General features: G+C 46.5%; 54 protein-coding genes (2 of these 54 cut by a window edge). 23 read left to right on the plus strand and 31 right to left on the minus strand.

Translation table 11 applies throughout. The features are described 5' to 3' along the window. The 5 genes in view from OA79_RS05645 to OA79_RS05665 are tightly spaced (at most 50 nt apart) and all read right to left on the minus strand, a layout consistent with a single transcriptional unit that may run on beyond the window. Positions 1–63, minus strand: the beginning of a protein-coding gene (locus OA79_RS05645) for a histidine phosphatase family protein (protein ID WP_063332254.1). It extends 492 nt beyond the left edge of the window; only the first 63 of its 555 coding nucleotides appear in the window; its start codon is at positions 61–63; its stop codon lies beyond the left edge, outside the window. Beyond that, positions 47–1,147, minus strand: coding sequence for an MBL fold metallo-hydrolase (locus OA79_RS05650; RefSeq protein ID WP_063332255.1), 1,101 nt, complete (start codon positions 1,145–1,147; stop codon positions 47–49). Before OA79_RS05650 ends, OA79_RS05645 begins: the two co-directional genes overlap by 17 nt. Continuing rightward, entirely contained in the window at positions 1,144–2,202 is a 1,059-nt protein-coding gene (locus OA79_RS05655; RefSeq protein ID WP_063332256.1) for an ABC transporter ATP-binding protein, read from the minus strand. The genes OA79_RS05650 and OA79_RS05655 overlap by 4 nt, the downstream gene beginning before the upstream one ends. Further along, a complete protein-coding gene (locus OA79_RS05660) occupies positions 2,190–3,872 on the minus strand; it encodes an ABC transporter permease (protein WP_063332402.1) in 1,683 nt (560 codons plus the stop codon). Before OA79_RS05660 ends, OA79_RS05655 begins: the two co-directional genes overlap by 13 nt. 50 nt (positions 3,873–3,922) lie before the next feature. After that, on the minus strand, positions 3,923–4,900 hold the full coding sequence (locus OA79_RS05665) for an ABC transporter substrate-binding protein (protein WP_063332257.1): 978 nt from the start codon (positions 4,898–4,900) through the stop codon (positions 3,923–3,925). A gap of 141 nt (positions 4,901–5,041) precedes the next feature. Here OA79_RS05665 and OA79_RS05670 point away from each other — a divergent pair, with 141 nt between their 5' ends. After that, positions 5,042–5,791, plus strand: coding sequence for a DeoR/GlpR family DNA-binding transcription regulator (locus OA79_RS05670; protein WP_063332258.1), 750 nt, complete (start codon positions 5,042–5,044; stop codon positions 5,789–5,791). A 114-nt stretch (positions 5,792–5,905) separates the two neighbouring features. Here OA79_RS05670 and OA79_RS05675 read toward each other — a convergent pair whose 3' ends face one another. After that, a complete protein-coding gene (locus OA79_RS05675; RefSeq protein WP_231908811.1) occupies positions 5,906–7,366 on the minus strand; it encodes a coniferyl aldehyde dehydrogenase in 1,461 nt (486 codons plus the stop codon). A gap of 112 nt (positions 7,367–7,478) precedes the next feature. Between OA79_RS05675 and OA79_RS05680 the strand changes: the two genes are divergently transcribed. The 8 genes from OA79_RS05680 (at position 7,479) to OA79_RS05715 (ending at position 16,833) form a co-directional block, all read left to right on the plus strand. Next, positions 7,479–8,099, plus strand: coding sequence for an SGNH/GDSL hydrolase family protein (locus OA79_RS05680; RefSeq protein WP_063332259.1), 621 nt, complete (start codon positions 7,479–7,481; stop codon positions 8,097–8,099). Between the two features lie 378 nt (positions 8,100–8,477). Further along, positions 8,478–9,386 (plus strand): NAD(P)-dependent oxidoreductase, encoded by a 909-nt coding sequence (locus OA79_RS05685; RefSeq protein WP_156486224.1) that lies wholly within the window; start codon positions 8,478–8,480, stop codon positions 9,384–9,386. A 476-nt stretch (positions 9,387–9,862) separates the two neighbouring features. Then, the gene (locus tag OA79_RS05690; protein ID WP_063332261.1) at positions 9,863–11,455 is read left to right on the plus strand and encodes an ABC transporter substrate-binding protein; all 1,593 of its coding nucleotides are present in this window, start codon (positions 9,863–9,865) and stop codon (positions 11,453–11,455) included. A gap of 118 nt (positions 11,456–11,573) precedes the next feature. Beyond that, a complete protein-coding gene (locus OA79_RS05695) occupies positions 11,574–12,584 on the plus strand; it encodes an ABC transporter permease subunit (protein ID WP_063332262.1) in 1,011 nt (336 codons plus the stop codon). A 14-nt stretch (positions 12,585–12,598) separates the two neighbouring features. Beyond that, positions 12,599–13,489 carry a dipeptide ABC transporter permease DppC gene (dppC, locus tag OA79_RS05700; RefSeq protein WP_063332263.1) on the plus strand — a complete coding sequence of 297 codons (891 nt, stop codon included), beginning with the start codon at positions 12,599–12,601 and terminating at the stop codon, positions 13,487–13,489. Between the two features lie 10 nt (positions 13,490–13,499). Beyond that, positions 13,500–14,468 (plus strand): dipeptide ABC transporter ATP-binding protein, encoded by a 969-nt coding sequence (gene dppD, locus OA79_RS05705; RefSeq protein WP_063332264.1) that lies wholly within the window; start codon positions 13,500–13,502, stop codon positions 14,466–14,468. After that, entirely contained in the window at positions 14,465–15,466 is a 1,002-nt protein-coding gene (locus tag OA79_RS05710) for a peptide ABC transporter ATP-binding protein (RefSeq protein ID WP_063332265.1), read from the plus strand. Before dppD ends, OA79_RS05710 begins: the two co-directional genes overlap by 4 nt. Before the next feature lie 143 nt (positions 15,467–15,609). After that, positions 15,610–16,833 carry an MFS transporter gene (locus tag OA79_RS05715; RefSeq protein WP_063332266.1) on the plus strand — a complete coding sequence of 408 codons (1,224 nt, stop codon included), beginning with the start codon at positions 15,610–15,612 and terminating at the stop codon, positions 16,831–16,833. 138 nt (positions 16,834–16,971) lie between these two features. Here OA79_RS05715 and OA79_RS05720 read toward each other — a convergent pair whose 3' ends face one another. The 5 genes from OA79_RS05720 to OA79_RS05740 form a co-directional block, all read right to left on the minus strand. Beyond that, positions 16,972–18,033 (minus strand): class I SAM-dependent methyltransferase, encoded by a 1,062-nt coding sequence (locus OA79_RS05720; protein WP_063332267.1) that lies wholly within the window; start codon positions 18,031–18,033, stop codon positions 16,972–16,974. Then, positions 18,023–18,631, minus strand: coding sequence for a gamma-glutamylcyclotransferase family protein (locus OA79_RS05725; protein ID WP_063332268.1), 609 nt, complete (start codon positions 18,629–18,631; stop codon positions 18,023–18,025). Before OA79_RS05725 ends, OA79_RS05720 begins: the two co-directional genes overlap by 11 nt. A gap of 87 nt (positions 18,632–18,718) precedes the next feature. Beyond that, positions 18,719–20,236, minus strand: coding sequence for a DHA2 family efflux MFS transporter permease subunit (locus OA79_RS05730; RefSeq protein ID WP_231908812.1), 1,518 nt, complete (start codon positions 20,234–20,236; stop codon positions 18,719–18,721). A 15-nt stretch (positions 20,237–20,251) separates the two neighbouring features. Continuing rightward, positions 20,252–21,316: an HlyD family secretion protein gene (locus OA79_RS05735; protein ID WP_063332270.1), complete on the minus strand. Its 1,065-nt coding sequence runs from the start codon at positions 21,314–21,316 to the stop codon at positions 20,252–20,254. 35 nt (positions 21,317–21,351) lie between these two features. Continuing rightward, the gene (locus OA79_RS05740; RefSeq protein WP_063332271.1) at positions 21,352–21,768 is read right to left on the minus strand and encodes a MarR family winged helix-turn-helix transcriptional regulator; all 417 of its coding nucleotides are present in this window, start codon (positions 21,766–21,768) and stop codon (positions 21,352–21,354) included. Positions 21,769–21,958: 190 nt separating this feature from the next. Here OA79_RS05740 and OA79_RS05745 point away from each other — a divergent pair, with 190 nt between their 5' ends. Beyond that, the gene (locus tag OA79_RS05745) at positions 21,959–22,702 is read left to right on the plus strand and encodes an SDR family oxidoreductase (protein ID WP_063332272.1); all 744 of its coding nucleotides are present in this window, start codon (positions 21,959–21,961) and stop codon (positions 22,700–22,702) included. A 10-nt stretch (positions 22,703–22,712) separates the two neighbouring features. On the opposite strand, the gene OA79_RS05750 is transcribed toward OA79_RS05745, so the two are convergent. The 7 genes from OA79_RS05750 to pdxR all read right to left on the minus strand — a co-directional run bounded on the left by OA79_RS05750 (position 22,713) and on the right by pdxR (position 31,641). Further along, positions 22,713–24,377, minus strand: a complete 1,665-nt coding sequence (locus tag OA79_RS05750; RefSeq protein WP_063332273.1) for a tannase/feruloyl esterase family alpha/beta hydrolase — start codon at positions 24,375–24,377, stop codon at positions 22,713–22,715. A 179-nt stretch (positions 24,378–24,556) separates the two neighbouring features. Next, on the minus strand, positions 24,557–25,447 hold the full coding sequence (cyoE, locus tag OA79_RS05755) for a heme o synthase (RefSeq protein ID WP_063332274.1): 891 nt from the start codon (positions 25,445–25,447) through the stop codon (positions 24,557–24,559). A gap of 52 nt (positions 25,448–25,499) precedes the next feature. Beyond that, complete coding sequence (gene cyoD, locus OA79_RS05760; protein ID WP_063332275.1) at positions 25,500–25,820, minus strand: cytochrome o ubiquinol oxidase subunit IV; 321 nt, start codon at positions 25,818–25,820, stop codon at positions 25,500–25,502. Continuing rightward, positions 25,820–26,440: a cytochrome o ubiquinol oxidase subunit III gene (gene cyoC, locus OA79_RS05765; RefSeq protein ID WP_063332276.1), complete on the minus strand. Its 621-nt coding sequence runs from the start codon at positions 26,438–26,440 to the stop codon at positions 25,820–25,822. The genes cyoD and cyoC overlap by 1 nt, the downstream gene beginning before the upstream one ends. Before the next feature lie 2 nt (positions 26,441–26,442). Then, a complete protein-coding gene (cyoB, locus tag OA79_RS05770) occupies positions 26,443–28,422 on the minus strand; it encodes a cytochrome o ubiquinol oxidase subunit I (protein ID WP_063332277.1) in 1,980 nt (659 codons plus the stop codon). Beyond that, a complete protein-coding gene (gene cyoA, locus OA79_RS05775; protein ID WP_082825393.1) occupies positions 28,422–29,483 on the minus strand; it encodes a ubiquinol oxidase subunit II in 1,062 nt (353 codons plus the stop codon). The genes cyoB and cyoA overlap by 1 nt, the downstream gene beginning before the upstream one ends. 643 nt (positions 29,484–30,126) lie before the next feature. Beyond that, a complete protein-coding gene (gene pdxR / locus OA79_RS05780) occupies positions 30,127–31,641 on the minus strand; it encodes a MocR-like pyridoxine biosynthesis transcription factor PdxR (RefSeq protein WP_063332278.1) in 1,515 nt (504 codons plus the stop codon). A gap of 125 nt (positions 31,642–31,766) precedes the next feature. On the opposite strand from pdxR, the gene OA79_RS05785 reads away from it, so the two are divergent. After that, on the plus strand, positions 31,767–32,414 hold the full coding sequence (locus OA79_RS05785) for a pyridoxamine 5'-phosphate oxidase family protein (RefSeq protein WP_063332279.1): 648 nt from the start codon (positions 31,767–31,769) through the stop codon (positions 32,412–32,414). A 77-nt stretch (positions 32,415–32,491) separates the two neighbouring features. Here the strand turns inward: OA79_RS05785 and OA79_RS05790 are convergent, their stop codons facing one another. Further along, positions 32,492–32,707 carry a DUF2798 domain-containing protein gene (locus OA79_RS05790; RefSeq protein ID WP_063332280.1) on the minus strand — a complete coding sequence of 72 codons (216 nt, stop codon included), beginning with the start codon at positions 32,705–32,707 and terminating at the stop codon, positions 32,492–32,494. Positions 32,708–32,842: 135 nt separating this feature from the next. On the opposite strand from OA79_RS05790, the gene OA79_RS05795 reads away from it, so the two are divergent. The 3 genes from OA79_RS05795 to OA79_RS05805 all read left to right on the plus strand — a co-directional run bounded on the left by OA79_RS05795 (position 32,843) and on the right by OA79_RS05805 (position 36,251). After that, positions 32,843–33,733 carry a LysR family transcriptional regulator gene (locus OA79_RS05795; RefSeq protein WP_063332281.1) on the plus strand — a complete coding sequence of 297 codons (891 nt, stop codon included), beginning with the start codon at positions 32,843–32,845 and terminating at the stop codon, positions 33,731–33,733. A gap of 19 nt (positions 33,734–33,752) precedes the next feature. Beyond that, positions 33,753–34,565 carry a sulfite exporter TauE/SafE family protein gene (locus OA79_RS05800; RefSeq protein WP_063332282.1) on the plus strand — a complete coding sequence of 271 codons (813 nt, stop codon included), beginning with the start codon at positions 33,753–33,755 and terminating at the stop codon, positions 34,563–34,565. 159 nt (positions 34,566–34,724) lie between these two features. Next, a complete protein-coding gene (locus tag OA79_RS05805; RefSeq protein ID WP_063332283.1) occupies positions 34,725–36,251 on the plus strand; it encodes a KAP family P-loop NTPase fold protein in 1,527 nt (508 codons plus the stop codon). A 266-nt stretch (positions 36,252–36,517) separates the two neighbouring features. Here OA79_RS05805 and OA79_RS18450 read toward each other — a convergent pair whose 3' ends face one another. Then, positions 36,518–36,727 (minus strand): hypothetical protein, encoded by a 210-nt coding sequence (locus OA79_RS18450; protein WP_231908813.1) that lies wholly within the window; start codon positions 36,725–36,727, stop codon positions 36,518–36,520. Positions 36,728–36,933: 206 nt separating this feature from the next. Beyond that, positions 36,934–38,223, minus strand: coding sequence for an MATE family efflux transporter (locus tag OA79_RS05815; RefSeq protein WP_063332405.1), 1,290 nt, complete (start codon positions 38,221–38,223; stop codon positions 36,934–36,936). 404 nt (positions 38,224–38,627) lie between these two features. Here OA79_RS05815 and OA79_RS05820 point away from each other — a divergent pair, with 404 nt between their 5' ends. Both OA79_RS05820 and OA79_RS05825 read left to right on the plus strand, forming a co-directional pair. Beyond that, entirely contained in the window at positions 38,628–38,828 is a 201-nt protein-coding gene (locus OA79_RS05820) for a hypothetical protein (RefSeq protein ID WP_063332285.1), read from the plus strand. A 3-nt stretch (positions 38,829–38,831) separates the two neighbouring features. Continuing rightward, positions 38,832–39,257: a group II truncated hemoglobin gene (locus OA79_RS05825; protein WP_063332286.1), complete on the plus strand. Its 426-nt coding sequence runs from the start codon at positions 38,832–38,834 to the stop codon at positions 39,255–39,257. A 126-nt stretch (positions 39,258–39,383) separates the two neighbouring features. Here OA79_RS05825 and norR read toward each other — a convergent pair whose 3' ends face one another. Then, entirely contained in the window at positions 39,384–41,021 is a 1,638-nt protein-coding gene (gene norR / locus OA79_RS05830) for a nitric oxide reductase transcriptional regulator NorR (RefSeq protein ID WP_082825394.1), read from the minus strand. Between the two features lie 147 nt (positions 41,022–41,168). Here norR and hmpA point away from each other — a divergent pair, with 147 nt between their 5' ends. Continuing rightward, a complete protein-coding gene (hmpA, locus tag OA79_RS05835; RefSeq protein ID WP_063332287.1) occupies positions 41,169–42,359 on the plus strand; it encodes an NO-inducible flavohemoprotein in 1,191 nt (396 codons plus the stop codon). A gap of 7 nt (positions 42,360–42,366) precedes the next feature. Here hmpA and OA79_RS05840 read toward each other — a convergent pair whose 3' ends face one another. From OA79_RS05840 to OA79_RS05860, 5 genes are all read right to left on the minus strand, one after another. Beyond that, a complete protein-coding gene (locus OA79_RS05840; RefSeq protein WP_063332288.1) occupies positions 42,367–43,539 on the minus strand; it encodes a GNAT family N-acetyltransferase in 1,173 nt (390 codons plus the stop codon). Continuing rightward, entirely contained in the window at positions 43,540–44,349 is an 810-nt protein-coding gene (aroE, locus tag OA79_RS05845; protein ID WP_063332289.1) for a shikimate dehydrogenase, read from the minus strand. It lies immediately after the preceding gene. Positions 44,350–44,398: 49 nt separating this feature from the next. Beyond that, on the minus strand, positions 44,399–45,343 hold the full coding sequence (gene hemF, locus OA79_RS05850; protein WP_063332290.1) for an oxygen-dependent coproporphyrinogen oxidase: 945 nt from the start codon (positions 45,341–45,343) through the stop codon (positions 44,399–44,401). 69 nt (positions 45,344–45,412) lie between these two features. Then, positions 45,413–46,360: a lauroyl-Kdo(2)-lipid IV(A) myristoyltransferase gene (lpxM, locus tag OA79_RS05855; protein WP_063332291.1), complete on the minus strand. Its 948-nt coding sequence runs from the start codon at positions 46,358–46,360 to the stop codon at positions 45,413–45,415. Positions 46,361–46,411: 51 nt separating this feature from the next. Then, on the minus strand, positions 46,412–46,963 hold the full coding sequence (locus OA79_RS05860) for a TetR/AcrR family transcriptional regulator (protein ID WP_063332292.1): 552 nt from the start codon (positions 46,961–46,963) through the stop codon (positions 46,412–46,414). Positions 46,964–47,102: 139 nt separating this feature from the next. On the opposite strand from OA79_RS05860, the gene lpdA reads away from it, so the two are divergent. Continuing rightward, entirely contained in the window at positions 47,103–48,533 is a 1,431-nt protein-coding gene (gene lpdA, locus OA79_RS05865; RefSeq protein ID WP_231908814.1) for a dihydrolipoyl dehydrogenase, read from the plus strand. 28 nt (positions 48,534–48,561) lie between these two features. On the opposite strand, the gene OA79_RS05870 is transcribed toward lpdA, so the two are convergent. Both OA79_RS05870 and OA79_RS05875 read right to left on the minus strand, forming a co-directional pair. Beyond that, positions 48,562–48,915 (minus strand): hypothetical protein, encoded by a 354-nt coding sequence (locus OA79_RS05870; protein ID WP_231908815.1) that lies wholly within the window; start codon positions 48,913–48,915, stop codon positions 48,562–48,564. Positions 48,916–48,950: 35 nt separating this feature from the next. Beyond that, entirely contained in the window at positions 48,951–49,703 is a 753-nt protein-coding gene (locus tag OA79_RS05875) for a hypothetical protein (protein WP_156486225.1), read from the minus strand. Between the two features lie 183 nt (positions 49,704–49,886). On the opposite strand from OA79_RS05875, the gene OA79_RS05880 reads away from it, so the two are divergent. Genes OA79_RS05880 through OA79_RS05895 form a run of 4 tightly spaced genes read left to right on the plus strand, consistent with a single transcriptional unit; the run spans position 49,887 to position 54,088 of the window. Beyond that, positions 49,887–50,870 carry a dihydrodipicolinate synthase family protein gene (locus tag OA79_RS05880; protein WP_063332295.1) on the plus strand — a complete coding sequence of 328 codons (984 nt, stop codon included), beginning with the start codon at positions 49,887–49,889 and terminating at the stop codon, positions 50,868–50,870. Further along, a complete protein-coding gene (locus tag OA79_RS05885) occupies positions 50,867–51,805 on the plus strand; it encodes a 4-hydroxyproline epimerase (RefSeq protein ID WP_269447823.1) in 939 nt (312 codons plus the stop codon). The genes OA79_RS05880 and OA79_RS05885 overlap by 4 nt, the downstream gene beginning before the upstream one ends. Continuing rightward, entirely contained in the window at positions 51,802–53,046 is a 1,245-nt protein-coding gene (locus OA79_RS05890; RefSeq protein WP_063332296.1) for an NAD(P)/FAD-dependent oxidoreductase, read from the plus strand. Before OA79_RS05885 ends, OA79_RS05890 begins: the two co-directional genes overlap by 4 nt. A 28-nt stretch (positions 53,047–53,074) precedes the next feature. Further along, positions 53,075–54,088: an Ldh family oxidoreductase gene (locus OA79_RS05895; protein ID WP_063332297.1), complete on the plus strand. Its 1,014-nt coding sequence runs from the start codon at positions 53,075–53,077 to the stop codon at positions 54,086–54,088. A 126-nt stretch (positions 54,089–54,214) separates the two neighbouring features. Here OA79_RS05895 and OA79_RS05900 read toward each other — a convergent pair whose 3' ends face one another. Both OA79_RS05900 and OA79_RS05905 read right to left on the minus strand, forming a co-directional pair. Then, the gene (locus OA79_RS05900) at positions 54,215–55,738 is read right to left on the minus strand and encodes an aldehyde dehydrogenase (NADP(+)) (protein ID WP_063332298.1); all 1,524 of its coding nucleotides are present in this window, start codon (positions 55,736–55,738) and stop codon (positions 54,215–54,217) included. 173 nt (positions 55,739–55,911) lie between these two features. Next, positions 55,912–56,586 carry a GntR family transcriptional regulator gene (locus OA79_RS05905; protein ID WP_063332409.1) on the minus strand — a complete coding sequence of 225 codons (675 nt, stop codon included), beginning with the start codon at positions 56,584–56,586 and terminating at the stop codon, positions 55,912–55,914. A 356-nt stretch (positions 56,587–56,942) separates the two neighbouring features. Between OA79_RS05905 and OA79_RS05910 the strand changes: the two genes are divergently transcribed. Next, on the plus strand, positions 56,943–57,671 hold the beginning of the coding sequence (locus OA79_RS05910; protein WP_063332299.1) for an NAD-dependent succinate-semialdehyde dehydrogenase. Its footprint extends 738 nt past the window's final position; 729 of the gene's 1,467 nt are visible here — the first part of the coding sequence; it begins with the start codon at positions 56,943–56,945; its stop codon lies beyond the right edge, outside the window.

The following is a 57,671-nucleotide window of genomic DNA, read 5'->3' on the forward strand; positions in this document are numbered from 1 at the left end:
CGCGGCGTTGAACTCGCTTTGCGCATGACGAGCAAAGACAAAAGGTTTAAAAAGTAAGGTCATAATCTAACTCTATACACTCTAACTCAATATAAGAATCTGCAGTAACGCTTGGGCCAAGAACCTGTCGCCATTCATTTAGGTCTTTCATCTGGTGAAAGAGGGGTGAACACACATCGCACTCAAGATGATCAACAAGGCGCTTTAAATCTCGTTTACGCGGATGCACATTCCAACGTTCAAAGTGGGCCCGGTCTTCACTGATCGCTTGGCGAGCATGCTCTGGTAGATGGCCGGTATAAACCGGCAAATAACGCTCGGGCTGCTGTAGTAATACTGCCGCCTCCCCGCTCATGCAATCAGGGTCACCGCATAACACCACCTTGGCATTTGGGTTAAACGGCTGGCTCTTAATACGTTCTAAGATAGGTCGGACCTCGGTACAAATACCTTCTATGGGTGCGGCCAAAGCCGACTCTGGCGTCAAACAATCTTCGCCTAATGTCCAATCGTCGAAACCAAATGACGTCAGCCAACAGGCAATTTCTAAGGCGCGACCGCTTTGTGGAACTGGCATCAACAACGCTCTTTCATCACTAAGGAAATTCACCAAGGCACTTTTGCATTGCTCTAATGAATTGTCGTATAAACCATAGGACGCATCGAGCAAGGCAATGCTGGCTTTTGGCGGCATAGTGAAAGGATACAAGGTAGATTCCAGACTAAAATCGCCGCTGTAGAACACCCCCTTCCCAATGTTGAGATGTAGCCAAATGCCGCCAAACGAATGCCCTGCGGAGCCTGTGGTGACTTCAATGCCTTCGACCAAGGTCGTGCCGCACACCGGCAAGGTCTGTAGATTCAGATGACTCGGTAGCTGTTTCTGCACCAACAAGGTCGCATACACTGGCACCTTACTGTCTACGTCATCTAATCCGCCCATGTGATCTTGATGATCGTGGGAAATAAATATGGCATCTAAGTCATCGGGTTGCGTCCAACCTTTGGCTTCGTCTGCTTCTAACGCGCCTCCAGCATCCAGTAAAAATCGCAGTGTTCGAGCATGAGGGGATGCTTGATAAGTGACCAAAATCGCCGCAGCGGTTTTTCGACCAGCACCACTGAGAATATCTACGCAAACCTTCATGATTCACTCTCAAGCGACCAAGCCTGCCCTAGACGCACATGATGCTGGCTATCAAGCGTCATCGGCACATCGCTGTAAGCCAATAACGCCTGACCATCGTTTAGCCTTAACTCGATGTCATAACGCTCACCCCGGAAAATACAGTTACGAACGGTCACGGCGAGCGATTTGGAATTCGCAACATCGGCACTTGCATCAACAAACGCAATATCTTGTGGTCGAACCAACACCTTGCTGGAGACTGTTTGTGGCGAATAGCCATCAATCAAACGATGTAAATCGGCGCTATTAAGGTATTGCTGAGGTGCAATCGCTTCTACACTTAACACAGAACCTCGACCGATAAAGTTCGCCAACCAAGTGTTCTTCGGCGTGGCGTACAATTCCTGTGGCGTTCCCCATTGCACAAGTTGGCCTTTGTTTAATACCGCAATGTGATCTGCCAACGACATGGCTTCGGATTGATCGTGAGTCACATAAACGATGGTCGCCCCCGTACGCTTATGAAACGCGCGGAAGGTTTCTTCCATAGTGGCGCGTAAATGACGATCTAAGTTCGCCAATGGCTCGTCGAACAACACCACGTCCGGTTCGGTCACCAAACTTCGCGCCAATGCCACGCGCTGACGTTGTCCGCCGCTGAGCTGTGCTGGCAATCGATCGGCATAGTCTTCAAGCTGAACGATCTCTAACGCTTCTTGGATGCGTCGATTGCGCTCGGCGGCAGGGATCTTCTGCACCTTAAGCGGATAACCGACATTGTCTTTGACGCTCATGTGCGGCCACAGCGCGTAAGATTGAAAAACCATGCCGAAGTTTCTGTCTTCCGTCGGAACATGCTGTCTCGTACTAGAAAGACACTCGCTTCCGTGAAGGATTTGTCCGTCAGAAACCGCTTCAAATCCCGCTAACATTCTTAAAATAGTCGATTTACCACAGCCACTCGGGCCAAGCAACGCGACAAATTCGCCCGGTTCAATGGTCAAACTCAAGCCTTTAACAACAGGATCACCATGAAAAGATTTATGTAAATTGTCTAATATTAATCGTGCCATGGAATCACTCCTTTCGGCAGACGGGAAGCGAACAAGCTCAATAGGCTCATCAACCCTGCAACCAGCAACACCACCAGCACGGCAATGGCAGAAGCCAGTACACTGTCGCCACTTTCATCGAGGTTAAAAATCAATACGCCGAGGGTTTCATTGCCCGCACTCCACAGCAACGCCGACACCGTCAGTTCATTAATCGAGATGAGAAACACCAATAACCCACCCGCGAAAAAGGCGGGAGCCGTGAGCGGCAGAATAATATCGACTAAGCGTTTCAGCGGCCTTGCGCCCGCCAGTTGCGCAGCTTCTTCTAACGCAGGATCTAACTGGGACATGGCGCTTAATACTGGCTTCAAGCACACGCTCAAAAAACACGAAAGGTACGCCAAAAAGATAATGCCCAAGGTGCCGTACAGGCTCACTTGGATAAAGGGCAAGGGTTTGGCAAACAGCAAAATAAAGGCAATCGCCAAGACAATACCTGGGATGGCGTAAGGCACTTCGATCAAACTGGCAATCACGGCTCTGGTACGCATTGGCAAACGCATCAACAAATAGCCCAAAGGCAAGGACACCAACATGAGAACCAAGGCACAAGAAAAGGCCAAGAAAACACTGTTCTCAAACGCTCGTGACGTCACGCCTTGGCGACTGATCATCTCGTAAAACGCAGACAAGGTAATGGTGTCGGACGTCAGCGACATCCCCAAAGCAGGCACCAACGAACTCACCACCAAAGCAAACAAAGGCGCCACCAAAATAAAGCAAAGCACTAAGGCCAACAGCACTTCTAATGGCAAACGCCAGTGCTGTAATCGAAATGAAATCGACTGAGCCGTGTGCCCCAATAAGGCATAACGACTACGTTGCTGTAACCATTGCTGTAACAACATGCCTGCCAACACCAACAAAGCGATGATCATCGACAGCCCAGCCACTTGGCTCAGCATATCGTTACCGAATCCCGCCATTTGCTGATAAATTAAGGTAGGCAAAACAATGTAACCGGCGGGGATACCCAGCATTGCAGGAATACCGAAATTACCCAGAGAGGAAACAAACGCCAACGCGGCGCCCGCGATAATCGCACTGCGACATAACGGCACAATGATGTCGAACCAAACTCGACACTGAGATGCTTTCGCTAGCTGTGCGGCTTCCAATAAATCTTGTGGTAATGCAATAAGTTGCGTTCGAAGCGCAAGATACACCAAGGGCGCACTTTGAATACCCAACAACAAGGCAATGCCTTCTGCAGAATACATCGGCTGTGGGCTACCCAACGCAGGTGCAATGCCCAAGGTGTTTAAAATAGGGCTCGCCGGACCAAACAGTTGTAGCCAGCTCAATGCTGTGACTTGAGGTGGAATCATCATCGGCAACATAAAGCAGAACACCCAAATGGCGCGACCACGAATGTTCGTCAAAGTAACAATAAAGCCAAATCCGCCGCCTAGAATCACGGCAATCAAGGTGCCTAAACCAGACGTATAAAAGCTGTTTTTTAAGGCAATCCAAGTACGCTCACTGCGTAATACTTCCGCCAAGGGCGATGACGCCGAAAAGGTAACATGACTTAGCGCTTCCACCAGCAACCGCAAACTCGGCACAAGGCTCAAGGTCGCAATCAAAATGAAGAGTCCGATGGACAACCAGCGAAGCTGGCTGTCCATCGTCAATCCATCCATTACTCGTGCTTTTAACAAAGAAGGCGTCATCTTGCTTAACCTTCAAAGATCTTGCTAAAGCGAGCTTTATTCACTTCATTGTTTTCTAGCGTCTTCGCCGCATCAAATGGCATCAAACGAATCGCGTCACGCTTAGGAAAACCCGCTGGGACGCCGATATCACCACGCGCAGGTAAATACCCTTGCTCTAATACCAACTGCTGACCGTCTTTGGACAACAGAAAATCCACAAAACGTTTCGCGGCCGCTTTGTTTTTCGCGCCTTTCATAATGGCAACCGGTTCCGTCACCATGCTTACGCCCGTTTTAGGGAAAATAAATTCGATCGGCGAGCCTTTCGCGGCTTCACGAATGGCTAAGAAATCCACAATCACGCCATACGGTTTTGTGCCTGACGCAACGGCTTTCAATACACCACCGTTGCCGCCTTGGGCTTTCACTTGATTCGCGTGCAATTGCTCGTAGTAATTCCAGCCTAGCGTTTTATCATCCGTTAAGGTCGCAAGGTGAATCAGTGCCGCGCCAGAATACAAAGGGCTAGGCATGGCCACTTGGTTTTTATATTCCGGCTTCACCAGATCCGACCAATCCGTTGGATGTTGTGGTGCTTTTTGATGACGAACAATGCCCGTCGTGATCAATTTTGTACCGTAGTAATAACCCTTATCGCTGTACAAACTGTCTTCGTATTGTCTGCGGTTAGGACTTAAGTAGGATTCTAAATAACCGTCCGACACCATGGATTCCATGGTCACGCTGTCGGCAATTAACAGCACATCAGGTTTCACCACACCAGAAGACAATTCAGCGCGCAACTTAGTCATCAACTTTGTGGTGCCGTCACGAACCCATTCTACTTTGATGTCTGGATTGGCCGCTTCAAAAGCGTCCACTGTCATTTGCGCATCTTTGTTTGGCTGACTGGTATACAGGGTCAACGTCTCTTGAGCTTGCGCAGAAAGAGGAAAAGCAAGTGCCGCTGCGCATATCAATAAAGTCTTCTTAACGGTCATTGGGAAACTCTCTTTTTGATAAGTGAGCTGCAACAATACCGACACAATTTGACACTATAGTGACAAAAAATTTTCGTTTAATGGCGACCTTCTTTCGTTTCGAAAAGCCACGTGAAAAACATATTAAAAGGACTCAACCCTATGAATAAGCGACATCATGAAATTGTCCAATGGGTAAATTTACAAGGAAGACAGACGTTACAAGCCGTCGCAGACCAGTTTTCGGTTTCAGTGCAAACCATTCGTTCAGACATTCGATTATTAGCGGAAAAAGGGCTAATACTGCGCAGCCACGGTGAAGTAATTCCATTTCCACATCGTGAAAATATCAGTTTTGACCAACGGCGGATTCGTCATGCCGCAGGTAAAAAACACATTGCCGACCTGTGTGTGAGCAAGATTGCGGATTATCAATCGATCTTTCTCGGCAGTGGTTCAAGTGTCGCGGAAGTGGCGAGTCAGCTGACGTCATTTCAAGGCCTACAAGTGATGACGACCAACTTACATGCCGCGCGCAATTTATGTGAACACCCAGATTGCGAGCTGACGATTTCGGGCGGTCGAGTACGGATGCGTGACCAAGATGTCATTGGCGGTGATGCCATGCGTTTTTTCCAACGTTATCGCGCCGACATTGGTATTTTTTCCGTCGCGGCAACCAATAAACAAGGACATTTGTTTGATTTCACCGACGAAGAAGTCATGGCCAGAGAAGCCTTGGTAGAACATTGTCATTATCGTATTTTGGTGATCGACAGCACAAAATTTGATACTGAATCTCGTTGTTTATGGGGAAAGATGAGCGACTATGATTGTGTCATTACCGACCAACAACCTGCTCCCGCGCTATTAAGTACCCTGACCTATCAAGGTGTCGAGGTATTGTATTGACCAGCACATGCCATGTTTGTAGACATTGCACAGAAGGTATTTGACCGGAATCTAGACCAAGCCCCAAGCACTGACGTTTAAGTGCGTGGGGCTTTTTAAACACGCATTTGCGTGTCACAAATGCGGCCAGAATTTCGCCACAATGCGATGCACCCATCGATCGTAAGGAGGCGCAATCAGGGCGACCAAATTCACACCAGACTTACGCAAAACCGCTTTATTATGTGAAAAGGTTCGAAAGCCTTCTTCGGCATGATAGGCCCCCATGCCGGAGTCTCCCACGCCACCAAAAGGCAAATCAGATTGAGCCACGTGAATCAAAGCATGGTTGATCACCAACCCACCGCTGGCGATGCTTTGCTCACAACGTTGTTCGTCTTCTTTATGCTGTGTAAATAAATACATGGCCAAAGGACGAGGGCGTTGTTGGATGTATTGAAAGCCTTCGTCTATGGTCTGGTAAGTTTGTATCGGCAAGATCGGCCCAAAAATTTCATCCTGCATCACCGCGAGTTTTTCCTCAGCCTCATGCAGAACATGCAACGCGAGCTTTCCTTCTAAGGTATCTGGTCCTTGTGGTAAAAGGTTGTCACATTGGACACCAGATGCTTGCGCTTCTTCTAGGTAGCCTTGCAAACGCGAGAGCTGTCGGTCATTAATGATGCTGGTGTAGTCTGGGCTGGCAATGCCTTGCGGATATTGATCTGCTAATACCTTTTTAAGGTGTTCAATCAGCTCGGCTTTTTGAGACTCATGGCACAACACGTAATCCGGAGCCACACAGGTTTGCCCTGCATTAATAAGCTTAGCAAAGACCAACTTTTTCGCGGTATCCGCTAAGTCCGCCGATGGCGTGATCAAGAGAGGTGACTTGCCCCCCAATTCCAATGTGACAGGGGTGAGGTGCTGAGCGGCATTTTTCATCACAATACGGCCAACGTTGGTCGAGCCCGTAAACAGCAAATGATCGAATGCCAATTGACTAAATTGATTGGCAATGTCCGCTTCACCTTCTATCACTTCAGCCCACTCATCACCGCAAGCGGTTTGTAAAATTTGGCGTAATACTTTATTAGTCGCCGGACAAAACTCCGACACCTTCAACATCACTCGGTTACCTGCCGCGATGGCACCAACGATGGGCCCCAGAGACAGCAAAACAGGGTAATTCCAAGGCGCGATCACACCCACTAACCCTTTAGGTTGATAAAACACCTTGCCACTGGCTGGCCAACTGGTCATATGCAAAGATCGTCGACTCGGCTTCATCCATTTGTGTAAATGCTTTAAGGTGTGTTTGATTTCACCCAATAGCGGCACTAACTCAATCAAACGCGATTCAGCATGGGCGCGACAGCCGAAGTCTTGCTGTAACGCATCCAACAAGGGGACTTCATACTCTAATAGGGTTGTTTTTAGACTCAACAATAACTGCCGTCTAGCCTCTTCAGAAGGATACGGTTTGGTTCGAGTCAATGATTTCAAACGAGCGAAAGCCGAGTTAAGTTGTGCTTCCGAATCAATAAGTGTGCTGGTCATGTCCGCCTCAAAAGAATTATTGGTTTTATTGTTCATCCAAGCGCACCTAACAAAAAGGAAATTGTCTGTTTATTGATCAATGTCGTTTCCTAACCCACGGTGGTTGGCTACACTTTAATCTACTAAGAATAAGAGCAAGGAGCGTATTATGGCAACCATACTCTGTTACGGCGATTCTCTCACTTGGGGCAGCGTACCAAACGGCGGTCGCTATCCTAAACATCTGCGCTGGCCATCCAAACTAAATGGCTTACTAGGCTCTCAGCACCAAGTCATTAATTTTGGCTTGCCTGGGCGAACCACCATTTGGAACGACCCTTTTTTAGAAGGACGCAACGGCTTAGCCTATCTACAAGCCGCATTGGAAACCTTCGGGCCTGTCGACCTTCTTATCATCATGCTGGGCACCAATGACTTAAAGCGCCACTTCAATGTTGGAGCTTACGAAGCGGCAAAAGGCGTGGAAAAGCTGATCGCGAAGTCAAGAATACCAAGTGACCACGGATTCCCGAGCCCAAGTCTGTTGATCATTGCCCCACCAAATATTTTATCCCCAAAAGGCGCGATGTCTGAAAGTTTCAGCGGCGCCACTGAAAAATCCCAATATTTTCATCAACATTACCAAGATATTACCTCACAGAATCAATGCCTCTTCCTAAATTCCGCAGGCGTGTTGCAACCCAGCGATATCGATGGTGTCCACCTAGATACTCAAGGAAATGAGCAACTTGCCAACGCCATTTTTGAATTAATAAAAGACAAAATTTAAATATAACATACTGTTTTTATAGGAATTTATAGCGTTTATTTGATAATTGATAGACATCAGATAGACGCTCTCTCGTTTTTTTCTTCAAAGTGAATCTAAAAATTGGCAGAAATTAATGGGGTGTTAGATCTTGACAAAAACACAGTCCTAATAATGGTTGTTATGAAAAGTGAAAAATTGTACGAAATATGCACGATTATCCGGCCTTTTTTCGATTTAGATGAAATAATCGGCCATGCTTGCATTTCGTTCACAAAGTTATCCACAAGATGCTGTGTGCCAATTCTCTGCTTCAAATAAACCGGGTTCCCCCTGAAAAACCAACTGTATGTCGGAATTTAATGCATTTTGTACCTCAATTTTTAGAATGATCGACGTATGATACAAAGCACACTTGAGAGAAAAAGGACGCATAATATGAAGGTTAGCTTTATCGGACTCGGTACCATGGGGTTCCCAATGGCCGGACATTTAAGTAAAGCAGGTCATTCTGTTGTGGTTTACAACCGCTCAGTCGAAAAAGCACAATTATGGTGTGATCACTTTGTCGGATCATACGTAGACACCCCGGCAGAAGCCGCACAAGATGCTGACATTGTGCTCACCTGTGTGGGCAACGACGAGGACCTCAAAGAGGTTTACTTAGGTCAGAATGGTGCTTTCCAATGCGCCAAACCTGGCACCTTATTCATTGATCATACGACCGCTTCCGCTGAAGTCGCAAAAACCTTACTGCATGCCGCCAATAAAAAAGGTTATGACTTTATGGACGCACCAGTGTCTGGTGGTCAAGCTGGCGCCGAGAATGGGGTATTAACGGTGATGATTGGGGGCGAACTCGCTCACCTCGAAAAAGCCAAGCCTGTATTAGACTGTTATGCCAAAGCCACCAGCCTCATGGGGGATGTGGGTCAAGGCCAAGTGGCCAAGATGGTGAATCAAATTCTCATTGCAGGTGTTTTATCAGGACTTTCTGAAGGCATTCGCTTTGCCCAGCAAGCAGGCTTGGACATCCCAACCTTAGTCGATACCCTCAAACACGGCGCGGCGGGCTCTTGGCAATTAGAAAATCGCGGAGAGACCATGGCCAAGGATGAATTTGATTTTGGTTTTGCCATTGAGTGGATGCATAAGGACCTTGGTCTTTGTTTAGCGCAAGCGGAAAAAATGGGGCTGAATTTACCGCTGACTCAAGAAGTCGACGACAAATATCAGCAACTGATCAACGCAGGCCATGGCCGCCAAGACACGTCCGTTTTAATCAAAGCACTTGACCAAACAACCTAATGTTTTTTGAGCCAGAGAGGTCATGCCTCTCTGGCAAAGCGCACTAATCCCTGTCTCTTTACACACCTTTTTCCTCCCTGAACCCATCACTTTTCTAAACTGAGAAAATGAATTTGCACTTTTTTGCCTCATTCAGTTTTTGCCTTTTCGAGCTTCAAGCCAGATATAACAAGCCTTTACCTTCGTTATCGAAAATCTCTATTCATTAGACGTATAGGACATATCGTTATTTCGATTGGTCATTGCTGATTGCTTCAGTACTCTTCAATAACGCTGTTTTGACAGTCTGTTCATCGGATCTGTCATATGGCTAAAGGGGGCTCAAGGATGAGGCAGAACAGCCCCATTTAAACTTGGAGTTTGAATGGGGCTTGTTTTATCAATAAGAAGGCTCTTTCCCACCTGATCACAAAAGTAACGAATATCGACTTCCCACGTGCTTAGCACGAATATAATTATGTTAATGGAGAGTTCAAATGAAAAAAGGGCTAGCAAAACTAACGCTCGCGCTGATGACCGCCGGTGCCATTAGTACTACAGCTCATGCGGCGACTACTTTGGTTTACTGCTCAGAAGGCAGTCCTGAAGGCTTTAACCCAGCTTTTTACACGTCTGGTACGACGTTTGATGCAACATCTAAAAACATGTTCAACCGTTTGATGGAATTCAAACTTGGCACCACTGAAACTGAGCCAGGCTTGGCGACCAGCTACGATGTTTCTGCCGATGGCCTTGAGTACACTTTCCATTTGCGTAAGGGTGTGAAGTTCCATTCTTCTAAATCGTTCAAACCAACACGTGACTTTAATGCAGACGATGTCGTCTTCACATTTGACCGTCAGTGGAACAAAAACAACCCTTATCACACTGTTTCCGGTGGTTCATACGAATACTTCAACGGTATGGGTATGGGTGACCTAATCAAAGACATCGTGAAAGTAGATGACTACACGGTGAAATTTGTTCTAAATCAGCCAGAAGCGCCTTTCATTGCCAACTTGGCGATGGACTTTGCGTCTATCTTCTCGAAAGAACAAGCTGATTATCTAATGAAGAAAGGCACACCTGAGCAGCTTGATATCAACCCAGTTGCGACCGGTCCATTCCAAAAAGTTCAATACCAGAAAGACTCTTTGATTCGCTACACCGCCTTTAAAGATTACTGGAAAGGCAAAGCCAAAGTGGATCGCTTAGTCTTCTCTATCACACCTGATGCTTCTGTTCGCTACGCGAAATTAAAAGCCGGTGAATGTGATGTGATGCCGTACCCGAATCCTGCTGATCTTGAGCAAATGGATCAGGATCCAAACATCAATCTAATGAGTCAAGAAGGTCTGAACGTTGGTTATCTTGCGTTCAACACTCAGAAGAAACCGTTTGATGACATTCGAGTTCGCCAAGCCCTTAACTTAGCAACGGACAAGAGCGCCATCATTGATGCGGTTTTCCAAGGCGCAGGTAAAGCGGCGAAAAACCCAATTCCACCCACTATGTGGTCTTACAATAACAACATTGTGGATTACCCATACGATCCTGTGAAAGCGAAAAAACTATTAGCCGAAGCGGGTTATCCTGATGGTTTCTCAACCAACATCTGGGCTATGCCAGTACAACGTCCATACAATCCAAATGCCCGTCGTATGGCTGAAATCATGCAAGAAGACTGGTCTAAAGTCGGTGTGAAAGCAGAAATCGTTTCTTACGAATGGGGTGAATACCTAAACCGTTCTAAGAAAGGTGAGCACGACACGGTATTACTAGGTTGGACTGGTGACAACGGTGACCCAGATAACTTCCTATACGTTTTGCTAGGTTGTGATGGCGTCGGTGGTTCAAACCGTGCGCAATGGTGTAACGAAGAGTTCAACGACCTATTACTAGCGGCGAAGCAAACCTCTGACAAAGCTGAACGTACTAAGGATTACGAGCAAGCTCAAGTGGTCTTCAAGCGCGAAGCGCCTTGGATCACGGTGGCACACTCTGTTGTCTATGAGCCAATCAGCAAAGACGTTAAAGGGTATAAAATCGACCCTCTAGGTGGTCATTACTTCTATAACGTAAGCAAATAAATTGTCCTAGTTCGGACAAATAATGCCTGCTTGTTGATGAGAGAAAGTCAGCAAGTAGGCATTCTGTTGAACGAGTGAGTCCTCGATCAATTCGTACCCCGAGAGAGCCTGTCCTATTATGTTCCAGTTTATTTTTCGTCGTTTAAGTCTGGTCGTGCCAACCTTTATCGGCATCACCTTACTGACTTTCACGCTGATCCGTCTCATCCCTGGTGACCCTATTGAAGTCATGGCAGGAGAACGCGGTGTCAGTGCAGAGCGACATGCCGAGTTAAGCGCTCAACTAGGCTTTGATCAGCCTTTATATGTCCAATATTTCCGCTATGTTAGTGGTGTATTGCAAGGCGACCTAGGCAACTCCTTAATCACCAAAGAGCCGGTCATGAAAGAGTTTCTAACCCTCTTTCCGGCCACCATTGAGTTGGCGTTTTGTGCCGCCATCTTCGCAATTTTAGTGGGTCTACCTGCCGGTATCTTTGCCGCGGTGAAACGAGGCACGGTATTAGACCATTCTGTTATGACCTTTTCTCTAACGGGTTATTCCATGCCTATCTTCTGGTGGGCTTTGCTGCTGATGTTGGTCTTTTCCGTAACCTTAGGCTGGACTCCCGTATCTGGACGAATTGATGTGGTCTATTGGATCGATGATGTGACCGGATTTATGCTCATCGATGCGTTACTTTCCGATGAAGTTGGGGCATTCCGTTCCGCTGTCTCGCACTTAATTCTGCCCAGCATTGTACTAGGGACCATTCCCATGGCGGTGATCGCCCGTATGACACGCTCTTCCATGTTGGAAGTATTGAGCGAAGATTACATCCGCACAGCTCGAGCCAAAGGCATTGCTCCCTGGCGCGTCATCATTATTCACGCTTTACGTAATGCGCTGATCCCTGTGATCACGGTGATTGGTCTGCAAGTTGGTATTTTGTTGTCCGGCGCCATCCTCACCGAGACCGTATTTGCTTGGCCAGGCATCGGAAAATGGCTGATTGAGTCCATCGGACGTCGAGATTACCCCGTGGTGCAAGGTGGCATCTTAATTGTGGCCTGTATCATCATCACAGTGAATTTATTAGTCGACATTGCCTATGGCATTGTTAATCCACGTATTAGACACAGTAAATAAAAGGGCGCCGATTTATGTCTTCTCAAACCATTACTGCGCCAATACCAAAAACACCACTGCAAGAGTTTTGGCATTATTTCCGTACCAATAAAGGGGCTGTGGCGGGCCTGAGCTTTATTGTGCTGATTTGTTTTATGGCCATTTTTGCCGATTTTGTCGCACCACATTCTCCGTCACAACAGTATCGCGATGCACTCCTTCTACCGCCAGCATGGTTACAAGGTGGTAACTGGTCCTTTATTTTGGGAACAGATGATGTGGGTCGAGACATTCTGTCTCGTTTAATTCACGGCTCTCGTTTGTCTATCTCAGTAGGGATCGTCGCCGTGACCGCATCACTCATCATGGGGATATTACTCGGGCTAATTGCTGGCTATTTCAAAGGTATGATCGACACCATGATCATGCGCATTGTCGACATCATGTTGGCCATGCCAAGCTTGCTGCTGGCGATTGCGATTGTCGCCATCTTAGGGCCAAGCATCGTCAATGCCGCATTGGCCATCTCCATTGTCTCGTTGCCGCATTATGTTCGTTTGACTCGAGCCGCGACCATGGCAGAAATGTCAAAAGACTATGTTACGTCCTCACGAGTCATCGGGGCGGGGCCACTTAGACTGATGTTTGTTTGTATTCTGCCAAACTGTTTGGCACCCCTTATCGTTCAAGCGACATTGGGTTTTTCCACTGCCATTCTCGATATGGCAGCCTTGGGTTTCCTAGGATTAGGCGCTCAACCGCCAACCCCTGAGTGGGGCTCAATGCTGTCCGATGCACTGCAATTTGTACAGCGTGCTTGGTGGGTCGTGACCTTTCCTGGTTTGATGATCCTCATTACCGTTCTGGCGTTTAACTTAATGGGCGACGGCTTACGTGACGCCCTTGACCCTAAGTTAAAGCAATAGGAGAGGCCAAATGTCATTATTAGAACTCAACAATTTAAGCGTCCAATTTGGCTCGTTCCAAGCCGTTGATAACATCAGCTATCAAGTTGAAGAAGGCGACGTACTCGGCATCGTGGGTGAATCCGGTTCTGGAAAAAGTGTTAGCTCTCTTTCCATCATGGGACTGATCGATTACCCAGGCAAAGTCAGCGCAGAACGCCTGTCTTTCAACGGACAAGATTTACAGGCCATGCCTGAAAAGCAACGTCGTAAGCTCACCGGCTCAGACATTGCGATGATTTTCCAAGACCCAATGACCAGCTTAAACCCATGTTTTACAGTGGGTTATCAAATCATAGAAGCATTGAAAACCCACCAAGGTGGCAGCAAAAAAGAGCTTAAGATACGAGCCATTGAACTGCTGACTCAAGTGGGGATACCCGCCCCTGAGTCTCGTTTGGACAATTATCCCCACCAGCTATCCGGCGGAATGAGTCAGCGGGTGATGATCGCCATTGCGATTGCTTGTAACCCCAAGTTATTAATTGCTGATGAACCCACCACCGCATTAGACGTGACCATTCAGGCTCAAATCATCGACCTGTTAATCGAGTTACAGCGTAAACAAAAAATGGGCTTGGTCTTAATCACCCATGATCTGGCGTTGGTAGCCGAAGTGGCTGACCGTGTGATTGTGATGTACGCCGGTCAAATCGTCGAATCAGGTCCCGCGGCAGAAGTTTTCTCAACACCGAAACACCCTTACACACAAGCATTACTGGCGTCGTTACCTGAGTCTGCGGCGGGCAAGTCTCGACTGGATGCTTTACCTGGGGTTGTTCCGGGGCAATATGATAGACCACTCGGTTGCTTGCTCAGCCCTCGCTGTCCTTATGCCACAGAACAATGTCGTCAAGTAGAACCGGATAACCAAGGCGACCTTCATCGTCAGGTGAAATGCCATACGCCGTTAGATACAGAAGGGAGACCCGCTGCATGAGTAGTAACCATTTAATTCTCGACGCTCACGAACTGAAGCAGCATTATCATGTTAAGCAAGGGGTCTTCAAACCTGATGCGGTGGTAAAAGCCGTAGATGGCATCAGTTTTAAACTGGAAAAAGGTAAAACCCTTGCCATAGTAGGTGAGTCTGGTTGTGGCAAATCGACATTAGGTCGCATGCTCACCATGATAGAAACACCAACGTCAGGCCGCCTTGAACATTTGGGAGAGGACCTGTTAAGTCTCAGTAAATCCGCTCAAGCGACATTACGACAGAAGATTCAAATCATCTTCCAGAACCCTTACGGGTCTCTCAACCCGCGTAAAAAAATTGGCAGCATTTTAGAAGAACCGTTAGTGATTAACCGTCAGCTTTCCAAAGCTGAACGTAAGGCCAAAGCCCTTAGTATCATGGCGAAAGTAGGTCTGAAAGCAGAACATTATGATCGTTATCCGCACATGTTTTCTGGCGGGCAACGTCAGCGTATTGCCATTGCTCGCGGCCTGATGTTGGATCCAAGCATCATTGTCGCCGATGAACCTGTCTCCGCACTGGATGTTTCAGTACAAGCGCAAGTGCTGAACCTAATGATGGATCTGCAAACGGAACTGGGATTAAGCTATGTCTTTATCTCCCACGATTTATCTGTGGTTGAACACATTGCCGATAACGTGATGGTAATGTATCTAGGCAAGGTCGTTGAACAAGGTTCAAAAGAAGAGCTGTTCAATAATCCTAAACATCCATATACGTTAGCGCTACTGTCCAGTACGCCACAATTGTCTCCAGACAAACGTCGACAACGTATCAAATTACAGGGCGAATTACCTTCGCCACTGAACCCACCTTCTGGCTGTGCTTTTCATGGTCGTTGTCAGCATGCGAATGAACGTTGTCAGCAAGAAGTACCAGCCCTTCGTGAAGATCAAACCGATCATTTGATTGCCTGTCATGCGGTCGAAGAACAACGCATTGAATTTAGCCATGCGGTATAGCTTGGCTTAGCACTAAACTCCCACCGAGTATTTGCGTCCGAAAGGGCGCTTTTTTTTGATCAAACTGTTTGATAAGAGAGGCTTAAACAGCGTATAACCAAATAGATCAATCTGGACAAATTTTTAGCCAAAGGATAGGCACAATGAACAACAAGCGAGAGCAAGCTCAGCCAACCCAATCCTTTATTCAACGTGCCACAATATGGCTTACTTTCACTCGCGTGTTATCCGACTTTGCCGGGGTGTTGAATCTCATTTCATTGTCCAGCTATGTTTTTTTCATCAGCCAAAACGTCTTTGCGCTCAGCTTGTTTATGGCCGCAAGCATTGTTGGCGGAATCCTCGCAAGTCTCGTCAGTTTTTTTTCAAGACAGCCACACAAGCATACCTTGAGCCTATTAAACGCCATGCGACTCATTCTGCTCTTGGTGTTAGTGCTTCTACCTTCACAACACCAAGTTAGCGTTTTACCTTGGATTGCTTTAATAGGGGGATTTTGTAATGCATGTTTTATGATCACATTAAACAGCCAGATCCCGCTTTGGATTGAAAAAGCGAAGCGCATCGGTACTAATTCTTGGCTGACCGCCATGTCCGCCATCGCATCTGTCATTGCTGGATTGAGTGTCGGTTTGTTCGTGTCGATTGGGGGTTACCAAGGCGTCTTTATGGTTAATATCGTCTTGTATTGCTGCGTTGCTCTCAGCCTGCTAATACTCTCGACCATTCAACCAATATCGGATGATAGTACAGTCCCAGAACTTCAAACAGTTCAGCCTGCTAGGCTGTTTAATCGCCCCTTTAAATCACCTTCCCTTGGCTGGTTGTTTGCCATTTCAGCAGGCAGTAGTTTCGCTTGTGCAGCCCAACAAGTGGGGTTCCCGGTGTTATCACAACACCTTACGCCGCAGAATATTAGCTATGCGATGGGGCTCTTAATGTCGACATGGGGCATTGGAAAATTCATTGGGGCGAGTCAGGCGGGATTTTATCTAAAATACAAACCTTTAGTGTCATTAGAAAATGGCTTCTGTCTATCTTGCCTGATCATGTCCTGTGGCTTTATATTGACGTTTCAGCAGTCCCTATTAAGTTGGGCTATCGTCTTTATATGTTTGGCGGGGATTGGCGAAGGTGGGGCGGAAGTCAGTTTAACCTCTTCCGTTCAACTTGAGTCTAAATGCTTACATTTGACCTTATTTAGTGGCGTCGCATTGATGAAAATGGTCGCCAGTGCCATCGGTGCTTTATTAGTCAGCCCTTTCTTTTTGTTTTTAGATCTTGGCTTAGTGATCTTACTGTTTCACACACTACCCATTGGTCTGATGGCTTTCATGATTCGAAAAAAATGCCAAGCCATCTCCTGATGGCTTGGCATTACGGGCTCAGCTTGTAGCAATCATAAGCTCACCACATAGCGCTTATGGTTTGATTGTCGTATCCGCCACCACTGTACCCATCAATACTATTGAACAGGATACAATCTAATCGGCCGTTTATCGGCGTTACTTTTTCTTCATTTGGCGGCCATGATACACCGCAAATCCTTTGTCTCTAAATAAACGTGTGTGGCTGCCTAATGCGGCATCTAAAATAGGCGGGTAACGTAAAAAATCATTGGCAACCACAAACAACTCACCATTCAACGTCAAATGATTTTTGACACCAATGAAAAAGCTTTCAGCCACACTGTAATCCGTACTCACACCCGTGTGAAAAGGTGGATTAGTAATCACATAGTTAAAACGTCCCTTCACATTAGCAAGACCATTGGAAGCAATCAAAGTAAGCGCTTCACTGGCGTTATTTTCAGCAAACGTCAACTCGGTCGCCTTAAGCGCCAAAGCACTGTCGTCTAACGCAGTTACTTTGGCTTTGGTGTGACCATGTAACCACAAGCTAATAATGCCATCGCCACAACCAAAGTCTAACAATCGAGCTTGGCTAACATCACTCATGAAACGATGCTGCTGCAATTGATTCAGCAGTATCTCAGTGCCCTTATCCAATTTGCCGTGACCAAATACCCCTGGCAGGCTACACAACGTCATGTCCTGACCGGCAACCGTTAATGTCCAAGACCGAATCCAGTCCGCAAAAACAAACGGCTTAGCTGGACGACGCTTGTAGCCGGAGAAAAGCAAACAATGCTTCGCACTGTCTACCTTACCCACTTCGTCTAAACTCGGCTCTAGGCGCTTCATAGAGGATTTTACGCCGCTTTTATTATCCCCCACTAACCAAACTTGTCCGCCTTCTTTTACATGCGGCAATACCGAAGCCAATAGATAATCCAATAGTTCTTTGGCTTTGGGTTGATAAATCACCACATGATCGAATTCGACCTCATGATCGGCAGGCCATTGTTCAGAGAACAGTAAATTGTCTTCTGCGAACCCAAGCTGATGCAGCGCGTCATAACGGGTTTTAGATTGACACCAAGCGTACACAGAAGCTTGTCCTGTTAACGTTTGCGGATACGTGTCTTCGGGATTCGCAAACAAAACATTGCCAACAAGTTGGGTCTCGTTGCGAGCCAATAATTGGCTGGTTGAATTAAGATTCATAAGTAACAGAAAGCTCTTTAATAGATAAGGTGGTAACAGATTCCAGTAACGGATTTAAACTGTCCGTGATGACATCTGGCTGTACTCTCGGATAGCGAGGTTGATGTCGATCGTTCAGCGCTGGGTAATGCCAACCCTGTGTAAATGATAAAAAATCGTCTGCAAAATCCGTACTGTGTTCCAAGCACCCAGACAGAATCACATCGAGATAACTCAATGCAATGGGGCAGTCCGCATGAGGCGGTACCACTTGATCAGTGTAATAAATCCAATAAGTGCCTTCTGGCAAATCGGTATCCTGATACGGCGTTAGAGCCTCGGCTTGAATCTGGCTCCGTCGATAACCTTGCTCACGTTCATCAAACAAGGCAAATTGGTCATAGGCCACTTCGACCAGAACCCCATTACAACTTGCATGAGAGGCAGGTACAACCGCCACAGAGCTCATGCCAAACTCGGACGACATAACCGACCAATGACGCTCATAGCCCTGCAGTTTAACTGGCCAAACTTGCCCAGTCTCACCCGTTTTTGATCGACTTTCACCGTTAATTAAGCTGCCATAGCCTAAAATAAAATGTCGCTCAGATAGACTCACTCTTGTCTCCAACGCTGCATTTGCTTGAAAACACGCATGATAGCTTGGCAAGCCAAGGCATACCAGCACCAAGCTAAGACAAAACCATTATTGGGTTGTCGATTTCGTCCCGTTTTTCAGTAACAGCACTAATGGTAAGGCCGCTAATGTCACCCACATCATCAACCTAAAATCTTGTAAGTAAGCTAGCGTCGATGCTTGCTCATTAACCAAAGCGTTTAAAGTAGCTAACCCGGTTACGTGAGTAATATCGTAAACGCCTTCTTGTTGCGCCACATGCAATCCTAGATTGAAAGGATTGATGTAATCGGCAAAGGCGGCATGATTAATCTGAATACGTTGTGCTAAGTAAGTGGTCACCACAGAAATACCAATACTGCTGCCAATGTTACGCAATAAACTGAACATGGAAGTACCTTCATTGCGATATTTAGGGTCTAAGGTTGCAAAACTGATGGTGGAAAGCGGGACGAAGATAAAGCCTAAGCCAACCCCTTGAACGATACCAGTTTGGATAATATCCCACGCTGTCACTTGCGCGGTAAATAACGTCATTTCCCACATAGAAAACGTGATTAACAGCAAACCAAGCGTGATAAAGAATCGAGGATCAACCTTATTGGATAAGCGCCCTACAATCATCATAGCCGCCATGGTGCCAAAGCCACGAGGAGCCAAAATGCTTCCTATGTCCACCACTGGATAACCCATTAACGAGCTCATAAAGGGTGGAAGTAACGTCATCGATGCCAATAAGATCACACCCACGATAAAAATAAACACCATGCCCACGCTGAAATTTCGGTCTCGAAACATCGCCGGGTCAATAAACGGCTGACGGTGTGTAAAAATGTGCACCAGAAACATATAGCCACAAGTCAGTACCAACAGCCCCTCAATCATGATTTCCAAGCTACCGAACCAATTTTGAGATTCGCCTCGATCAAGCATCATTTGCAGAGAACCAATGGCAATCCCTAGAAGCACAAAACCATAAAAATCAAAGCGACGATTTTTATCCAATTTAGACTCTTGTAGAAACCCTGCTAACCCTAACCATGCCAAGATACCAAACGGTACATTGATATAAAAAACCCAACGCCAGCTGTAATACTCTGTTAATAAGCCGCCCAAATAAGGTCCTAGAATGGGGCCGACCATCACCCCCATTCCCCACATGGCCATGGCGGATCCATGCTTTTCTTTCGGGTAGGTGTCCAATAAAACGGACTGTGAAAGGGGTACTAAACTGGCACCGAAAACCCCTTGTAAAAGACGAAACAAGACGATTTGGTTAAGAGACTGGGCGGCACCACACAAAATGGAAGATAGAGTAAAACCAACAATGGACCACATTAACACGCGTTTACGACCAATTTTGGCAGACAAAACGCCTGTCAAAGGCATACAAATGGCCGCCGCCACAATGTAAGACGTCAGCACCCAAGAAATTTGATCCTGAGTCGTCCCCATGGTGCCCTTCATGTAAGGCAAGGCAACATTCGCAATGGTGGTGTCTAAGGCTTGCATGATGGTGGCTAACATCACAGAAATAGTGATCAGCATGCGACTGGTGTGATTGTTTTTAACAAGATCCTGTTGCACTAGCATGACTCCATTTTATAAAGTCATGCCAAGCAATTGACGATGATAAGTTGTATCTATGGTCACGGTTGAACTCAAGCCAGTACGCAGCTCGGGGATGCTTTGACCTTGATCGAATTGAATTTTTACCGCTAAACGCTGAGCGATCTTCACCCAGTTTCCTGTGGCATTCTCTGCTGGGATCACTGAAAACTCAGCCCCTGTCGCTGGGCTGATGCTTTCCACCTTGCCATGTAACGTCGTATCTGGAAACGCATCCACTTCGATTGCGACCGTTTGACCTACCTGCACGTGAGTCAGGTCTTTTTCCGTGAAATTGGCTTCAATCCATTTTTCTTTATCCGCCACTAGCACCATTGCGATGGCACCTTTTGTCATGTATTCGCCTTGATTCGGTACTTTCGCGACCACTCCAGAAACAGGTGCACGCACTTCTACATGATTCAAATCAATACGCGACTGATTCAATGCCGCCAAGGCAGACTGATAACTAGGATGATCTTCTAGAGGCGCTGTTGGGTTTCCTCCCAACGCTTCTTTTAAACGATATAAATCTTTCTTCAAGGTAGCGACTTGCAAACGACTCACCTCTGCCGCCTGCTTTGCTTGATCAAATTGAGTATCTGAGATGAATTTTTGCTTTAACAGGTTAGCTTGGCGTTGCTCTTCCCGTTGATTGAACGCATAGGTATTTTCCGCCTGTGCGATTTCGGCTTGCTTCTCCTGATAAGCCGCTTGCTGCTCTAAGATGTCTAACTTCACTTGTTGTAATTGCGCATTCGCTTTGGCTTCAGCCAACTTAAAAGGCGCTGCATCAATCACGAACAACACTTGCCCAGCATGAACGGTTTGATTTTCTTTTACTGCCACCTGTTCGATTGGGCCAGATATTTCAGTATTAATACGATTTATGTCTGACTGAACATAGGCATTATCCGTTTCCACATAGCGCCCACCCAACATGTAAGCCGTGGCTGAGCCTAACACCACAAGACAGGGTACGACAAACAGTAAAATGCGACGTAACCAAAGCTTCTCTGTCGGTTTTTTTCGAATAGATTGGTCTTTTTCTTCAGTCATTTTCCTAAGATCTCCACACTGTATTTTTATAGCGTTCAGTCATCGGTAAGGTTTTCATGCATTTTTGTCAGAACGTCCATCGCCACATCAATTTGCTCTGGCGTTAATCCTTGTAACGCTTTTTCACGAACTCGATTGATTTCTTTGTCTATTTCTAGCAACCAAGGTGTCGCTTTTTCAGTTAAGAACAACGCATTAGCACGCCGGTCCTTCGGATCAGCTCGACGTTCAACCAAACCGTCAGATACCAACTGATCAATTAAACGAGCTAACGTTATCGGCTGAATATCCAGTAATTCCGCAAGTGTTACCTGTTTTACGCCTTCATTTCGCGATACAGACAACAAAGTGCGAGCCTGCATTAGCGTCATTGCGAGATCACTTTTGCGGTATTCACGACGCATAAGGCGCAATACATCTGTGATAAGAAAGTTGATGTTTTTAGATTGCATGAAACTCACCGATTTAATATGGATTAATTATTATATATATTGCTTACTATATTCAATCATAGCCCACCAATGTATCAAATGCTTCCTCAATGCCTGCGGTCTATCCTTGCTGGCTCCTTTTTTCACCTTCTAGTCTATGCATTTCTCGTTGAGAAACGTTAATCTTGAGAAAACGGATCAGGAGAACATCATGTCGTCACCCATTGCATTAATCACGGGAGGCAGTCGAGGCATAGGAGCCGCAACTGCTCGATTAGCAGCACAGCAAGGCTTTCAGGTCGTGATTAATTATCAACACAACCAAGACAGGGCGGAGCAATTGGTTAATGAGATTCGAGCAGCAAACGGCCTAGCAGAGTGCCTACAAGCCGACATCAGCAATGAACAGGACGTTCAGCGGTTATTTGATCACATTCTTAACCAGTGGGGTCCTGTTAGCGCGCTCGTGAATAACGCCGGAATCCTAGAGCAGCAAAGTGATTTTATCGACATTCCACCGGAACGATGGCATAGGGTATTTGCAACGAATGTCTTTGGCACCATGATGTGTTGTCAACACGCCATCGCTCACATGCGAGAGTATCAGTTAAAAGGCAGCATCGTTAATGTGTCTTCTTTGGCATCTGTCTTGGGCGCACCACATGAATATGTGGATTATGCTGCCAGCAAAGGCGCGATAGACAGTTTTACGAAAGGACTGGCCAAAGAAATGGCCGCACAAGGGATACGTGTTAACGGCGTCCGACCGGGGAGTATTTATACGGAGATGCATGCCGATGGCGGCGAGGCCAATCGTGTTGATCGACTGGCTCCCAACATTCCCATGCAACGCGGTGGGCAAGCAGAAGAGATAGCCGAAGCCATTATCTGGTTATTAAGTGAGAAAGCCAGCTACTGTACTGGCAGTTTTCTAGACGTAGCAGGAGGGCGCTAAACAGAACCGCTTATTTCGCCACCACACACTGAAAGGAACTGGCCAAATGTAAATCTCCCTGACGATAACGAGCGTAACTAGGGTAAGGGCATAAAGGACGCGTTAACCCCACCATTCTAGAGGTCAGTTCCGGATTATTCGCTCGTGTGGCCGCAATCACTTCCCTTGGAGGACGCTGTTGTTCCACCCAATTTACCAAGGGTTGCAACATATCAAATTGATCTGCCGATAAACCACCTTGTTGATGCGGCATCCCCGGCACCCGATAGAAACGCACAAAGTCTGCTGCTTTGCCCGCTAAACCGAAATCCAGAAAATCATACCAGCGCACCGTGTCTTGAACAGAAAACACCGGATCGCTGTTACCATGAAACACAATCAACTTACCGCCATGTTGCTTAAATTGAGTCAGTGTTGGCTTTACGGCATCAGGGGGCGTCATCAATGACACAGCGGATTCGGTAAACTCACCGTTCGTTGCAAAGATTTTTTCGGCATCACGATCAAAATCAAACGATTGTAGGAAGTTTGTTAAAGAAAAAATGTCGCCTTTTACGGCTTGATAAGGCGTACTGTATAGATTGGCTAACGCACTCGCTCCAATGACCACACTCGCTGGCATGTGCTGCCAAGCGTCTAATTTACTGGCAATTTTCCAGCCGCGCCAATTGTTCGATTGCAAACCTGTGTCATAAGGCCAGCTAGTATAAAGCGCTTGATTCTTAGCATTATGCGGACCTTGATGCATTCGAACTAGAGCACCAATTTTCGCGATAGGCAAACAGTCTCGGTCAAACTCGCTCTTGCAGACTAAAGCCGTGGGTTTAAAACGTTGCTGACAAGCGTCTATCGCAAAGATCAAATCATCACTGACCCCGTCTAAGTCATCACATTGCTGGATAAGACGACGTGTAATGTATTCTAAGTCTCTCTCGCTAAAAGAGGAGCGAATGTCTGACTGAATAGATTGTAGCGCTTGATAATCCCAGGGGTGTTGTAAGGCCGCTTTGGGCGCATTAAACCCAGGAGAAGCAACCAATAAGCCATCAAACAGCTCTGGGAAACGGCTAGCCGCCACCATCGCAGTTCGACCACCATTAGCCTGTCCAATACCATAACGGTATTGCACGGGTGACCCATAATACTGTTCCGTCAACACCTGTGCGATGGGCATAATGTTTGCCATCGCCTGGTAGGCAAATTCTTCTCTCGCCGTCGCATCTCGTCCAAACAAAAAGGGTTTCGATAAGCCGCCAGCCGCTTTTTTAAACGCGTCATTATCATGACCTTCATTTGAACTAACCACCGCAAAGCCCTGATTAATCGCATATTGATTAACCGTTAACCCCGTGATGTTACCAACCGCTGGAGCAAGCTCACCACCAAAAGCGGTATCAAATTGGTACGCTAAACGTCCTTGCCAACCATAAGGCAAACGCAGTTCAAAACGCGTCGTGTAAAAAGTACCGTCTTTACCAATACGTCGATTCACGACCCCTTGAACTTGGCAATAGGCTGTTCGCACTTGTTCCGTAGAAGCATACATGGCGGTTTTAATTTCAAGCTTATCGCTTGCTTGAGATCTGAGTGCCTGACACTGCATGGCGTCTGCCAGTACTTGATTACTCATAGCAAATGCCATTAAGGCGATAGAGCTGATCAAAAACCTCTTCATTTCCCCGTCCTTCATTGGAGTAGCAATCAACGTCGTCTTGGCACAAGGCTTGTTTAATATTGAAACAACGACTTAGGTGGTATTCAAAATACCCAATAATGTGAGAAATGGGAAGTTATCAACTTGGGGAAGGGGAAAATAAAAACGGGCTCAAATGAGCCCGTTTTCAATCAATCAAATCAATGTGCCGATAACACCAGCAAATCTGGTGACACTTCATTAAAATCAATCGCCATCGTCACGCTCAAGGCTGTCACAGTTATGATTGAAAAGAAGAACACTTGTCGTGCCCATCCGTTTAAATCAATGTCAGCACGAAAGCCTCTTAACGCCATGGCTAACCACCAAAGGCTAGTCGACAAGGCCACGACCATAAAACCAATTCCGACGTATCCCGCCAGAGGTAATAATGCCGCCACAACAGCAAAAGCCGCTATGTGTAAGATGATGTGACGTTTCGCTTTGGCAATGCCTTGTGACACAGGCAAAACAGGAATACCGGCCGCCTTATAATCATCAAAACGAAAAATCGCAATCGCATAAGAATGTGGCATTTGCCAAATACTAAACATGGTCAACAAAATAGCCGCACCAGCATCAAATTGACCCGCTGCGGCACAATATCCGACGACCGGAGGAACCGCGCCAGAAAGACTGCCAATGAAAGTACCGTAAACAGACTTACGCTTGAAATATAAAGTATATAAGCCAACGTAAACCACATAACCAAACACAGCGAAAGCCACTGCGACCCAGTTAGTGAAATACCCCAGCAAAGCAAAACCAATTACACCTAAAACAACACCATGAAAGAAGGCGGCTTTACCTGACATTTCACCATTCACCGTCACACGATTGCGTGTACGCTTCATTTTGGCATCAATATCACGGTCGATGTAATTGTTAATGGCACAACCAGATGCGACAACCAATGATAGTCCTATGACCGTCATGAGCATGAGCATCCAATCGATATCGCCACGAGCGGCTAAAAAGAAGCCGCCCGCAACAGATATAAGGTTGCCCATAATGATGCCAGGTTTAGTCACCTGTAAATAACGCTTAAACATCTTTAGGGCTCCCTTCGCGGTTTAATTTCCGCATCATCACAATCAACTCGGCTTACATCATCATGGCGTTGGATGCGTAGATAATCCATACGGACAACGCAACAACCATGACAATGATGACAGCTGAAAAGATAAACGAATAAGTATCCAACTTGCCCTGTTCAGAGAAGTCCAAATGAAGGAAGTACTTCAAGTGAACGAAGATCTGAATAATGGCCAATACCACTACAGCGATGTAAGTTGGACCTTTATCAAACGCTTCCGTCATCACCATCCAGAATGGAATACCGGTCAAAATAACAGACCAAACAAAACCAATCACGTATGACTTAACGCTACCGTGTGAATGTGCTTCAGAAGAATGATCGCTCATTAGATCGCCCCCATCAGATAAACAACGGTGAATACACAAATCCAAACAACATCTAGGAAGTGCCAGAACAAGCTTAGGCAACTAATGCGAGTAATCGCACGGCCAGTCAAACCTGTTTTCGCCACTTCAATCATCAAGATCACCATCCAAATCATGCCAGCGGTTACGTGCAAGCCGTGTGTACCCACTAGGGTAAAGAAGGCTGACAAGAACGCACTCGCCTGAGGACCGTGACCATTTACGATCAAGTGATGGAACTCGTAAATCTCTAGCGCGATGAAGCAAGCACCAAATAGGAAGGTTACGGCTAACCAACCTAACGTACCGGCTTTGTTTTTACGGTGCGCACTGATCATGGCGAAACCATAGGTGATACTTGAGAAAAGTAGCGCCGCGGTACCCGCAAGAATCAATTCAAGATCGAAAATATCTTTGCCTGAAACACCACCTGCTGTGTTCATAAAGAGCACAGCGTAGGTAGCAAAGATGGATGCGAACAACAAACAGTCCGTCATCAAGTATAACCAGAACCCAAATACGGTATTGCTACCAGTATCGTGGTGCTCGTCGTGGTGTGCACCCGCTTCGTGAGCATCGTGCGTATTCATTGCAGTACTCATGATTACCCCTTAGCCACGTTGTCTAGGTGCTCATTTTCGATTTGAGCAACTTCATCAGGTTGAACATAGTAGTCCACATCTGTTGTGTAAGCACGAACGATAAAAGTAACGACTGTGCCGACTAGGCTTGCAATCGCTAACCACCAGATGTGCCAGATCATAGCGAAACCAAACGCGGTTAATAGGCCACCCATAATGATGCCGGCAGATGTATTTTTCGGCATATGGATTGGCGCATAGCTTTCTTTGCGCTGGTAAGCTGTACCTTTTTCTTTCATATCAGTAAACGCATCGATATCAGAAACAACAGGCACTTCAGCAAAGTTATAGAACTGTGGTGGAGACGCAGTAGACCATTCTAGAGTATGGCCGTTCCATGGATCACCCGTAGTATCTAGATTTTGCTTACGATCGCGGAAGCTGACATACAACTGTAGAAGTTGACAAGCAATACCAGCGAAAATAACAATCGCACCCACTAGAGCAATGTATAACCAAATGTTCCAATCAGGGTTATCCGTGTGGTTCAGACGACGAGTCATTCCCAAGAAGCCCAATACGTATAGAGGCATGAAGGCTAGGAAGAAGCCAACCAACCAGCACCAGAATGCCGCTTTGCCTAATTTCACGTTCAAATGGAAGCCCATCGCTTTCGGGAACCAGAAGGCAAAGCCCGCTAGGTAACCAAACACCGCACCACCAATGATGGTGTTGTGGAAGTGAGCAATCAAGAACAAGCTGTTGTGCAATACGTAGTCAGCACCAGGAACCGCTAGAAGAACACCTGTCATACCACCAATCGTGAAGGTAACCATGAAACCTAATGTCCAAAGCACAGGAACCGTAATACGCAGACGACCACGGTACATGGTGAACAACCAGTTAAACAATTTCACACCCGTTGGTACGGCAATGATCATTGTCATGATACCGAAGAAGGCATTTACGTTGGCACTTGAACCCATGGTAAAGAAGTGGTGCAACCATACGATGAAACCAAGAATGGAAATCGATGCTGTTGCCCAAACCATGGACTTGTAACCAAACAGACGCTTACCCGTAAAGGTAGAGACGATTTCAGAGAAGATACCAAACGCTGGTAATACTAGGATGTACACCTCAGGGTGACCCCATGCCCAGAACAGGTTGATATACATCATCGAGTTACCACCACCATCATTCGTGAAGAAATGGAAGTCTAGGTAACGGTCTAGCGTTAGCATGGCTAACACAGCAGTCAAAATTGGGAACGAAGCCGCGATCAAAATGTTGGCCCAAGTACAGGTCCAAGTAAAGATCGGCATGTCCATCAATTTCATACCAGGAGCACGCATTTTGAAAACAGTGGCTAAGAAGTTAACCGCCGTCAAAGTCGTACCAATACCGGATATCTGCAATGCCCATATGTAGTAATCAACCCCCACACCCGGACTGTACTCCAATCCAGCGAGAGGCGGATAAGCCACCCAACCTGTCTTAGCAAATTCACCAAGACCAAGAGAGATGTTTACCAAGATCGCACCCGATGCCGCCAACCAGAAACTTAAGTTGTTTAAGAATGGGAAAGCAACGTCACGAGCACCGATCTGTAATGGCACAACAATGTTCATCAAACCAATCATAAATGGCATCGCCATAAAGATGATCATGATCACACCGTGAGCGGTAAAGATCTGGTCGTAGTGATGCGGCGGCAGATAGCCAGGATCACCATTGGTCGCCAGCGCAAGTTGCAAACGCATCATGATGGCATCGGCAAAACCACGCATTAGCATGATCAAAGCCAGTACGATGTACATGATACCAAGCTTTTTATGGTCAACCGAAGTCAACCAATCACGCCATAGGACGCCCAGTAAATTATTTTTGATAACCAAGAATGCAACAAGGGCACCGACCACAGCCACCACACACAAAGTGGTGATGACGATAGGGTCATACGGTAGTGCATCCCAGGATAGTTTGCCTAAGAAACCAGACATTATTTATCAGCCTCCGTATGCATATCATGCGATGAGTGATTAGACTCGTTATGATTCATATCACTGTGATTCATTTCTTCGTGATTCATCTCACCATGATCCATGTGACCATGACTTGAGTTATCGTGAATCATTTTAGAATCAAAGACAGTTCCTTTAAGCAACTCAACTTTGCCGTGATCTTTCATGAACTTCATTACATTGTCCATGAACACACTGGATTTGATTGAATTGTAGTATTGAACTGGAGTCGGTTCGTGGTGATGAGCATCTAGATCATGTTCAGCAAGTTTTTCATAGGATGCTTGATCTAATATGCCATTGTTAATTGAACCGGCAATTGACTCCGCTTTCACGCCTTCAACCCAAGCGTCGAAATCGGCTTCAGTCTCTGTCGCAATGGCTTTAAACTTCATGCCAGTGAAACCACCGCCGCTGTAGTTCGAAGAAATGCCATCAAATGTACCTGGCTCATTCGCGATCAAGTGCAGTTTCGTCACCATGCCTGCCATTGAGTAAATTTGACTACCCAATTGCGGAATGAAGAATGAGTTCATAGTACCTTCAGAAGAAATACTGAACGCCACAGGAACATTGGCCGGGAATCTCAGCTCGTTCACAGACGCAATACCAAGATCTGGATAAATAAATAACCATTTCCAGTTCATCGAAACGACTTGAACGTTGATATGCTCTTTCTCATGTTCTAGAGGCTTATAAGGATCTAGAGCGTGAGTAGACTTCCAAGTAATCACACCAAGAACGATGACGATAACAATTGGAATGGCCCAAACAATAGTTTCAATTTTTGTGGAGTGTGACCACTTAGGTTCGTAAATTTCATCACGGCCTTCACGGTATTTCCAAGCGAAATACAATGTCATGAAGATCACAGGAATTACTACAAGTAGCATTAGCAAAGTAGCAACAATAATAAGTTGCTTCTCTTCAATACCAACCTGCCCCTTTGGATCGAGCACACCACCCTGACAACCGGCGAGCAAGCCCACCATTAGCGCCAAAGCGACTTTACTTAGGATACGAGTTAACAAGAGAATCATCCTCTAACCCCGAGGTTCACAAAACTGCTACTTGACCATCAAGTAACAGAACGAAAATCCGGCATAGCCGGGTATTTCAGTAAAGATCACCACACTGAAAACAGCATAAGAATCATTACTAGGCTAAAGTTAATTAACGCGGCAACAATTCTTTTGGATCACCTAAATCTGAAAAAGGTACTCAACATTCGTTTCGTGAATCGAGCCACAACTCGATTAACTGCTTTCCCACAAAGCAATCACGAAGATAGCGAATGGCCAAATTTGGCGAGTAAAGGTTGATATCGGTCATAGCGGACCCACATCTAACCAGTAATACTATAGTCAACTTGCACAAAAAGAGAGCGTCATTTCTGTCAATTTTGTGACGTGTCTTAGAAACAAAAAAACCTCTAAAGCCTTATGTTTATTAAGCTTTTCAAGGCATGACACGCCATATAACTGGCTCAATCTAATTATCCAATTTCTACGTCATCATGCGCTTAATGGCAGCATTTACACTGCTAAGCACAAATTACGGTGTGCGGAATATACCAAAAACCGAGCAATCACACAAAGTCTAGTTTAGCCTTTGTTGTGACTTGCTTCACCGAATTTTTACAAAATCCACATTCTCACCCAACACGGAATAAGACCATGTCCATCACCCCCCGTCTGTCTTTGCAAACATGGCGGTCAGCACAGAGCGCATTGTGAGCAAAAGGTGCTGCATCGTCGATTCATCAATACCACTAAAGCCCAACACAAAACCCACCTTTGCCTCTACCGCATGCTGATAATGCAAAGACAAGGGCGACAGACGAATAGCCTGTTGCCTCAAGCGCTCCGCAACGACGCAGTCCAGCGCTTGCTGACCATATTGAGAACGACTCAGCTCAGCCTTAAACTCAATCATCACATGCATACCGCCTGATGGTTTCTTCCATTCAAACCAAGTCGACAAATACTCAGACAAATACGCTAAAAGCATATCTCTTTTTAGTCGATAATGACGACGCATTCGATTTAAATGTCGATTAAAATTGCCCTGGATCAAGAAATCCGCCACAACAGGTTGCATAGGCAACGAAGCTGACATACCAATTTTAGATTGGATATGCGCCAATAGTGTGACATGAGCCATCGGTGCGACGATGAACCCTAATCTCAGCCCTCGAAACAAAACTTTCGAAAAGCTCCCCACAAAAAATACTTTATTCTTTGATCTCTCATGAGCTTGCGCACTTTGCATAAAGGGCACTTCCATGCGCCCCTGATAGACAAATTCGTTGTCATAATCATCCTCGATCACCCACCAAGGAGAGGACGCTTCTTGCAACGTTTGCAGCCATTTTTGACGACGCTGGGAACCAATCGATACGCCCAGCGGATATTGACGATTGGGCGTTAATATGGCGATGTTTTCACCTTGAATTGGCTCGGGCAAACACGGACCTTCCTGATCAATCTTAATAGATTGCATGCTTGAGTTTTGTCCAACTGCTTGCCTAATCGGTGGATAAGTTGGCTCTTCTAACCACCAATTCACCGCCTTGTCCTTCCCCGATGACAAAGCATGTTGCAGGAGTTGCAACACATCTCGATTACCTGCCGTAATCAAGATTTGTTCAGCTTGGCATTCTAACCCTCGAACACGATATAAATAGTCCACCAAAGCCGTCTTGAGGGCGGGATAACCCGTAAGATAACCACCTTGCATCACTTGGTAATCCGGTTTCAGCCAGCTACGACGCATACTCGCGGCCCATTCCTTACTGGGAAAAGCCTCAGCATCAACACCAGCATCAAAGCCCATGTATTGACTCTGCGGAGAAGACTCAGACACTTTCTGGCTAGACTGTGTAGACAGAGCGTCTATCGACGCCGCATTTAGAGCCGCCTTTCTCTCCACTCGATAGGCCATTTGTGACGCCACAAACACTCCGCGTTTTAATTCACTGACCAAAATGCCTTCTGCTATTAATTGATCGTACGCTCTTGAAGTGGTGCTTCTAGATACCCCTAAGGACGTTGCCAATAACCTCGAGGAAGGCAGTTTGTCACCAACGGTCAGTTCGCCAGACACAATACCTTGCTGAATTTGGTCCATCAGTTGCTGATAATAGGGACCACCTCCGTCTTCTATGGAAAAACGTAAACTAGCAATGGCATACTTCATTCGATATCTGGCCTGATTTTTTATTAATGTTCTGGCTATTTTTATAAGCGCCAGTTTTCATTAAAGTCTCTTATATCGACACCCAATACACAAGTCGCGCCAACAGAAGAATAAGGAGAGCAAACGTGAGTCAGTCAATGGAATCCCCTTTGAGTAAAGTAAAAAGAGGGCCGAATCGGGCCTCTTATGACAAGGCGCAAGCTTGCGCTATTATTGACGCCGCTTTGATGTGCCATGTTGGCCAGACAAAAGATGGTCAAGTGTTTGTCACACCAACCTGTCATTGGCGTGAAGGGGACTACTTCTATTGGCACGCTCACTCTAAGGCTCGCAATGTGAAAGGCCCCATCGATGACCCCGAAAAAGTTTGCATTAATGTCAGTCTATTGGATGGCTTAGTCATGGCCAGATCGGCCATGCATCACTCTGTAAACTACCGCTCTGTCACGTTATTTGGCGTACCGGAACGGGTTGAAGATAACGACGAAAAGGTACGTCAGTTCAAACTCTTCTTAGACAAAGTCAGCCCAGGCCGTTGGGAAACACTGCGCCCAGTGAATGAAACTGAAATTAAAGCCACCGGGGTGGTGCGCATCAAAATCGAAGAGGCCTCCGTCAAATTCCGTGCAGAACCACCCATCGATGCACCTGAAGATTATAACTGGCCTGTTTGGGCGGGGGTTATTCCTCTCGAAAGACATTGGGGACCCCCTCAGACAGACCCCCTTCAAGAGCACAGTTTTGATGCTGCTAAGCCACCTGAAGCCTTTTAGCAGCCTTTTCGAGGCATGCCATCTGACCATAAAAAATGCACGCGATTTGCGTGCTTTTTTGCTGATTCATGAATCGCTTAGGCCTTTTTCGCTAACCAAGCACTGAACTTTTGAATTTCAGGTGCCGATAAAAAAGAGATGGTCGCCGCCGCTGGCCAAGCAAAACTCCAAGCCTTCATCCAAAAAAACACAAATTCTGGGTGCGATCCAAGGTTAACGAACGTAATCCAACCTGACATAAAAAATGATAAGACACAGGACATGATCAACGCGAAGTAAAGACGAAATTTCATTTTTCTCTCCTTGCTCTGGACCACTCGTCTGCCCCGAATGGCACCATTGCATCATTTAACTTTGATCTCATTCTAACAAACTACTATATTTGTAAATATAGCCATTTATTAAAACCAAATTTGCAAATATGTAAAATGCTAGATGACCTGAAAATTTTTATTACCGCCGCTAATAAGCACAGCTTCACGCAAGCAGCGAAAAGCCTGAACATGACCATTGCAACAGTCTCTCGACGGATTAGTGCGTTAGAGCAGGCTTTGGGGTGTGAGCTGCTGCATCGCTCCACAAAAGGACTTAAGCTGACGCCAATAGGGGAAGATTATTATCAAGAATGTGCGGAATTTATAGACGCGCTTGATCAACGTATCTCGAATCTCGATAAAACCCTTCACAGCTTGTCGGGTGAAGTTAAAATCTTAGCACCGACGAACTTAGGCAGTGGACCTTTAGATGCATTTTGGCAACATTTCGCCTCAAAACACCCAAATATCCAGCTTAATATTGAGCTCAGCAACGCCATTCAAGACATGCATGAAAACCGCGCTGACTTAGCCATTCGCTCAGGCCCATTGCCTGATTCGTCTTTAATTCAAAAGCGGCTCGGCTTCATAGAACCTATTCTAGTCGCCTCGCCCAACACCAGTTTTACTTTACCCAACCGAGTTGAAGACATCACCGAATGTCCCAGTATTGCCGCCAATATGTTTTCCGACTGGCGTCTAATCCATCAAGATGGCAGTATCTGCGCGTTACAAAAAAATCATCAACACCTAAGTAACGATATGAATATCAGCCTCAACCTAGTAAAAGCGGGAGCTGGCATCACCCTAATGCCCACCAGCATGGTCTATAACGCCATTCAAGCGGGTGAGCTCATTCAAGTGCTGCCAGAATGGCGAGGACAAAAAAGAGAAATTCGTCTCGTCTGGCCTCACAAACGCAGTTTGTCGGCAAGAGCTCAATTACTAAGGGATGAACTAACTCTCTTTCTACATCAACAAGCTTGGTTTGAACAAGCCGATTAATCAAGGTTAAGGAAGTAAGATGGCGGATTTACTCTGGTGGCAATACACACTCATTGCTGTCATTTTTATTTGGAGTGGTTTTGTTCGAAGTGGCTTAGGGTTTGGCGGCGCCGTTCTCGCCTTACCTTTTCTCTTATTAGTGGAAAACGATCCGTTACTTTTCCTACCCATTATTTCCATTCACCTTTTGGTATTTTCAAGCTGGATTGCATGGCAAGGCTCAAAAACCACCAAACAACAAGCCACACTCGCTGCAAAGCAGGGCGAAGTGGCTAAAGCTAAAGAAGAAGAGGGCAACATCGCTTGGGGGTATTTAAAGAAAGCCTTGGGCATCATGATTGTACCGAAACTGATCGGCGTATTTGGCTTGTTAACCTTACCAGGCGACATAGTGACTGGCGTCATTTTCGTGATAGTATCCGTTTTTGCAGTGTCCTACATCATCAACAAACCGTTTTATACCAACAACCGCATTCTCGATACCGTCTTTCTGATGCTCGGCGGTTACGTCAGTGGCACCTCTTTGATTGGTGCTCCTTTAATTGTTTCCGTTTTTGCTACCAAGGTGCCTCGACATCAATTACGCGACACCCTGTTTGTATTGTGGTTTATTCTAGTCACCATCAAAATGGTGTCTTTCCTGATCGCTGGCGTCGACTTACAGCTCATTCACCAACTTTGGTTGCTGCCTTGCGCCCTCATCGGCCACGTCTTTGGTCAGAAACTGCATAACCGCATCCAAAAAGCCGAAACACCTGTGTTTTTCCAATTTGTCGGTTGGGCACTGCTCACCGTCTGTGGCTTTGGTCTTTACTCAACCTTTATGCTTTAGTCCGTATAACTTGTACTCAATTTAGTCCGTAGTAACGCTGTTTCCAGATCAACTCTCGCTCCGGCGCTAAAGCGCAAACATCCGCGAGATGTTGATCTGGAAACATCTTGGTTTTGTGACATACGCTATTATTAGATTGATTCAAAAAAGGAACACCCTATGAGCGACACAGATACAAAAGCCTTTGCCAATTGCGCGACAGGGAATAAGCGAGAAGAACTCGCGGAGCGTTTCACCCAATATTTAAAAGGCCGCGACACAAACGACAATGCATACGTCGTAAACCTAAACGGTGCGTGGGGAACAGGAAAAACTTACTTTGTTACCGAATGGAAAAAGCTGGTCGAAGACAAAGGCCACATAGCCATCAAGATAGATGCTTGGGAATCAGATTATCTAAATGATCCACTCGCCATCATTATCGCGGAACTGCTTGAACAGATAAAACTAAAAATCAAAAATCACGATCCAAAGTTTCGTAACGCAGAGAGAAATGTTGCCAGCGCCATATTTAATATGGGCAAAAGCATGCTTCCAATTGGGTCAAAGATTGTAGGTAAACATCTTCTTGGAGAAGCGGTAACAAGCGAAATACTCGACCTAATTGCTGCGGCTACAGGCTCAGTGGCTAACCACAGCACGGTAAAAGACGACTTGAATATGGGCGATTTAGGATTGGAAGTCGCCAGTCAACACAAACGACATAAGCAATTCACCCAAGACTTCAAAAAACAAGCACGTGAACTTGTCGACTTCGCCCTTGAGGACAATCCTAAAAAACAAGTCTTCGTCTTCATTGATGAACTAGATCGATGCCGCCCAACCTACGCCATCGAGATGCTAGAAACGGTAAAACACTTATTCGATATTCCAGACTTCATCTTCGTCTTATCCACCGACACCAGCCAATTACAGCACTCCATCAAAGCCGTCTATGGCCAAAACTTTGATTCTCATGAATACCTAAGCCGCTTCTTTGAGCAACGATTTACGCTACCTGAATTGGATTATTTTGAGTTTTTGACCGCTGAGAAAATATTTAAAACAGAAGGTTTTAAGCCGCTACCAACATTACCTGCGATTAATTCAGCAGAAGAATTAAGAGCTGCTGTCGCTCTAATCTGTGAACAGAACAAGTATCACCTATCATTACGAAGAGTGAAACAAATCTGCGTGCAACTAGAGATTGTATTGGATTCAAAAGAACTAAGAGAAAATACCTACCCAATCCTTACTTTAATTGGGCTTGTTTTCGGAAATGCATTATATGGTGGGTGGTCGAACCCAAAAACAACTTATGCTCGAGCTGGGTTAGCATTACGCCATACAGAAAAACATGAGCTAATAGATATGCACTTCAATACCGTTAATGTTTATAAATTATGCTCATATGATGACCAACCAAAACGAAATGTTAATGCGGAATACATTATAGAGGACTGTTCAAAAGCGATAAAGCAACTGCAGACAAGCCCTAGTATTTCAAGGTTTAACTTTGGAGATGTATCACTACGTTGTGACTTCACTAATCCGTATTTCAACTCATTATCTCTAAGTCCTACTCAATTAAATGAAGACTTTATTTCCCTCTGTACTCTATTTAAAAACAAAGTCATTGCAAGCAAATCTAAACTGCTCACAATTATTGAAAATTTAGACATACAAGTCGGTGTAATCGAAAAATAGCTAGTAGCAACAAAGACCAACGCCGAGTGGATGCTCTCGCTTTAACGCTGCTTTTTAGACCGTAAAGAGGCGTTGGTCTTTGTTGCGGGTTCACAGATGAACGTCCTCTTAATAAGCGCGGCTGAGCGGCTAACTAGGCTGGTGAGGATTCAGACAATTGATCAACCAGATAAACGATGGATTGATACTCGATGCCGCTGTGTTCTGATAAGCCAATCTTGCAGGTGCGGCTGTTGAAATAAGCCTTCTACGGCTTTCGCTAAGATTTAAAAAAAAACACTGGCGTTAAGTTCGGGGGGCGAGAAGCCTTTGTCGCCAGCAAATTCGCAGCAGGTAATCTCGGGCGGAATCACGACTTCCTCAGCGAGTTGGTGGGCTAGCTGTAACAAGCTGTCGGCGAGTCCCATGCGGGGTGTGATGCAGGTCACATGTAGCTTGATTTTACTCAATTTTTCTTTCACGGTTAGATTTTGCATGACATGGGTCGAGACAAAGTCTTGATTGTTAACAAGCAAGGGCTGACACAATAAACAATAGGAATACGGTCATTATAGCTGTCTTCGAGTGATAAACTATTAATATCGTTGGCTTTTTGTTTAACTACATCAAATTGGCCTTTGGGAGGAAACAAGAATCCAGCGCTCGCTACGCAGAAACGAGCACCAGAATCCGTCTTGAAACCTTAAATATTTTTAAACCAAATGTTTTTCTTCATATTCTGTAAATAACACCAATACAGCGTAATAGCTCTGGCGATAAACAACATGGCTTGGCTGAGCCAAAGCCCATGATTACCTAAGCCTTGGCTGATGTACCAAACCGGAAAGAACACGCCGAGGACACAAAGAATCATGGTGTTCTGCATTTGTTTGACACTGGTAGTGCCGATGAAAACACCATCCAGCATGAAGGACCAAATACCCAACAGAGGGAAGGAAATCAACCAAGGTAGGTACAGTTTTGCTTCTTCTTGAACGCTTTCTACATTGGTCAATAAGTGAATAATTTGATTGCCAAATAACCAAAAAATGAACATCAAAGCCAACGCGGCCAACAACGCCCAATAAGTGGATAAGCGAATCACCTTTTGAAAATTCTTCTTATCCTTGCGGCCATAGTATTCACCGCACAAGGCTTCCACCGAAAAAGCAAAGCCGTCTAACGCATTGGAAATAATCATCAGAAAAATGAGCAACACGGCATTGGCCGCTAAAATAGCGTCCCCTTGGCGGGCCCCTTGAGAGGTAAAGAACAACATGACCAATAACAACAAAATCGTGCGGACAAATAAATAGCGATTCACTCGAACCAACGCCACATATTCACGCCACTTAATTAAAGCCGATAAAGGCACATGTCCGTCAAAAGTTTGCAGCTTACGCCATGCTAAAAATAAGGCGAACACCACCCCAACGTAGTGCGCAATCACAGTGGCCCAAGCGACGCCATCACTGGCCATGCCTAAACCGTAAACGGCAAAGTAATCCAATACCATGTTAACCAAGTTAATCACCAGCAACATCCATAATGGGCCTTTTGAGTATTGCACACCAAAGAACCAACCCATTAAGGCATAACCAGCTAAAACAGCTGGAGCACTGTAAATACGAATCTCACTGTAACTTTTTGCCCAAGGTGCCACTTCCGCACTGGGCGACATAAGATGCAAAGCCAGCTCAAGAATTGGACCACGGAATAGAATCAGCAATAGACCAATCACCAATCCCATTAAAATTGACTGCAACAAGAGTTCACGCACCCGACGATAATCTTCTTGGCCTAAAGCTTGTGCAGTTAAGCCGGTCGATCCCATGCGTAGAAAACCAAACGCCCAGAATAGAAAGCTAAAAATGCTGGCACCAATGGCGACGGCACCAAGATAAGTCGCAGTGCCTAAATGCCCCACCACCGCCGTATCGACCAAACCTAATAAAGGTGTGGTGATATTCGATACCATGGGTGGCCAAGCCATGCGCCAAATCCGCAGATTCAAATCAGCGTTAACTCGCCATGTCATCAACAATGCATAAAGAGGAAATTTTGGCACCAGAGGCTCACCTGTGAAATTGGGGGGTTCTGTGGATAAAAATCAACCAATTAGGTGGGGCTAGGTTGAAAAATTATGTGGAAAATCATAGCAGTTATTCACACTGCTTGGGAGTTTTTCCCATTCGTGTGCATTTTTTGAACATATTGGTCTGTTTTTTGCCAATTCCTTCCTCTTTTAATTAAGTTACCCACATAATTCCATTTTCCAAATGACCACTCAGCTCACATCAAAAAAACTGGATAACTGATGGTTTTTTCCACAATAGCGAGCAATTCATCCTAGAATTTTGTTAAACTCGCGCTTATTTTTATCTTTTCGGAGTCATCATGCCAAAGAAGTTCAGACCTATTATTGAAGGCTTAGCCGTCGGCTGTGTGTTTATTAGTATCACTATGTTGTTCCAAATACCGCTTTACATGAGTTTTATCATTGGCGCTTTGGCGGCCATTGGAGGCTACCGAAACTCAATCAAAATGGATAAAGAAAAAGCGGCGAAGAACGCACCAAAAACATCGGATGACGAATAACGGATGACAGATCAAATGAAGCCCGCTTATGGTGAAGGCGATGCGACGTTACACGCCGTAGGTGGGTTGGACGGTTTAAAACGTTTGGTTGAATGTTTTTATCGAATTATGGAAAACACCCCTGAATACCGACCATTATTTGATATGCATCCAGCCGATACACAACTCAGTATCGACAAACTGGTGGCGTTTTTATCGGGTTGGATGGGCGGTGAGCGCTTGTATGCTAAGACCTACGGCAAAATTCACTTACCACAAGCTCACGCCCACCTAGTTGTAACAGAAAAAGAAAAAGCCATGTGGTTAAACTGTATGGCCGACGCGCTCAATGAACAGGCTTACCCCGAAGCACTGAAACGCTATCTGATAGAGAAACTTGAATTTCCTGCAGAACGCATTCGACAGGTGAGTGCGGCTAAACACGGCTAAGAACTTACAACCCCTCCCTAACCCTCCCCTTAAAGATAAGGGGAGGGAACAAAAAGTCTTACCTCCAACTGCATAAGGGAGGAAGAACCGCTCCTCCCCCTGCTAAGAGGGAGGTTGGGAGGGGGCCTAAGAGCGAATTTCTTTTGCAATGATGATGCCCAAGCGTTTCGCTAAGCGCGCTAGGTTGGCGCGGTCCATTGATAGCTGGTGAGCAGTTTTCGTCCAGTTTCCTTCATTGCTTTCTAATGCTTTACGAATCAAATCACGCTGATAAGCTTCTGTTTCTAAACGTAAATTAATTGATTGGTGTTTTTCTAAACGCGGCGGCTCCAGCTCGTTTTTCTGTATCTTTTCTTTAGCACTATTATCAATTTGTAACCCTGTTAAATGAGCAGAAGTGATAACGGTAATGCCCGTTGGATTATCTGCTTTTGCACTCTCGGCCTTTGAGAAAAGCGCAGCACGAGAAATAACATGCTCTAGCTCGCGCACATTGCCTGGCCAGTGATAAGCGTCTAATAAATCGATCGCCGACGCAGACAAGGTAAGTTGTTGCAGACCTAATTTACGACGGAAACGCTCGGCAAAGAAACCGGCCAATAAAGCAATGTCACCTTGTCTGTTGCGTAATGCAGGAACTTGGATCGGAAAGACGCTGAGGCGATGAAATAAATCCGCACGAAAACGGTGCTCCGCCACTTCTGTTTCTAAATGTCGGTTAGTCGCTGCAATGATACGCACGTTTACTTTGCGAATTTGATCTTTACCAACCGCTTGGATTTCTTGATTCTGAATTGCTCGAAGCAAAGTACCTTGGACTTCTAGCGGCAGTTCACCAATTTCATCGAGCAACAAGGTACCACCGTCGGCCAATAAAAACTTACCATCGCGATCTCGATCCGCACCAGTAAAGGCGCCTCTCACATGGCCAAACAACTCACTTTCGATCAGGTGATGTGGAATCGCGGCGCAGTTTACATACACCATTGGGGCATCAGAACGGGCAGACTGTTCATGTAACGCACGAGCAACAAGCTCTTTACCTACACCCGTTTCACCTTCGATCAAGATAGAAAAATCCGATGATGCAACCAAATGAATCGACTGTTTAAGGTCTTGCATGGCTTGGCTTTGGCCGACCATTTCATGACGTTGCTCGCCCATTACTTTCAATACGTTTTGAGCATGTTGCGATTGGTTTTCTAATTGCTCCATCAAGATGGCGGTATTTAGCGTCATCGCCGCCATGGTGCCGATGATTTCTAACGCACGCGCGTCGATATCATCAAAAACGCCCGGCATAATGCTGTCTAACGTCACCACACCAATTAACTTCCCTTCTAAATACAACGGAACGCCCATGCAAGAATGCACCGGTAAATTCTCATCATGACCTAACACCATCCCATCGTAAGGGTCTGGAAGATCCGAATCTGCAGGAAAACGCACGGGATAATGACCACTGCAGATGGCTTTCAAGCGAGGGTGCTCATCAATTATGAAACGTCGGCCCATCAAATCTTCTGCTAAACCTCGTTGGGCAAGTGGCGTTAATACACCATTACTATGAGACAGCAAGACAACCGCATCGCAGTTAATTGTGGCTCGTACTGCATAAACTAGTTGATCAAAGCGATTCGATTGAGTCACCGCACTAGCAAGATCGAGGGCAAAGCTCAACAAGGCATTATTAGAAACCTGATTCATCAAGGTCAGCTCATCAAAAGAATTATCAAATGTGTCACTTTGACTCAAAGATATCATAAAGACCCCTATAAGAATGAGTCAAATTGACTCTATACAAATCGAAAAACTAATAAACATCTGATTTTATTGGGTATTTTTAATTGGCACGGGATTCGCTATAGAAGAGATAACAAAGCTTATTCATCCATTTAAAAGGACCCAGATATGCTATCTCAGAAGCACATAGACACAGTTAAAGCCACCATTCCCTTATTAGCATCAGCAGGCACAGCCATTACCGAACATTTTTACCAACGCATGTTTGCTCATAATCCAGAACTTAAACATGTGTTTAACATGACGCACCAAAGAACCGGTGGCCAACCAGCGGCTTTGTTCAATGCGATCGCCGCCTACGCAACACACATAGATAACTTGGAAGTGCTAACCAGCGCGGTGATGCGTATTGCGCATAAGCACACCAGCTTTAACATCCAACCTGATCAATACGACATCGTCGGTCATCACCTCATTGAAACCTTACGTGAATTGGCTCCAGACGCTTTTACTAAAGACGTTGAGGAAGCTTGGGTCGCAGCTTACGGTCAGTTAGCCGACATTTTTATTCAAGTCGAAGGCGATCTTTATAAAGAACGTGCCGCGCAACTCGGAGGTTGGAAAGATTTTCGTCGTTTCCGTGTCGTCTCTAAAACACCAGAATCCGACTTGGTAACCAGCTTTGTGCTTGAACCTGTCGATGGCGGTGCCGTCATCGGTTATAAACCAGGACAATATTTAGGTGTAAAACTACATCCAAAAGGCAATGAGTTCGATGAGATACGTCAATACTCTCTATCAACCGCGGCAAATAAACAGACTTATCGCATCAGTGTGAAACGCGAAGGCAATGGCGACCAAGCAGGCGTCATGTCCAATTACTTACATGATCATTTAAATGTGGGCGATGAAATCGAAGCCATGCCTCCGGCTGGAGACTTCATTTTTGAAGATAAACAAACACCCGTGGTGCTGATTTCTGGTGGCGTTGGCTTAACCCCAATGCAAGCCATACTGGATACACTCGCAATACAGCAGTATCCGTATCCAGTAAGCTATTTACACGCTTGCGCTCACCCAGGTCAGCACTCTTTCAGAAACCACGTGAACGGCCTGAAAAACCAGCTAAATCTATCGGTTCACACTTGGTACGAACAAGCAGACAGCGAAGCAGAAGGCCTATCAAAAGGCATGATGCAGCTAGACATCATCAAAGACAGCTTACCGCTAACAAATGGTGAGTTTTACTTATGTGGCCCTGTAGGCTTCATGATGTTCGTCAAACAACAACTATTAACCCTTGGGGTAGAAGCAGACCGCATTCATTACGAATTATTCGGGCCACATCAAGAGGTATGACATTTAACTAAACCGCCTGCTTAAACGGCAACAACGCGTGGGTATCTTGATGGTACTCACGCACGGCTTGCGCTTCTTCTTCACAAAAGCGAGCGATGGCGTCACAAAAGCCTTCATGGGCAATGTGATGAATGCTGTGGCTAAACACAGGTTCGAAACCTCGGGCAATTTTGTGTTCCCCTTGGGTGCCAGGATCAAAATGTTGTAACCCTTTCTCCAAACAGAATTCAATCCCTTGGTAATAACAGGCTTCAAAATGCAGGCAATCCACTTCTTCCATACACCCCCAATAACGACCATACAAAGAGTGATCGTCGAAGAAACACCAAGACGCCGCAATGGCTTTTTCTTCTGTCTCCTCTTTACGGTAAGCCTGAACCAAGAGAATTTGCTCTCCCATGTTTTCAACCAATTGCGCAAAGAAGTCTCGCGTTAAATAACCTTGCTGTCCGCGTTTGGCATAGGTGGATTGATAACACAGATAAAAGAAATCGATGTCGGCTGAACTTAGTTCAGAGCCTAACTTGCGCTTTAGAGTAATACCTTGTGCGGCGATTTTTTCCCTTTCTTTACGCGCCGCCTTCCGCTTGCGACTGGAAAAGTAGGAGAAATAATCCGTCATATCACGGTAATTACGGTTAAACCAATGAAACTGGCAGGAAATTCGTTCTAAGTATTCGCCATCCTGTTTCAATAAAGCCGCGTGCTCAGGTTTGGTAAAGAGCAAATGCCAACTGGAAAACTCTCTTTGTTGATTCGCTTGGGTCAAGACATCCGCAACGGTTTGATACAGATGCATAAAAGCCGCATCCTCGCCGGTTGGGTCCAGATGGGAGAAAAGCCGAATGCCAGTAACAGGTGAGAAAGGCACCGCCCAAACCCGCTTTGGGTAATATCGAAATCCATAACGCTGAAATGCATCCGCCCAAGCCCAATCAAATACAAACTCGCCTTGGGAATGGGTTTTCAAATAGGTGGGAGCAATGGCAAGTGGGGCGTCATCGTCATCCATGACCAACAAATACTCTGGATACCAACCTGTGCCATCGCCAATACTCTTACTGTTTTCCAGCGCTTGATGAAAGGCAAATTGCGCAAAAGGGGAGTTTGTTTCCCCAATGGCTTCATTCCAAAGGTCTTGTCCCATGTCCTCAACAGAAGTAAACCACTGCGCTTTCATTTATGAATCCGCCATTTGTTCACGTAAACTCGCCACCAAAGACGCGGTATCTGGGCGGGTTTGTCGCCACAGATAAAAGGCCTCAGCAGCTTGTCCAACCAACATGCCCAAACCGTCTGCACCTGCTGCACCGAGTTCATGAGCCCATTGCAAAAACACCGTACCTTGTTTGCCATACATCATGTCATAGCACCAAGTTTGCTCACTCACCAGCTCATCTTTCAATGGTGGTAATTGTCCAGATAAACTCGCAGACGTGCCATTAATGATGATATCGAACGGGCCTTCTAACGCTTCAAAAGCGGACGCTAAGCAATCAAAATGGTCTGCCAATTGCTGCGCTTTGGCGAGTGTTCTATTGGCAATGGTGACTGACGCTGGCAGTTCATCCAACACCGGCTCCAAGACGCCACGAACGGCGCCACCCGCACCCAAAATGAGGATGCGTTTATCCTTCAAACTCTGCTGGTGATTCACTGTAATGTCACGAACCATTCCAATACCGTCGGTATTGTCGCCGAAAAGGTCGCCATTATTCGCCATTAACAAGGTATTCACGGCACCGGCTTGTTTGGCTCTTTGGCTCAGCACATCACACATAGCATAAGCGCGTTCTTTAAAGGGAACGGTGACGTTCAAACCTTTTCCGCCTTGTTGGAAAAAGTCGCGTACTTGTTGCTCGAACCCCTCATTTTCACCAAGCAAGGTGGTGTATTGCATGCTTTGCTTTGTTTGCAGGGCAAACTCAGCATGAATCGCAGGTGATTTACTGTGGGCAATTGGGTTGCCAACCACGGCGTATTGATCCACAACACTTCCTCTTATCAATGAATGGTTTTAACTGACCTTTCTAGGTCTACTATCGTTCTTCCAGCCAGTTTCTCGAGGTTAAATAATATTCCGTCAATTTGGCTTCAGGGCTATTTGGCTGTACCTGATACTCATAGGTCCAACGCACTTCTGGTGGTAAGGACATCAATATGGATTCCGTACGACCCAAACCACTTTGCAGTCCAAAATGCGTGCCTCGGTCGAATACCAGATTGAATTCCACATAACGTCCACGACGATGTAGCTGAAAATCTCGTTGTTGCTCGGTGTAAGGCAAGTCTTTACGGCGCGATAAAATCGGTACATAGGCTTGGCTGAAGGCATCTCCGACAGAGCGCATCATGGCAAAACAATCGGCAAAATCGCCTTCATTGAAATCATCGTAAAACAAACCGCCTATACCACGGGGTTCGGCGCGATGTTTCAAATAAAAATAGTCATCACACCAGCTTTTGAATCTTTGATAATAGCCTTCGCCGAAGGGTTCCACCGCTTGCTTCGCCATTTGATGCCATTGGATACAGTCTTCATCAAAACCATAGTATGGCGTCAGATCAAATCCACCACCGAACCACCAAACTGGTGCCATGCCTTCTTTGTACACGACGAATAGACGAACATTAGCGTGAGAGGTGGGCGCCATTGGGTTCTTAGGATGAATCACCAGTGAAACACCCATGGCTTCAAATCGACCACCGGTCAGCTCAGGACGTTCAGCCGTCGCAGAAGGGGGCAGTTTGTCCCCCATCACATGAGAGAAATTCACACCGCCTTTCTCGATGACATCACCATTGGCAATTACTCGAGTACGGCCACCGCCGCCATTGGGTCTGTCCCAAGCGTCTTGAAGAAAGCGCGTATTGGGTTCCAAACCTTCCAGCTCTGCACAAATGCTATCCTGTAACGACATTAGATAGTCTTTCACCGCGGCAATCTCTTGCTCAGTCACGGTTGCTGTTTGGCGGTCAGACATAATTACTCCCCAAAATCATTATTCCCAAAAATCGGTTGATGATATCGCTATGAAAATCAGGCTTCATTGCTAATACAAACGCGACCCGTCAGGACGCGTACGCAATAAATTCAACACCCACATGTATTGCTCTGGATGCGCTGAAATAAGTTGTTCTAAGGTTTGATTCATACGTTCTGCGTCGGCTTTTTCGTCACCCGTAGGGAAGTTTTCTAACGCTGGTAAGATGTGCAGATGATACTTTTTACTTTGTGCATCATAGGTAGGCAGCATAGGTACCACCACCGCATCGGACAACTTTGCCAACTTACCTAACCCTTTCATGGTGGCTTTTTCTGTCGCAAAAAAAGGCGCAAATACCGAATTTTGTGGACCTAAATCTTCATCCGGTAGGTAGTAGCCTAAATAACCTTGTTTAATGGCTTTTAAATAGGGCTTAATGCCGGCATCACGATGATAAACTCGTGCACCATATTGAATGCGTTGTCGGTGAATCAACCAGTCGGTAATGGGATTTTTCTGATCGCGAATCATGGCAACCGTGTTAAAGCCATGGGCGGTTAACATCACGCCAGCATAATCAATTGCCCAACAGTGCGGCACCAAAGCGATGACGTTTTGTTGCCCTCGTAAACGAGGAAACAAATGCTCTTCACCATGAATCACACTACGCTGTTGATTGTGGCGTTTACTGCGAATCAAGAGCTCACCATAGGCAAGAAAGAATTGCGCGGCCACTTGAAAGCTGTGTTTCAGCAAGGCTTCTCGCTCTGCTAACGTTTTTTCGGGGAAACATTCTGCTAGATTGATTCGAGCTCGTTTCAACGCACCGCTTTTGGTATTGAGCAAACGTCCAGCAATCCAGCTGGCCAGGGCATCTCGCCAAGCCACTGGTAAAAATGCCAACAAGAAGGTGAAAGCCACACCCAACCAAGTCAGCCAAAAACGGGGGGAGAGGAAGCGCCACTGAAAGGTCGGATTATACAGCTTATTGTCAGCTTTTTCAGGTGATTTCATCAAACTCGTCGCTTCTCATTGAATGCCCGTATGATACATGAAGAAACGCACCTAACGCCACGCAGACAGCACCTGTTCAAAGCAGTCTTCTTTGCTGGTGGCTTGCACTAAGACAGACGCACCATGTAAACAAGCTAAGAGTCGGACTGCCGCCGCCTCGGCGTTGTCACCTGATAAAGAAGGTAAACGCGCCAACACCTGCTGCAACCAATCTAATTTCACATCATAAAACGCCGCCAAACTGTCACAGACTTCGTCGGGTAGCACATGTTTGTCAGCGGTCAGCATAGTGCATAAGCTCATGTGCTTTTGATCAATGACCTTGGCTTTAAAACCATCAATGAAGCCATTTAATATTGTCTTTGGTTCAAATTCATCAGCCATAGGGTCTGGCAGTTGTGAAGCAAACTCATGGGTATAGCGTTCCATTACTGCGCTGACTAGGTCTCCCTTGGTACGAAAGTGATAGTGAACACTCGCACTCTTGATGCCTATTTGCTCGGCAATATCACGAAAGCTGAATGCTCCATAACCACCAGCAATAATGTATTGTTCCGCCAAATCCATGATTTTGCTTTTGGTATCGACTTTCTCAACTGTCATCAAACTCACTCATTTTAATGTACTCTTTTCAACATGCTGTTAATCATTTCATCTATCAACTGGTAGGTATTTTATTGACCGTCAGTAAATCCTCAAGTTATATTATATCTATCTACTGATAGGTAAAGAGGTTTTTTCCATGACAATGACTCCTATGACATTTGATTTAATCGTTCTGGGCAGCGGCCCTGGCGGCTATGCGGCCGCGTTTCGAGCGGCCGATTTGGGCCTAAAGGTGGCCATGATAGAACGTCACCCCGTCATTGGCGGTGTGTGTTTAAACGTTGGTTGCATTCCTTCCAAAGCCTTACTGCACGTGGCGGGTAAAATTCGTATGGCCGATGAAGACGCCCACGGTGTGACTTATGCCAAACCTCAAATCGACTTAGAAGCCATTCGCCATCATAGACAATCCACCGTTGATACGCTCACAGGCAATCTCGCTTTGATGGCAAAAGGTCGTCAGGTTGAGATTTTTCATGGCGAAGGGCACTTCCTGTCTGCAAACCGTATTCAAGTAACACAACACAATGAAACACAGCATTTGGAATTTAAACACGCCATCATTGCGGTAGGTTCAAGGGCCATTCGTCTGCCTTTTGTACCTTATGACGACCCGCGCATTTTGGATGCCACCAGTGCCTTACAACTAGAACGTATTCCCAAACACATGCTGGTGTTAGGCGGCGGTATTATTGGTTTGGAGATGGCCACCGTATACCAAGCATTAGGGGCTCAAATTACGGTTGCGGAACTGGGCGATCAGATCATGACAGGGGCAGATAAGGACCTTGTTCGAGTGTTCGAGCAAAGCAACAAAGACCGCATGACCTTCCTAACGAAAACCCAAGTGACTGATATTCAAGCGACTCCTGAGTCCTTAGTGGTGCAGTTGAAAGACCAAGAGGGCGAACGACAACTGGAAGTGGATGCCGTCTTAGTGGCGGTTGGCCGCTCTCCTAATGGCAAAAAAGCCGGTATTGCTGACATAGGTGTAAAAATCGATGACAGAGGATTTGTTATTACTGATGAGCAATGCAGAACCTCTGTACCTAATATCTTTGCCATTGGCGATGTGACTCACGGCCCGATGCTGGCACATAAAGCGTCTCATCAGGGTCATATCGCAGCCGAAGTCATCGCCGGACAGAAAGTGGATTTTCAACCCTTGGCGATTCCATCCATTGCCTATACCTTCCCAGAAGTGGCTTGGGTGGGTTTAACCGAAACCGCAGCGAAAGCACAAAATATCGCCGTGAAAAGTGCCGTTTTCCCATGGAGTGCCAGTGGTCGTGCCATTGCCTCAGGCATCACTAAAGGCAAAACCAAACTCATCTACGATGAAGCATCGGAGCGGGTATTAGGCGCAGGGATCGTGGGGGCTCATGCCGGTGAACTACTTGGCGAGATGACGCTCGCCATTGAGTTCGGCGCAACCTTAGAGGACATCGCACTGACCATCCATGCCCACCCAAGCTTGCATGAATCCGTTGGGTTGGCCGCCGAATTAGGGGCTGGCACCATTACCGATTTACCGAACAAACAGGCGGTGAAACGTCAGTCGATCTAGCTTAATTTGAAAGGCGATGCACAGTGTCTCAACTGACATAAACAATGTGCTGTTCAGGATCGTAACAAAAATCTAACCGAATGATGATTTGCTCTTCATTCATATGCAGTCGAGAGGCGAGCTTAAGCACGCCTCTGTCTGCTTTGTCAGCAAAGGCGCGCAATTGTTTATTCAGCATTAACCAAGCCACATTATCTCTAGATTCATCTAATCCAACAGAAGCATGAGACTTACTTCGCAGCCAACTCAAGTAAGCGAGTGAGTTCACCTTGATATCCAACTCATCTCCGTTATTAGTAACCTGATAGGGGATTTCGGCATGATCAAGGTGTTGTTGTAAATACTCTTTCCATTGCAGCATGAACGCCTTGAAATACGACAAATAAACCTCTTCTAATTTATATAGAAGCTAGCAACCTAAATTCTAAGATAAAAGTCACCTTGCTCATTATTCAACCAAAATGACACTAATGCATTTTTGTATGATTCCAGCATTTCTGACGATAATAAAAAAACTTCATCGAACAATGTTGATTGAGCGAGAGGTTTAAAACCTACATTAGAAGTCGCTTCAAATGGCAACTCTTCATAGCAAAATTCCTCATTGATTAAATGAGGAAATTTTTTTCTAAACTGATCGAAAGAGCCGCCAAAACCATGCTTAATTGCATTATTCAATAATCGGATTTCATCAAAAAGATCTTTGTCCCACCAAATATTTTTTTCAGCATTTTCTATTCGCGCTAGGCATTTTTCAAGATGACCAAAATCTTTATCACGATTAAACTCTTTATAAGAGTACTTATCTCCTGCGTTAGTAACAAATCTACCTCTCATGATTTCTTCTCTAATATTACGACGCACGTGCTGCTCAAAAGCACTATACAATTGAACAACAGTAAAGCATCGATGCTGATATAGCATTTTTTCTCTTTGAGACAAAAGTTCACAAGCATTCGAATAAATATCCTCTAAATCATAAAGAGTTCCTTCACAATCATAGTGTTGAGTAGCTTCAACTTTTTTCTTGATAAAATCATCTCTTCTGGGATCATCGAAAATAAATAAAGGCTCAATTTCATTTATATAAACCTCAACTATTTGCTCTAGCTGAAACGCATTCTCTGAACGGTTACATAAAAACATCTGTATCTGTTTGATTTCCGTCACACCCAACACTCCTTACGTAAGCAACTTCAAAAACTTGATAAGCGATGAACATACCATAGAACAATCTGTTAATTTCAGCTCATAGCATTGACTAGTTTTCACTCTAGGTATATTTTGGATACAAAATCCACTTTTTACTATGGAAGCCATCATCCTCTAATTACTATGAAAAGGTAACAAATTATGAACAATCCTGTTTTAAACACGAGTGTTTTCCAAGGCATCATGCCGGCGTTAATGACGCCTTGTAAGCCTGACCGTACACCCGATTACGACGCACTGGTGAAAAAAGGCCATGAAATGATCGCCGCCGGCATGTCCGCTGTGGTGTATTGTGGCTCCATGGGGGACTGGCCACTGCTTACGGATGAAGAACGCATGGAAGGGGTAGAACGCCTTGTTAAAGCAGGCATTCCAGTGGTTGTGGGCACTGGCGCTATCAATACTAAATCCGCTGTCGCCCATGCTGCCCATGCACAAAAAGTCGGTGCGGCTGGTCTGATGGTGATCCCTCGAGTTCTATCTCGTGGCTCTGTCATTGCAGCGCAGCGTCACCATTTCAAAGCCATTCTTGACGCCGCGCCAGATGTGCCTGCGATCATCTACAACAGCCCTGTATACGGCTTCGCCACCCGAGCAGACCTGTTCTTCAGCCTACGTTCAGAACACCCGAACCTAATTGGTTTCAAAGAATTTGGCGGCGCTGAAGATCTTCGTTACGCCGCAGAAAACATTACGTCTAAAGACGATGACGTTTTATTAATGGTGGGGGTTGATACGGCGGTTTTCCACGGCTTCGTTAACTGTGGGGCTGTGGGGGCCATCACGGGCATAGGTACGGCCTTGCCAAAAGAAGTGCTACTGCTTACAAAGCTGTCTCGTAAAGCGGCCGAAGGCAATGCCGAAGCCCGTGTTCGTGCGCAAGAATTGGAAGAGGCCTTCAGCGTTTTGGCGAGCTTTGACGAAGGCCCAGAGTTGGTTCTATTCTTCAAATATCTGCTTGTCCTCAATGGTGAAGAAGAGTATCGCTTACATTTCAACGAAACAGATGAATTGAACGATGCCCAACGTCATTACTGTGAGCAACAGTACTCGCTGTTTAAAGCGTGGTTTGCAGATTGGTCGAAACAAGGTGGCGTACTTTCTACTATGCAGGTAACGGAATGATTCTAGTTGTCGATAGCCATACCGAAGGCGAACCGACCCGAGTAGTGTTAGATGGTGGCCCTGATCTTGGATCAGGGCCTTTATCAGAACGGGCCAAACGTCTTGCAACGGAACATAAAGATTTTTACCGCTCACTCGTGGTGGAGCCATACGGACAAGAAGCTATGGTTGGCGCACTGTTAGTGGAGCCCACAGATCCAAGCTGTGTCACTGGGGTGATTTATTTTGATGCCGCAGCGGTCATTGGGATGTGTGGTCACGGCACCATAGGCTTGGCCGCAACCTTGGCTCATATTGGTAAAATAAGCGTAGGTACCCACAAAATCGAAACGCCAGTAGGCATCGTGGAAGTCACTTTAACGGATAAAAACACCGTCACGGTTCAAAACATCGAAAGTTACCGCTTCCAAAAAGCCGTGACTCTAGATGTCGAAGGCGTTGGTCCGGTCACAGGGGACATTGCCTACGGTGGCAACTGGTTCTTTATTGTGGACGACAGCCCAACCCCAGTGTTGCCCAACAACATTCGCACCCTGACCGAAGTGGGCATCAAAGTTCGAGAGAGCCTCTATGCCAATGGCATTGAAGGAGAGCACAACGGCATCATTGACCACATCGTCTTTTATGGCCCAGCGTTAACCGATAAGGGACACACTCGCAACTTCGTGCTATGTCCAGACGATGCCTACGATCGCTCTCCATGCGGCACAGGTAGCTCAGCACGCCTATCTTGTTTGGCCGCGGACAAGCGCCTTGCCCCAGGGGAAGAAATCTACCAAGAAAGCACGATTGGCAGCGGCTACACTTTAAGCTACCAACTGGGCAGCAAACCAGCGGGCATCATCCCATCCATTACAGGACAAGCCTTTGTCACCCGTGAAGCAACCATGGTCATCAACCCAACGGATCCGCTGCGTCACGGTGTACAACTATGAGCCAGCCCTACGATGTGATTGTCATAGGTGCTGGCATCATAGGTGTGAGCACTGGGCTAAAGTTGCAGCAAGAAGGCAAGCAAGTCTTGCTATTGGACCCCAAAGGGGTGGCCGCAGAAACCTCGGCCGGTAACGCGGGGGCCTTTGCCTTTGCCGATGTCATTCCGCTAGCGACCCCCGGCATTATCCGCAAAGCCCCAACCTGGTTACTGGATCCTTTAGGGCCACTGTCCATTCGCCCTGCCTATGGGTTAAAGATCCTTCCTTGGATGCTGCATTTTTGGCGTGCCAGCTGGAAAGACCGCTATGCTGCGGCACTTAAAGCCCAAGCAGATCTAATGGCGCTTTCCAAAGCCGCCCTCGAACGCCAGATCCAAGGGGTCAATGGCGAGCACTTAATCCGACGAGAAGGGCAGCTTCAGTTGTATGAAGGTGCTGCGGAGTTTCAGGCCGCCATGGGCAGCTGGGAAGTACGCAAAGCTCATGGAGTGCAGTTCGAGCTGTTAGATAGCCCTGAGGCCATCGCCAAGATTCAACCGGGTATCGACCCACGTTTTACCCACGCGGGATACACCCCTGAGTGGAAAAACGTGGTTCATCCTAAAACTTGGACAGAACACCTAGCCAACGCTTTCACTGCCCTTGGCGGGGAGATTGCAAACCAAAGAGTCACCGCCATCACTCTCCAAGAAAACCATGTGAAGCTAGTGACCGACAGCTCATCTTTGCAAGGCAAGCATGTGGTCATCGCCACCGGAGCTTGGTCTAAAGCACTGGCCGTGCAATTAGGTGACAGTGTGCCACTGGATACCGAACGAGGGTACAACACAACCTTGCCAGCAGGGGCATTTGAGCTAAAAACCCACATTACCTTTAGTAATCATGGGTTTGTTGTCACCAAAGCAGGGGAAGGTGTACGCGTAGGGGGAGCGGTGGAACTCGGCGGCTTGCACCTTGCCCCTAATTATAAGCGTGCTGATTTACTGCTGAAAAAGGCCAAAGACTTCCTACCAGAGCTAAACATCCAAAACGGCACACAATGGATGGGCTTCCGCCCGTCTATGCCTGACAGTTTGCCGGTGATCAGCTTCGCTAAAAACAGCCAACAAGTGCTTTATGCCTTTGGTCACGGCCATCTAGGGTTAACCCAATCAGCAGGTACTGCGGAGCTCATTACCGATATGATTCAAGGGCGTGATCCAAGTATTTCAACCCAACCTTACCGAGCACAGCGTTTTTAATGCGCATAAAACCATAATGGAGACCACAATGAGCGACACGATTAGTCTTAGCCTTAACCAAGTTCGCGAGCTGAGTGAGTCAACCCTGATCAGCAATGGCTTTAACGAACAACATGCCCAAGCCATTACCGACATCATTTACACGAACCAAATCGGGGATTGCCAATCCCACGGTTTGTACCGCTTATTTATGTGTGTGGAAAGCATCCGCTCCGGTCGCGTGAATGGCACATCAGAGCCAATCATCATGGATGCCGCGCCTTCTGTGGTACGTGCCGATGCCAACAATGGTATCTCCTTGCTGGCGTTGCGCGCCGCCATGCCCCTATTGATCGAAAAAGCCAAAGCCAATGGTGTGGCAGCACTCGCTATCAATCGCTGCTTCCATTTTTCAGCCCTTTGGCCAGAAGTCGAAATGCTGTCTACTGAGGGGCTTGCGGGCATGGCCATGTTGCCAAGCCATGCTTGGGTGGCACCAGCGGGTGGCAGCCGTGGCCTACTCGGTACCAACCCATTTGCCTTCAGCTGGCCGCGTCCGCACCAAGCGCCTTTCACCTTTGACTTTGCCACCAGCCAATTTGCCCGTGGCGAAATCGAACTGTATCGACGAGCAGGCAAACCACTACCAGACGGCGTCGCCATTGATAAAGATGGCCAGCCCACCACGGACGCGGCAGCGGCTATGGACGGAGCCATGCTCACCTTTGGCGGTCACAAGGGCTCTGCTTTATCTCTGATGATTGAATTAATGGCTGGCCCACTGATTAACGACCTCACCAGTAAAGAAAGTATGGCCTTCGCTGAAGGCAAGCCAGAAGCGCCTTATCACGGGGAAATCATCCTAGCCTTCGACCCAAATCTACTCAGCGGCGGCCGCGTCGCCGAAAACAGTGAACGAGCCGAACGCTTATTTGCTGACGTCATCGACCAAGGCGCTCGCCTGCCTTCCCAGCGCCGTCAGGCAGCACAAGCAGCCAACCAAGCCAAAGGCTCTGTTGAGATATCTAACACTCTTTATGAAGACTTACTTAAGTTAAAATAAGCATTGTCTTGTCAGCGTTAACAAGATTCATTGCTCAGAAAAGGAAGTGGTAGAATGGACAACAAAAAAGCGGTGTTGGTTAATCTCCAACACCGCTTTTATTTTATCTTGAAAAAGCCTACCTCATTATTGGGTTAGATCTTTTGGCAGTAGCATGTCAGGGATGTCTTGGTAACACACTGGTCGCAGGAAGCGACGGATGGCCATAGTACCGACTGACGTTGCGCCAAAGTTCGTGGACGCAGGGTATGGCCCCCCGTGAACCATACTGTCACAGACTTCCACGCCAGTTGGAAAAGCGTTGGCGAGGATACGACCCGCTTTGCGCGCCAGCACAGGCATAAACTGCTGAGCTTCGATTACGTCCGCATCATCAAGATGCAAGGTACAGGTCAGCTGGCCCTCCAAGTTTTTCGCCACTTGCAACATGTCATCAACGCTAGAAGCCAATACCACAATGCCTAGTGGGCCAAACACTTCATGGGCCAGATCGCCATTGGCCAACCATTCATCCGCCGTTGTCGCGTACACGTAAGGCGTAGCATTGCGGTCACGGCATTCTGTGGTAAACACTTCACGCACCTCTGATAGCTTTGCTATACGCTGTTGGCCTTGGCGGTAAGCATTCGCTATACCATCCGTTAGCATGGTTTGGGCAGGTACAGATGCTAGAGATTCAGTCACTTTGGTCATAAATTTATCGGCCTGTGGACCCGCCAACATGACCGCCACTCCAGGGTTAGTGCAGAACTGACCTGCGCCCATGGTTAAGGAGCCTGACCAGCCTTTAGCAAGTTCATCACCACGGCTTTCGACCGCATTAGAGAATAAGAACATGGGGTTCACAGAGCCTAACTCACCAAAGAAAGGGATCGGCTCAGGGCGCGCGGCACACAAGTCGTACAAAGCACGACCCCCACGTAAAGAACCGGTAAAGCCCACCGCTTTGATCAAGGGGTGCTCTACTAGAGTTTGGCCCACTTCAAAGCTTACACCACTGTCTTGAATCACGCTGATCACGCCCGCAGGCATGTCGCAACGCTGTACCGCTGCATACAGGGCTTCCGCTACGATTTCTGCGGTACCCGGATGAGCAGGGTGTCCCTTCACAATCACCGGACAACCCGCCGCTAAAGCGGACCCCGTGTCACCGCCTGCCGTTGAAAAAGCCAGCGGGAAATTAGACGCACCGAACACAGCCACAGGACCAATTGGCTGCTGCATCAGACGCAGATCCGCACGTGGTAAAGGCTGACGGTCAGGTAGGGCGTTGTCATGACGACGATCTAGGTATTCCCCGTCCAAAATGTGCTGGGCGAACATACGTAGCTGACCACAAGTACGGCCACGTTCCCCCTGTAAACGCGCTTCTGGCAAGCCTGTCTCAGAAGTACCAATCGCAGTAATAGCGTCTCCGCGAGCATCGATTTCATCCGCAATGACGTTTAAGAACGTCGCACGCTCCTCACGAGTCTTACCGCTAAACTCATAAAATGCGTTTTCAGCGGCTTGCACGGCTTGGTTAACCAAGGCGGCTGAGCCACTAGAAAAGGTATGTGCATCGCCATGAGCAGGCGATGAGGTAAATTGCTGTTCCGATTCGATCCACTGACCCGCAATCAAATGCTTACCATGGGGGTTGAAAGACATAGGTTGGTCACTCCAGTGATAAATGTATTTTGTATCCAATTTCAATTGAACACTATTTTATGGTTTCAAACAAGGCTAAAACACTTGTTAGCAGGCATCATGGAATAAAGATTCAAATAGCTCAGAGATAAGCCGCAATGGGCTTATCTCGTTTAGGAACAGAGGAGAGTGCGCTACTGGGCGGCGCGAGTGGCCTCAACAAGGGCGATGACTTGTTCTTTGGTGTTCACGAGATGGTCTCGCAAACAGGTTATTGCCCCTTCGATGTCGCCCGCTTTGGCGAAATCCAGCAACATTTTATGGTCATGGCTGGCGCGGTCGCGGTTATCCAACTTATCAATGTGCATACTCACGTAGCGGTTGGCCTGTAAAGTGACACGATCCAGCAGGTTTTCCGTCATATGACGACCAGCAGCACAATAAAGTAGGCCGTGGTATTTGGCGTTCAATGGCCCCCACTCGGCGATGTTACCGGCGTCATAGGAGGCTTTCATCTCCGCTAGAATATCATCGCATTCAGCAAACAGGGCGTCCGTCATATGAGGAATGGCTCGGGCAAATAAGTCCACCTCGAGTAACGTTCGCACATCGAATATTTCGGCAATTTCCTCAAGGGAGTGTTTCGTCACCGTGGCACCACGGTTATTTTGAAACACCAGCAACCCCTCAGCATCTAGGCGTTTTAGCGCTTCACGCACGGGCATACGAGACACATCATATTCTTCAGCGAGCAGTTCTTGGCGAATCAAAGCCCCTTCTTCTAGTTCACCCGAGAGAATACGCTGACGTAAATCTGCCACTATGACATCCGGTAGACTCTGACGTACCACCGCTCTTTTTTGAGCCAATTTCATTACCTCATACTTTTCATTCTAGCCACTATATCAACACAAGCAGAGTGAGCTTGTGAACCAGACGAAACACACATTCTGCGCATTATAGCAAACCCCACCCTCAGGCAGTACGGCAATCTAATACTGTATTTTAACTAAGCTTACCAACTGCCGGTACAGAGCAATACCTCCTAATGAGTATTATGTTTGAATATCATCAAACAAAGCATTGATAGCTTCTCATTTTTCAACGCTTTGCCTTTGCCTACTATCGATCATCACAAATAGTTAATGACCACTGCCAGTACCGCTTTTTGTTACGGTTAATTAGGTACTGAATTTTTTCTCCACAGCCAAGTCTGGAGCCTATTATGAATGTCACACTTTCTCAGCCTGAATTGTTGAAAAGCCACTCTTATGTTGGTGGTAAATGGATTGCGGCCAAATCGGGTAACACTTTTGCTATTACAAACCCAGCCAACGGTGAGCACATTATTGATGTCGCTGACCTTGGTGCAGAGGAAACCACTCAAGCCGTTGAAGCGGCTGAGAAAGCACAAAAAGCATGGCAAGCACTGACAGCCAAAGAGCGCGCAACCTTATTACGTCGTTGGAATCAACTGATTCTGGACAATCAAGATGACCTTGCTAAATTGATGACGTTGGAGCAAGGCAAACCTTTTGCAGAAGCAAAAGGGGAAGTGGCGTACGGCGCTTCTTTTATTGATTGGTTTGCTGACGAAGCTCGTCGCTTATACGGTGATGTGATTCCGACCTTCGCTAGCGATCGTCGCGTATTGACGATTAAACAAGGTATCGGTGTGGTCGCAGCGATTACACCTTGGAACTTCCCTATTGCCATGATTACTCGTAAAGCCGGTCCAGCATTAGCGGCCGGTTGTACCATTGTGATTAAGCCGTCTGACGAAACCCCATTATGTGCATTGGCATTAGCCGAGTTGGCTCATCAAGCAGGCATTCCAGCCGGTGTATTAAACGTAGTGGTGGGTAAAAACGCTAAAGACATTGGTGGCGTACTGACCGGTAACCCAATTGTGCGTAAATTAAGTTTCACTGGTTCAACGCCAGTCGGCAAGTTG

The organism is Marinomonas sp. TW1 (genome assembly GCF_001625355.1).
In the GTDB taxonomy this organism is placed as follows: domain Bacteria; phylum Pseudomonadota; class Gammaproteobacteria; order Pseudomonadales; family Marinomonadaceae; genus Marinomonas.

Bases quoted from the DNA above. Each gene is read 5' to 3' on its own strand.
- OA79_RS05650 (WP_063332255.1), bottom strand. From the start codon at position 1,147: ATGAAGGTTTGCGTAGATATTCTCAGTGGTGCTGGTCGAAAAACCGCT.
- OA79_RS05655 (WP_063332256.1), bottom strand. From the start codon at position 2,202: ATGGCACGATTAATATTAGACAATTTACATAAATCTTTTCATGGTGAT.
- OA79_RS05660 (WP_063332402.1), bottom strand. From the start codon at position 3,872: ATGGACAGCCAGCTTCGCTGGTTGTCCATCGGACTCTTCATTTTGATT.
- OA79_RS05665 (WP_063332257.1), bottom strand. From the start codon at position 4,900: ATGACCGTTAAGAAGACTTTATTGATATGCGCAGCGGCACTTGCTTTT.
- OA79_RS05670 (WP_063332258.1), top strand. From the start codon at position 5,042: ATGAATAAGCGACATCATGAAATTGTCCAATGGGTAAATTTACAAGGA.
- OA79_RS05675 (WP_231908811.1), bottom strand. From the start codon at position 7,366: ATGAACAATAAAACCAATAATTCTTTTGAGGCGGACATGACCAGCACA.
- OA79_RS05680 (WP_063332259.1), top strand. From the start codon at position 7,479: ATGGCAACCATACTCTGTTACGGCGATTCTCTCACTTGGGGCAGCGTA.
- OA79_RS05685 (WP_156486224.1), top strand. From the start codon at position 8,478: ATGATACAAAGCACACTTGAGAGAAAAAGGACGCATAATATGAAGGTT.
- OA79_RS05690 (WP_063332261.1), top strand. From the start codon at position 9,863: ATGAAAAAAGGGCTAGCAAAACTAACGCTCGCGCTGATGACCGCCGGT.
- OA79_RS05695 (WP_063332262.1), top strand. From the start codon at position 11,574: ATGTTCCAGTTTATTTTTCGTCGTTTAAGTCTGGTCGTGCCAACCTTT.
- dppC (WP_063332263.1), top strand. From the start codon at position 12,599: ATGTCTTCTCAAACCATTACTGCGCCAATACCAAAAACACCACTGCAA.
- dppD (WP_063332264.1), top strand. From the start codon at position 13,500: ATGTCATTATTAGAACTCAACAATTTAAGCGTCCAATTTGGCTCGTTC.
- OA79_RS05710 (WP_063332265.1), top strand. From the start codon at position 14,465: ATGAGTAGTAACCATTTAATTCTCGACGCTCACGAACTGAAGCAGCAT.
- OA79_RS05715 (WP_063332266.1), top strand. From the start codon at position 15,610: ATGAACAACAAGCGAGAGCAAGCTCAGCCAACCCAATCCTTTATTCAA.
- OA79_RS05720 (WP_063332267.1), bottom strand. From the start codon at position 18,033: ATGAATCTTAATTCAACCAGCCAATTATTGGCTCGCAACGAGACCCAA.
- OA79_RS05735 (WP_063332270.1), bottom strand. From the start codon at position 21,316: ATGACTGAAGAAAAAGACCAATCTATTCGAAAAAAACCGACAGAGAAG.
- OA79_RS05740 (WP_063332271.1), bottom strand. From the start codon at position 21,768: ATGCAATCTAAAAACATCAACTTTCTTATCACAGATGTATTGCGCCTT.
- OA79_RS05745 (WP_063332272.1), top strand. From the start codon at position 21,959: ATGTCGTCACCCATTGCATTAATCACGGGAGGCAGTCGAGGCATAGGA.
- OA79_RS05750 (WP_063332273.1), bottom strand. From the start codon at position 24,377: ATGAAGAGGTTTTTGATCAGCTCTATCGCCTTAATGGCATTTGCTATG.
- cyoE (WP_063332274.1), bottom strand. From the start codon at position 25,447: ATGTTTAAGCGTTATTTACAGGTGACTAAACCTGGCATCATTATGGGC.
- cyoD (WP_063332275.1), bottom strand. From the start codon at position 25,820: ATGAGCGATCATTCTTCTGAAGCACATTCACACGGTAGCGTTAAGTCA.
- cyoC (WP_063332276.1), bottom strand. From the start codon at position 26,440: ATGAGTACTGCAATGAATACGCACGATGCTCACGAAGCGGGTGCACAC.
- cyoB (WP_063332277.1), bottom strand. From the start codon at position 28,422: ATGTCTGGTTTCTTAGGCAAACTATCCTGGGATGCACTACCGTATGAC.
- cyoA (WP_082825393.1), bottom strand. From the start codon at position 29,483: ATGATTCTCTTGTTAACTCGTATCCTAAGTAAAGTCGCTTTGGCGCTA.
- pdxR (WP_063332278.1), bottom strand. From the start codon at position 31,641: ATGAAGTATGCCATTGCTAGTTTACGTTTTTCCATAGAAGACGGAGGT.
- OA79_RS05790 (WP_063332280.1), bottom strand. From the start codon at position 32,707: ATGAAATTTCGTCTTTACTTCGCGTTGATCATGTCCTGTGTCTTATCA.
- OA79_RS05795 (WP_063332281.1), top strand. From the start codon at position 32,843: ATGCTAGATGACCTGAAAATTTTTATTACCGCCGCTAATAAGCACAGC.
- OA79_RS05800 (WP_063332282.1), top strand. From the start codon at position 33,753: ATGGCGGATTTACTCTGGTGGCAATACACACTCATTGCTGTCATTTTT.
- OA79_RS05805 (WP_063332283.1), top strand. From the start codon at position 34,725: ATGAGCGACACAGATACAAAAGCCTTTGCCAATTGCGCGACAGGGAAT.
- OA79_RS18450 (WP_231908813.1), bottom strand. From the start codon at position 36,727: ATGCAAAATCTAACCGTGAAAGAAAAATTGAGTAAAATCAAGCTACAT.
- OA79_RS05815 (WP_063332405.1), bottom strand. From the start codon at position 38,223: ATGGCTTGGCCACCCATGGTATCGAATATCACCACACCTTTATTAGGT.
- OA79_RS05820 (WP_063332285.1), top strand. From the start codon at position 38,628: ATGCCAAAGAAGTTCAGACCTATTATTGAAGGCTTAGCCGTCGGCTGT.
- OA79_RS05825 (WP_063332286.1), top strand. From the start codon at position 38,832: ATGACAGATCAAATGAAGCCCGCTTATGGTGAAGGCGATGCGACGTTA.
- norR (WP_082825394.1), bottom strand. From the start codon at position 41,021: ATGATATCTTTGAGTCAAAGTGACACATTTGATAATTCTTTTGATGAG.
- hmpA (WP_063332287.1), top strand. From the start codon at position 41,169: ATGCTATCTCAGAAGCACATAGACACAGTTAAAGCCACCATTCCCTTA.
- OA79_RS05840 (WP_063332288.1), bottom strand. From the start codon at position 43,539: ATGAAAGCGCAGTGGTTTACTTCTGTTGAGGACATGGGACAAGACCTT.
- hemF (WP_063332290.1), bottom strand. From the start codon at position 45,343: ATGTCTGACCGCCAAACAGCAACCGTGACTGAGCAAGAGATTGCCGCG.
- lpxM (WP_063332291.1), bottom strand. From the start codon at position 46,360: ATGAAATCACCTGAAAAAGCTGACAATAAGCTGTATAATCCGACCTTT.
- OA79_RS05860 (WP_063332292.1), bottom strand. From the start codon at position 46,963: ATGACAGTTGAGAAAGTCGATACCAAAAGCAAAATCATGGATTTGGCG.
- lpdA (WP_231908814.1), top strand. From the start codon at position 47,103: ATGACAATGACTCCTATGACATTTGATTTAATCGTTCTGGGCAGCGGC.
- OA79_RS05880 (WP_063332295.1), top strand. From the start codon at position 49,887: ATGAACAATCCTGTTTTAAACACGAGTGTTTTCCAAGGCATCATGCCG.
- OA79_RS05885 (WP_269447823.1), top strand. From the start codon at position 50,867: ATGATTCTAGTTGTCGATAGCCATACCGAAGGCGAACCGACCCGAGTA.
- OA79_RS05890 (WP_063332296.1), top strand. From the start codon at position 51,802: ATGAGCCAGCCCTACGATGTGATTGTCATAGGTGCTGGCATCATAGGT.
- OA79_RS05895 (WP_063332297.1), top strand. From the start codon at position 53,075: ATGAGCGACACGATTAGTCTTAGCCTTAACCAAGTTCGCGAGCTGAGT.
- OA79_RS05900 (WP_063332298.1), bottom strand. From the start codon at position 55,738: ATGTCTTTCAACCCCCATGGTAAGCATTTGATTGCGGGTCAGTGGATC.